General features: G+C 65.6%; 51 protein-coding genes, 2 tRNA genes and 1 pseudogene (2 of these 54 only partly in view). 38 read left to right on the top strand and 16 right to left on the bottom strand.

The genetic code is table 11. The features are described from left to right. The 7 genes from DCN14_RS20950 to DCN14_RS20985 all read left to right on the top strand — a co-directional run. On the top strand, nt 1-56 hold the end of the coding sequence (locus tag DCN14_RS20950) for a transglycosylase SLT domain-containing protein (RefSeq protein ID WP_096502772.1). 1,528 nt of this gene lie to the left of the window's left edge; 56 of the gene's 1,584 nt are visible here — the last part of the coding sequence; its start codon lies off the left edge, out of view; its stop codon occupies nt 54-56. A 161-nt stretch (nt 57-217) separates the two neighbouring features. After that, a complete protein-coding gene (locus DCN14_RS20955) occupies nt 218-1,450 on the top strand; it encodes an MFS transporter (RefSeq protein ID WP_096502770.1) in 1,233 nt (410 codons plus the stop codon). A gap of 362 nt (nt 1,451-1,812) precedes the next feature. Continuing rightward, the gene (gene carA / locus DCN14_RS20965) at nt 1,813-2,958 is read left to right on the top strand and encodes a glutamine-hydrolyzing carbamoyl-phosphate synthase small subunit (protein ID WP_096502768.1); all 1,146 of its coding nucleotides are present in this window, start codon (nt 1,813-1,815) and stop codon (nt 2,956-2,958) included. A 37-nt stretch (nt 2,959-2,995) separates the two neighbouring features. Then, on the top strand, nt 2,996-3,655 hold the full coding sequence (gene leuE, locus DCN14_RS20970) for a leucine efflux protein LeuE (RefSeq protein ID WP_096502766.1): 660 nt from the start codon (nt 2,996-2,998) through the stop codon (nt 3,653-3,655). A gap of 59 nt (nt 3,656-3,714) precedes the next feature. Then, nucleotides 3,715-6,969, top strand: coding sequence for a carbamoyl-phosphate synthase large subunit (gene carB, locus DCN14_RS20975; RefSeq protein WP_096502764.1), 3,255 nt, complete (start codon nt 3,715-3,717; stop codon nt 6,967-6,969). Between the two features lie 119 nt (nt 6,970-7,088). Then, nucleotides 7,089-7,565, top strand: a complete 477-nt coding sequence (gene greA / locus DCN14_RS20980) for a transcription elongation factor GreA (protein WP_096502762.1) — start codon at nt 7,089-7,091, stop codon at nt 7,563-7,565. A 14-nt stretch (nt 7,566-7,579) separates the two neighbouring features. Beyond that, nucleotides 7,580-8,038, top strand: coding sequence for a DUF4149 domain-containing protein (locus DCN14_RS20985; protein WP_096502760.1), 459 nt, complete (start codon nt 7,580-7,582; stop codon nt 8,036-8,038). A gap of 48 nt (nt 8,039-8,086) precedes the next feature. Here DCN14_RS20985 and DCN14_RS20990 read toward each other — a convergent pair whose 3' ends face one another. Further along, nucleotides 8,087-8,614, bottom strand: a complete 528-nt coding sequence (locus DCN14_RS20990; protein ID WP_096502758.1) for a YhbY family RNA-binding protein — start codon at nt 8,612-8,614, stop codon at nt 8,087-8,089. 193 nt (nt 8,615-8,807) lie between these two features. Between DCN14_RS20990 and DCN14_RS20995 the strand changes: the two genes are divergently transcribed. The 11 genes from DCN14_RS20995 (at nt 8,808) to phoR (ending at nt 21,046) form a co-directional block, all read left to right on the top strand. Further along, a complete protein-coding gene (locus DCN14_RS20995; protein WP_096502756.1) occupies nt 8,808-9,470 on the top strand; it encodes an RlmE family RNA methyltransferase in 663 nt (220 codons plus the stop codon). 166 nt (nt 9,471-9,636) lie between these two features. Next, entirely contained in the window at nt 9,637-11,532 is a 1,896-nt protein-coding gene (gene ftsH, locus DCN14_RS21000; protein ID WP_096502754.1) for an ATP-dependent zinc metalloprotease FtsH, read from the top strand. Nucleotides 11,533-11,560: 28 nt separating this feature from the next. After that, nucleotides 11,561-12,502, top strand: coding sequence for a dihydropteroate synthase (gene folP, locus DCN14_RS21005; RefSeq protein ID WP_096502752.1), 942 nt, complete (start codon nt 11,561-11,563; stop codon nt 12,500-12,502). A 31-nt stretch (nt 12,503-12,533) separates the two neighbouring features. Next, nucleotides 12,534-13,889: a phosphoglucosamine mutase gene (gene glmM, locus DCN14_RS21010; protein WP_096502750.1), complete on the top strand. Its 1,356-nt coding sequence runs from the start codon at nt 12,534-12,536 to the stop codon at nt 13,887-13,889. 453 nt (nt 13,890-14,342) lie between these two features. After that, entirely contained in the window at nt 14,343-15,377 is a 1,035-nt protein-coding gene (pstS, locus tag DCN14_RS21020) for a phosphate ABC transporter substrate-binding protein PstS (RefSeq protein ID WP_096502748.1), read from the top strand. A 94-nt stretch (nt 15,378-15,471) separates the two neighbouring features. Then, entirely contained in the window at nt 15,472-16,458 is a 987-nt protein-coding gene (gene pstC / locus DCN14_RS21025) for a phosphate ABC transporter permease PstC (RefSeq protein WP_096502746.1), read from the top strand. Further along, nucleotides 16,455-17,348 carry a phosphate ABC transporter permease PstA gene (gene pstA / locus DCN14_RS21030; RefSeq protein ID WP_096502744.1) on the top strand — a complete coding sequence of 298 codons (894 nt, stop codon included), beginning with the start codon at nt 16,455-16,457 and terminating at the stop codon, nt 17,346-17,348. The genes pstC and pstA overlap by 4 nt, the downstream gene beginning before the upstream one ends. A gap of 15 nt (nt 17,349-17,363) precedes the next feature. Beyond that, nucleotides 17,364-18,212, top strand: a complete 849-nt coding sequence (gene pstB, locus DCN14_RS21035) for a phosphate ABC transporter ATP-binding protein PstB (RefSeq protein WP_096502742.1) — start codon at nt 17,364-17,366, stop codon at nt 18,210-18,212. A gap of 18 nt (nt 18,213-18,230) precedes the next feature. Then, the gene (gene phoU, locus DCN14_RS21040; protein WP_096502740.1) at nt 18,231-18,935 is read left to right on the top strand and encodes a phosphate signaling complex protein PhoU; all 705 of its coding nucleotides are present in this window, start codon (nt 18,231-18,233) and stop codon (nt 18,933-18,935) included. 32 nt (nt 18,936-18,967) lie between these two features. Then, nucleotides 18,968-19,669 (top strand): phosphate regulon transcriptional regulator PhoB, encoded by a 702-nt coding sequence (phoB, locus tag DCN14_RS21045; protein ID WP_006750313.1) that lies wholly within the window; start codon nt 18,968-18,970, stop codon nt 19,667-19,669. Nucleotides 19,670-19,726: 57 nt separating this feature from the next. After that, on the top strand, nt 19,727-21,046 hold the full coding sequence (gene phoR / locus DCN14_RS21050; protein WP_096502737.1) for a phosphate regulon sensor histidine kinase PhoR: 1,320 nt from the start codon (nt 19,727-19,729) through the stop codon (nt 21,044-21,046). A 145-nt stretch (nt 21,047-21,191) separates the two neighbouring features. Here the strand turns inward: phoR and ppk1 are convergent, their stop codons facing one another. Then, on the bottom strand, nt 21,192-23,255 hold the full coding sequence (gene ppk1 / locus DCN14_RS21055; protein WP_096502735.1) for a polyphosphate kinase 1: 2,064 nt from the start codon (nt 23,253-23,255) through the stop codon (nt 21,192-21,194). Between the two features lie 278 nt (nt 23,256-23,533). Between ppk1 and ppx the strand changes: the two genes are divergently transcribed. After that, nucleotides 23,534-25,048, top strand: a complete 1,515-nt coding sequence (gene ppx, locus DCN14_RS21060; protein ID WP_096502733.1) for an exopolyphosphatase — start codon at nt 23,534-23,536, stop codon at nt 25,046-25,048. Between the two features lie 75 nt (nt 25,049-25,123). On the opposite strand, the gene DCN14_RS21065 is transcribed toward ppx, so the two are convergent. Next, entirely contained in the window at nt 25,124-25,555 is a 432-nt protein-coding gene (locus DCN14_RS21065; RefSeq protein WP_096502968.1) for a hypothetical protein, read from the bottom strand. A 190-nt stretch (nt 25,556-25,745) separates the two neighbouring features. Next, on the bottom strand, nt 25,746-26,561 hold the full coding sequence (locus DCN14_RS21070; protein ID WP_096502731.1) for a LytTR family DNA-binding domain-containing protein: 816 nt from the start codon (nt 26,559-26,561) through the stop codon (nt 25,746-25,748). Between the two features lie 243 nt (nt 26,562-26,804). On the opposite strand from DCN14_RS21070, the gene DCN14_RS21075 reads away from it, so the two are divergent. From DCN14_RS21075 to DCN14_RS21125, 11 genes are all read left to right on the top strand, one after another. Then, nucleotides 26,805-27,419 (top strand): OmpW family outer membrane protein, encoded by a 615-nt coding sequence (locus DCN14_RS21075; RefSeq protein ID WP_096502729.1) that lies wholly within the window; start codon nt 26,805-26,807, stop codon nt 27,417-27,419. 166 nt (nt 27,420-27,585) lie between these two features. Then, nucleotides 27,586-28,452 (top strand): xanthine dehydrogenase family protein subunit M, encoded by an 867-nt coding sequence (locus DCN14_RS21080; RefSeq protein ID WP_096502728.1) that lies wholly within the window; start codon nt 27,586-27,588, stop codon nt 28,450-28,452. Nucleotides 28,453-28,483: 31 nt separating this feature from the next. Beyond that, the gene (locus tag DCN14_RS21085; RefSeq protein ID WP_096502726.1) at nt 28,484-29,008 is read left to right on the top strand and encodes a (2Fe-2S)-binding protein; all 525 of its coding nucleotides are present in this window, start codon (nt 28,484-28,486) and stop codon (nt 29,006-29,008) included. 13 nt (nt 29,009-29,021) lie between these two features. Then, nucleotides 29,022-31,433, top strand: coding sequence for an aerobic carbon-monoxide dehydrogenase large subunit (locus DCN14_RS21090; RefSeq protein WP_096502724.1), 2,412 nt, complete (start codon nt 29,022-29,024; stop codon nt 31,431-31,433). A 30-nt stretch (nt 31,434-31,463) separates the two neighbouring features. Continuing rightward, complete coding sequence (locus DCN14_RS21095; protein ID WP_096502722.1) at nt 31,464-32,138, top strand: SRPBCC family protein; 675 nt, start codon at nt 31,464-31,466, stop codon at nt 32,136-32,138. A gap of 27 nt (nt 32,139-32,165) precedes the next feature. Next, entirely contained in the window at nt 32,166-33,059 is an 894-nt protein-coding gene (locus tag DCN14_RS21100) for a MoxR family ATPase (protein ID WP_096502720.1), read from the top strand. Continuing rightward, nucleotides 33,053-34,249 (top strand): VWA domain-containing protein, encoded by a 1,197-nt coding sequence (locus DCN14_RS21105; RefSeq protein WP_096502718.1) that lies wholly within the window; start codon nt 33,053-33,055, stop codon nt 34,247-34,249. The genes DCN14_RS21100 and DCN14_RS21105 overlap by 7 nt, the downstream gene beginning before the upstream one ends. A gap of 14 nt (nt 34,250-34,263) precedes the next feature. Further along, entirely contained in the window at nt 34,264-35,364 is a 1,101-nt protein-coding gene (locus tag DCN14_RS21110; protein ID WP_096502716.1) for an XdhC family protein, read from the top strand. After that, a complete protein-coding gene (locus DCN14_RS21115) occupies nt 35,361-36,035 on the top strand; it encodes a nucleotidyltransferase family protein (RefSeq protein WP_096502714.1) in 675 nt (224 codons plus the stop codon). Before DCN14_RS21110 ends, DCN14_RS21115 begins: the two co-directional genes overlap by 4 nt. After that, nucleotides 36,032-36,733 carry a hypothetical protein gene (locus DCN14_RS21120; RefSeq protein ID WP_096502712.1) on the top strand — a complete coding sequence of 234 codons (702 nt, stop codon included), beginning with the start codon at nt 36,032-36,034 and terminating at the stop codon, nt 36,731-36,733. The genes DCN14_RS21115 and DCN14_RS21120 overlap by 4 nt, the downstream gene beginning before the upstream one ends. Next, on the top strand, nt 36,705-37,724 hold the full coding sequence (locus DCN14_RS21125) for an XdhC family protein (RefSeq protein WP_096502710.1): 1,020 nt from the start codon (nt 36,705-36,707) through the stop codon (nt 37,722-37,724). The genes DCN14_RS21120 and DCN14_RS21125 overlap by 29 nt, the downstream gene beginning before the upstream one ends. A gap of 527 nt (nt 37,725-38,251) precedes the next feature. On the opposite strand, the gene DCN14_RS21130 is transcribed toward DCN14_RS21125, so the two are convergent. Beyond that, nucleotides 38,252-38,328 (bottom strand) — tRNA-Pro (locus tag DCN14_RS21130). Nucleotides 38,329-38,488: 160 nt separating this feature from the next. On the opposite strand from DCN14_RS21130, the gene sixA reads away from it, so the two are divergent. Both sixA and DCN14_RS21140 read left to right on the top strand, forming a co-directional pair. Continuing rightward, nucleotides 38,489-38,950, top strand: a complete 462-nt coding sequence (gene sixA, locus DCN14_RS21135; protein ID WP_096502708.1) for a phosphohistidine phosphatase SixA — start codon at nt 38,489-38,491, stop codon at nt 38,948-38,950. A gap of 157 nt (nt 38,951-39,107) precedes the next feature. Beyond that, nucleotides 39,108-39,914 (top strand): GNAT family N-acyltransferase, encoded by an 807-nt coding sequence (locus DCN14_RS21140; RefSeq protein ID WP_096502706.1) that lies wholly within the window; start codon nt 39,108-39,110, stop codon nt 39,912-39,914. A gap of 212 nt (nt 39,915-40,126) precedes the next feature. Here the strand turns inward: DCN14_RS21140 and DCN14_RS38455 are convergent, their stop codons facing one another. Then, nucleotides 40,127-40,297, bottom strand: coding sequence for a hypothetical protein (locus DCN14_RS38455; protein WP_172441889.1), 171 nt, complete (start codon nt 40,295-40,297; stop codon nt 40,127-40,129). A gap of 135 nt (nt 40,298-40,432) precedes the next feature. Here DCN14_RS38455 and DCN14_RS21145 point away from each other — a divergent pair, with 135 nt between their 5' ends. Beyond that, a complete protein-coding gene (locus DCN14_RS21145) occupies nt 40,433-40,612 on the top strand; it encodes a hypothetical protein (protein WP_096502966.1) in 180 nt (59 codons plus the stop codon). Nucleotides 40,613-40,631: 19 nt separating this feature from the next. On the opposite strand, the gene DCN14_RS21150 is transcribed toward DCN14_RS21145, so the two are convergent. The 5 genes from DCN14_RS21150 to DCN14_RS21170 all read right to left on the bottom strand — a co-directional run bounded on the left by DCN14_RS21150 (nt 40,632) and on the right by DCN14_RS21170 (nt 46,158). Further along, nucleotides 40,632-42,014, bottom strand: coding sequence for an MATE family efflux transporter (locus tag DCN14_RS21150; RefSeq protein ID WP_096502704.1), 1,383 nt, complete (start codon nt 42,012-42,014; stop codon nt 40,632-40,634). A 10-nt stretch (nt 42,015-42,024) separates the two neighbouring features. Further along, nucleotides 42,025-42,351 (bottom strand): DUF2288 domain-containing protein, encoded by a 327-nt coding sequence (locus DCN14_RS21155; protein ID WP_096502702.1) that lies wholly within the window; start codon nt 42,349-42,351, stop codon nt 42,025-42,027. An 82-nt stretch (nt 42,352-42,433) separates the two neighbouring features. Beyond that, nucleotides 42,434-44,053 (bottom strand): acyl-CoA synthetase, encoded by a 1,620-nt coding sequence (locus tag DCN14_RS21160; RefSeq protein ID WP_096502700.1) that lies wholly within the window; start codon nt 44,051-44,053, stop codon nt 42,434-42,436. Nucleotides 44,054-44,419: 366 nt separating this feature from the next. Then, nucleotides 44,420-45,112, bottom strand: a complete 693-nt coding sequence (locus tag DCN14_RS21165) for a peptidoglycan DD-metalloendopeptidase family protein (protein ID WP_096502698.1) — start codon at nt 45,110-45,112, stop codon at nt 44,420-44,422. A gap of 134 nt (nt 45,113-45,246) precedes the next feature. After that, on the bottom strand, nt 45,247-46,158 hold the full coding sequence (locus DCN14_RS21170) for an aldose epimerase (protein WP_096502696.1): 912 nt from the start codon (nt 46,156-46,158) through the stop codon (nt 45,247-45,249). Between the two features lie 482 nt (nt 46,159-46,640). On the opposite strand from DCN14_RS21170, the gene DCN14_RS21175 reads away from it, so the two are divergent. Together DCN14_RS21175 and DCN14_RS21180 are read left to right on the top strand one after the other, a co-directional pair. Beyond that, the gene (locus DCN14_RS21175) at nt 46,641-47,471 is read left to right on the top strand and encodes an undecaprenyl-diphosphate phosphatase (RefSeq protein ID WP_096502694.1); all 831 of its coding nucleotides are present in this window, start codon (nt 46,641-46,643) and stop codon (nt 47,469-47,471) included. 177 nt (nt 47,472-47,648) lie between these two features. Continuing rightward, nucleotides 47,649-47,725 (top strand) — tRNA-Arg (locus tag DCN14_RS21180). Between the two features lie 263 nt (nt 47,726-47,988). On the opposite strand, the gene DCN14_RS21185 is transcribed toward DCN14_RS21180, so the two are convergent. Continuing rightward, nucleotides 47,989-49,152 carry a helix-turn-helix domain-containing protein gene (locus tag DCN14_RS21185; RefSeq protein ID WP_240327413.1) on the bottom strand — a complete coding sequence of 388 codons (1,164 nt, stop codon included), beginning with the start codon at nt 49,150-49,152 and terminating at the stop codon, nt 47,989-47,991. 65 nt (nt 49,153-49,217) lie between these two features. Between DCN14_RS21185 and DCN14_RS21190 the strand changes: the two genes are divergently transcribed. Further along, the gene (locus DCN14_RS21190; RefSeq protein WP_096502690.1) at nt 49,218-50,192 is read left to right on the top strand and encodes a nitronate monooxygenase family protein; all 975 of its coding nucleotides are present in this window, start codon (nt 49,218-49,220) and stop codon (nt 50,190-50,192) included. Between the two features lie 138 nt (nt 50,193-50,330). On the opposite strand, the pseudogene DCN14_RS21195 reads toward DCN14_RS21190, so the two are convergent. The 4 genes and pseudogenes from DCN14_RS21195 to DCN14_RS21210 form a co-directional block, all read right to left on the bottom strand. Beyond that, nucleotides 50,331-50,679 (bottom strand): annotated as a pseudogene (locus tag DCN14_RS21195) (transposase); the annotation flags it as partial. Between the two features lie 633 nt (nt 50,680-51,312). Further along, the gene (locus tag DCN14_RS21200) at nt 51,313-52,068 is read right to left on the bottom strand and encodes an IclR family transcriptional regulator (RefSeq protein WP_096502688.1); all 756 of its coding nucleotides are present in this window, start codon (nt 52,066-52,068) and stop codon (nt 51,313-51,315) included. 175 nt (nt 52,069-52,243) lie between these two features. Further along, complete coding sequence (locus DCN14_RS21205) at nt 52,244-53,299, bottom strand: transporter substrate-binding domain-containing protein (protein ID WP_096502686.1); 1,056 nt, start codon at nt 53,297-53,299, stop codon at nt 52,244-52,246. A gap of 63 nt (nt 53,300-53,362) precedes the next feature. Then, nucleotides 53,363-54,133, bottom strand: a complete 771-nt coding sequence (locus DCN14_RS21210) for an SDR family NAD(P)-dependent oxidoreductase (RefSeq protein WP_096502684.1) — start codon at nt 54,131-54,133, stop codon at nt 53,363-53,365. Nucleotides 54,134-54,405: 272 nt separating this feature from the next. Here DCN14_RS21210 and DCN14_RS21215 point away from each other — a divergent pair, with 272 nt between their 5' ends. Further along, nucleotides 54,406-56,418: a hydantoinase/oxoprolinase family protein gene (locus DCN14_RS21215; RefSeq protein WP_240327415.1), complete on the top strand. Its 2,013-nt coding sequence runs from the start codon at nt 54,406-54,408 to the stop codon at nt 56,416-56,418. A gap of 1 nt (nt 56,419) precedes the next feature. Beyond that, nucleotides 56,420-57,546 carry the 5' portion of a hydantoinase B/oxoprolinase family protein gene (locus tag DCN14_RS21220; RefSeq protein WP_096502680.1) on the top strand. The gene runs 565 nt beyond the window's last position, so 1,127 of the gene's 1,692 nt are visible here — the first part of the coding sequence; its start codon is at nt 56,420-56,422; its stop codon lies off the right edge, out of view.

Genomic DNA, 57,546 nt, shown 5'->3' on the forward strand with positions numbered 1-57,546 from the left:
CCGCGCCGGCCAAGGCCGCACCGAAGGCTGCCGCCCACAAGGGCAAGAAGAAGTAACGCGATACAATCGCATCGCGGCGGCCCGGCCGGGCCACGCGACGCGCGCTGTCATTCGACGCAACGCGAAGCAACGCCGTCACCGAGGTGACGGCGTTTTCGTTTGTGCGCGGCGCGAGCCGCTGCGGCACGGGGTTCGGAATAACAACGGGAGAGAGAGGATGTCGTCGGTGCAGGTGAGGGTGCTCGCGCTGTTTGCGCTCGGGTATTTCGTGTCGTACGTGTTTCGTGGCGTCAATCTCGGCTTTGCGCCGTTCGTCACGCACGAGCTCGGGTTGTCGGCGGCCGATCTCGGGCTGCTCACCAGCCTCTATTTCCTCGGCTTCGCGGGCGCGCAGATTCCGGCCGGCGTGCTGCTCGACCACTTCGGCCCGCGCCGCGTGACGGCCGGCATGCTGCTGTTCGCGGCGGCCGGCGCCGCGGTCTTCGGCGTCGCGCACGATCTCGGCACGATGATGATCGGCCGGCTCCTGATCGGTGTCGGCGTCTCGGTGTGCCTCGGCGCGGCGTTCAAGGCGCTCGCGCAGCATTTCCCGGTCGGCCGGCTGCCGCTCGTCAACGGTCTCGTGATGGCCGTGGGCGGCCTGGGCGGCGTCGCGGTCGGCACGCCGCTCACCTGGCTGCTCGGCTTGACGAGCTGGCGCGTGATCTGCGGCGGACTGGCCGTGCTGACGATCGCCGTCGCGGCCGCGATCGGTCTGGGGGCGCCGGAAGCCGAGCGGCCGCGCCACCAGGGCGGACTCGTCAGCCAGTTCAAGGGTACGTGGCACATCCTGAGCAGCGGCGCATTCTGGAAGATCTCGTCGTTCTCGATCGTCACGCAGGGCGTGTTCTACGCGATGCAGTCGCTGTGGGTCGGGCCGTATCTGCGCGATGTCGCGGGGTTCGACGCGCCGCGCGCCGCACGGCTCGTGTCGGTGCTCGGCTTCGCGATGATGGCCGGCTGCGTCGGCTTCGGCGCCGCCGCGCGCATGCTCGAGCGGCGCGGGGTGTCGGTCCAGGCATTTTGCGGCGTCGGCATGGCGCTGTTCGTCGTCACGCAGATCGCGATCATCGCGCGCGTGCCGCTGCCGCCGGCCGTGCTGTGGGCAGCCTACGGGATGTTCGGCGGCGTCGGGATCCTGACCTATGCGGTGCTGGCCGGTCATTTCCCGGCGCAACTGATCGGGCGCGCAAACACGACGCTCACGCTCGTGATCTTCGTGCTGATCTTTGCGTTCCAGATCGGCATCGGCGCGGTGCTGTCGCACTGGCCGGCCGTCGACGGCCATTACCCGGCCGCGGCGCACGTCACCGCGTGGAGCATGCTGCTCGCGCTGCAGCTGGCGAGCGCCGTCTGGTATGTGTGGCCCGCGCGCCGCACTGGCAGGCACGCCGATCCGGCGGTACGCTGACGGGTAGGGCGGCCGGGAAAACGGGGCCGTAGCAACGCGCGCCGCGCGCGATTGCCACGGCGTCGCGCGCACCGCCTGCATGATCGGACGGCCATATCGATTGAAGATAAGGCCATTTTCGGGCTATAATTTGAAAGTTTGTGCTGATCAACCTCGCACCCTAGCGCCTACCTCACTCATCCCGTTCATCCGCCGCACGCCGCCTGTCGGGCGATGCCGCGAAGCCTCGTGCGCCACGCGCCGGGTTCGCGTCTCGACAACGCAGGTCGCGTCCAGCTAGCGATTCCGCGCGCCTACGCTGCGCGGCGCTCGCGCGGCAGGATAAACAGGTCGGCAGCAGGGTGTTCCCCAAGGAGCCTCCCGTGTTGCCGTCTTTTTCTCCCGCCTTGCTTGCACTCGCCGACGGCACGGTCTTTCGTGGTTATTCGATCGGGGCCGAAGGCCACACGATCGGTGAAGTCGTGTTCAACACCGCGATTACCGGCTATCAGGAAATCCTGACTGATCCGAGCTACGCGCGTCAGATCGTCACGCTCACCTACCCGCATATCGGCAACTATGGCGTCAACGCCGAAGACGTCGAAGCCACGAAAGTCCATGCCGCCGGCCTGATCATCCGTGATCTGCCCACGCTCGCATCGAACTTCCGCATGGACCGCACGCTCGGCGACTACCTGCGCGACGAAGGCGTCGTCGCCATCGCCGGCATCGACACCCGCAAGCTGACCCGTATCCTGCGCGACAAGGGCGCGCAGAGCGGCTGCATCCTGGCCGGCTCGGACGACGAGGCGAAGGCGATCGAGCTCGCGCGCTCGTTCGCGGGCCTCGCGGGCATGGATCTCGCGAAGGTCGTGTCGACCACGAAGTCGTTCGAGTGGAAGCAGACCGAATGGCGCCTCGGCAGCGGCTACGGGATGCAGGAAGCGCCGAAGTACCGCGTCGTCGCGTACGACTTCGGCGTCAAGTACAACATCCTGCGCATGCTCGCGGAGCGCGGCTGCCACGTGACGGTGCTGCCGGCCGAGGCGAGCGCCGCCGACGCGCTCGCGCTGAATCCGGACGGCATCTTCCTGTCGAACGGCCCGGGCGACCCGGAGCCGTGCGACTACGCGATCGCGGCGACGAAGGAATTCATCGCGCGCGGCGTGCCGACCTTCGGCATCTGCCTCGGCCATCAGATCATGGGCCTCGCGGTCGGCGCGAAGACGCTGAAGATGAAGACGGGCCACCACGGCGCGAACCACCCGGTGAAGGATCTCGGCGACGGTCGCGTGGTGATCACGTCGCAGAACCACGGCTTCGCGGTCGACGCGGATTCGCTGCCGGCCAACGCGCGCGTGACGCACGTGTCGCTGTTCGACGGCACGCTGCAGGGTTTCGAGCTGACCGACAAGCCGGCATTCTGCTTCCAGGGTCACCCGGAAGCGTCGCCCGGCCCGCACGACATCGGCTATCTGTTCGACCGTTTCACCGCACTGATGGACGCGGCGAAGCAGCGCAACGCCTGACGCAACTGAAGCAACCGAAGAACGGGAGATTCGCATCATGTTCGGCCACGCACTCGGCATCACGGATATCTGGACCTACGTGTTCGGCGTGATCTTCATCATCCTGCTGCCGGGGCCGAACTCGATGTACGTGCTGTCGCTCGCGGCGCAGCGCGGCGTGAAGACCGGCTATCGCGCGGCCTGTGGCGTGTTCCTCGGCGACACGGTGCTGATGGTGCTGTCCGCCGCGGGCGTCGCGTCGCTGCTGAAGGCCAATCCGCTGCTGTTCTCCGTCGTCAAGTACGGCGGCGCCGCGTACCTGCTGTACATCGGCACCGGGATGCTGCGCAGCGCGTGGCACAAGCTGCGCACGCCGGCCGGCAAGCCGGCCGACGCGCCGCGCGCGGTCGACGGCGAGCGGCCGTTTCGCAAGGCGCTCGTCGTGAGCCTCCTGAATCCGAAGGCGATCCTGTTCTTCATTTCGTTCTTCATCCAGTTCGTCGACCCGGCATTCCCGCACCCCGCGCTGTCGTTCGTCGTGCTCGGGGCGATCGCGCAATGCGCGAGCTTCCTGTACCTGAGCACGCTGATCTTCGCGGGAGCACGGCTCGCCGAGCATTTCCGCCGCCGCCGCAAGCTCGCGGCGGGTGCGGCGAGCAGCGTGGGCGGCCTGTTCATCGGTTTCTCGGTAAAGCTGGCGCTCGCCACCATGAGCTGAGCGCCGCCGCCGATCCGCGACAACGCCACGACAAAGATTACTTACTGAATTCACAAGCCATGCCAAAACGCACAGACATCAAAAGCATCCTCATCATCGGCGCCGGCCCGATCATCATCGGCCAGGCTTGCGAGTTCGACTATTCGGGCGCGCAGGCTTGCAAGGCGCTGCGTGAAGAGGGCTACAAGGTCGTCCTCGTGAACAGCAACCCGGCGACGATCATGACCGACCCGAACACGGCCGACGTCACGTATATCGAGCCGATCACGTGGGAAGTCGTCGCGCGCATCATCGAGAAGGAGCGCCCGGACGCGATCCTGCCGACGATGGGCGGCCAGACCGCGCTGAACTGCGCGCTCGACCTGCACCACCACGGCGTGCTCGAGAAGTTCGGCGTCGAGCTGATCGGCGCGTCGCCGGAAGCGATCGACAAGGCGGAAGACCGCCAGAAGTTCAAGGACGCGATGACCAAGATCGGTCTCGGTTCCGCGAAGTCGGGCGTCGCGCACTCGATGGAGGAAGCGACCCAGGTGCACGCCGAGATCATGGCGCTCACCGGCGGCAGCGGCTATCCGGTCGTGATCCGTCCGTCGTTCACGCTCGGCGGCTCGGGCGGCGGCATCGCGTACAACCGCGAAGAGTTCGAAGAGATCTGCAGGCGCGGCCTCGACCTGTCGCCGACGCGCGAACTGCTGATCGAGGAATCGCTGCTCGGCTGGAAGGAATACGAGATGGAAGTCGTGCGCGACCGCGCCGACAACTGCATCATCGTGTGCTCGATCGAAAACCTCGACCCGATGGGCGTGCACACCGGCGACTCGATCACGGTCGCGCCGGCGCAGACGCTCACCGACAAGGAATACCAGATCCTGCGTAACGCATCGCTCGCGGTGCTGCGCGAGATCGGCGTCGACACGGGCGGCTCGAACGTGCAGTTCTCGATCAACCCGAAGGACGGCCGCATGGTCGTCATCGAAATGAACCCGCGCGTGTCGCGTTCGTCGGCGCTCGCATCGAAGGCGACCGGTTTCCCGATCGCGAAGGTCGCGGCGAAGCTGGCGGTCGGCTACACGCTCGACGAGCTGAAGAACGAAATTACCGGCGGCCAGACGCCGGCATCGTTCGAGCCGACGATCGACTACGTCGTCACGAAGATCCCGCGTTTCGCGTTCGAGAAGTTCCGCGAAGCCGATTCGCGCCTGACCACGCAGATGAAGTCGGTCGGTGAAGTGATGGCGATCGGCCGCACGTTCCAGGAGTCGTTCCAGAAGGCGCTGCGCGGCCTCGAAGTCGGCGTCGACGGTCTCGACGAGAAGTCGACCGACCGCGACGAGATCGCGATCGAGATCCACGAGCCGGGCCCGGACCGCATCTGGTACGTCGGCGATGCCTTCCGCATCGGCATGACGGCCGAAGAGATCTTCGCGGAAACCGCGATCGATCCGTGGTTCCTCGCGCAGATCGAGCAGATCATCCTGAAGGAAAAGGCGCTCGCGGGCCGCACGCTCGCGTCGCTGACGTTCGACGAACTGCGCTACCTGAAGCAGAGCGGCTTCTCCGACCGCCGCCTCGCGAAGCTGCTCGGCGCGTCGCCGGAAGACGTCCGCAAGCGTCGTGTCGAACTGAACGTGCGCCCGGTCTACAAGCGCGTCGACACATGCGCGGCCGAGTTCGCGACCAAGACGGCCTACATGTACTCGACCTACGAGGAAGAGTGCGAGGCGCAGCCGACCACCAACAAGAAGATCATGGTGCTGGGCGGCGGCCCGAACCGGATCGGCCAGGGCATCGAGTTCGACTACTGCTGCGTGCACGCGGCCCTCGCGATGCGCGAGGACGGTTACGAAACGATCATGGTCAACTGCAACCCGGAAACGGTGTCGACCGACTATGACACGTCCGACCGCCTGTATTTCGAGCCGCTGACGCTCGAGGACGTGCTCGAAATCGTCGACAAGGAAAAGCCGGTCGGCGTGATCGTCCAGTACGGCGGCCAGACGCCGCTGAAGCTCGCGCTCGACCTCGAGGCGCACGGCGTGCCGATCGTCGGCACGTCGCCGGACATGATCGACGCGGCCGAAGACCGCGAACGCTTCCAGAAGCTGCTGCAGGACCTCGGCCTGCGCCAGCCGCCGAACCGCACCGCGCGCGCCGAAGAAGAGGCGCTCGCGCTGGCGGCCGAAATCGGCTACCCGCTCGTCGTGCGCCCGTCGTACGTGCTGGGCGGCCGCGCGATGGAAATCGTCCACGAGCCGCGCGACCTCGAGCGCTACATGCGCGAGGCCGTGAAAGTGTCGAACGATTCGCCGGTGCTGCTCGACCGCTTCCTGAACGATGCGATCGAATGCGACGTCGACTGCATCTGCGACGGCGAGGCCGTGTTCATCGGCGGCGTGATGGAGCACATCGAGCAGGCGGGCGTCCACTCGGGCGATTCGGCATGCTCGCTGCCGCCGTACTCGCTGTCGAAGGAAACCGTGGCCGAGCTGAAGCGCCAGACCGGCGCGATGGCGAAGGCGCTGAACGTGGTCGGCCTGATGAACGTGCAGTTCGCGATCCAGCAGGTGCCGCAGGCGGACGGTTCGAAGCAGGACGTGATCTACGTGCTGGAAGTGAACCCGCGCGCATCGCGCACGGTGCCGTACGTGTCGAAGGCGACCAGCCTGCCGCTCGCGAAGATCGCGGCGCGTGCGATGGTCGGCCAGAAGCTCGCGCAGCAGGGCGTGACGAAGGAAGTCGAGCCGCCGTACTTCAGCGTGAAGGAAGCGGTGTTCCCGTTCGTCAAGTTCCCGACCGTCGATCCGGTCCTCGGGCCTGAAATGCGTTCGACCGGCGAAGTGATGGGCGTCGGCCAGACGTTCGGCGAAGCGCTGTTCAAGTCGCAGCTCGCGGCCGGTTCGCGCCTGCCGGAGTCGGGCACGGTGCTGCTGACCGTGATGGATGCGGATAAACCGAAGGCCGTCGAAGTCGCGCGCATGCTGCACGACCTCGGCTACCCGATCGTCGCGACCAAGGGTACGGCTGCCGCGATCGAAGCGGCCGGCGTGCCGGTGAAGGTTGTCAACAAGGTGAAGGACGGCCGTCCGCACATCGTCGACATGATCAAGAACGGCGAGATCGCGCTCGTGTTCACGACGGTCGACGAGACGCGCCAGGCGATCGCCGATTCGCGTTCGATCCGCATGAGCGCGCAGGCGCACAAGGTCACGTACTACACGACGATGTCGGGCGCGCGTGCGGCCGTGGAAGGCTTGCGCTACCTGAAGGATCTGGAAGTCTATGATTTACAAGGTCTTCACGCTCGCCTAAACTAAGCAGTCAGTTACCTGTCGTAAGCAACACGTGCCGCGATTAGGCGGTGTTTCCGGTTCATCGGAAACGCGCTTAATCGCGGTGATTTTTTTTATAGCCGTTTTTAGCGATTGAGCCGTTTATGAGCACCATTCCGTTGACAAAGCGTGGCGCAGGGCAACTGCGCGATGAATTGCAGCGCCTCAAGTCCGTCGAGCGGCCGGCCGTGATCAACGCGATCGCGGAGGCCCGCGCACAGGGCGATCTGTCCGAAAACGCCGAATACGACGCTGCGAAAGAAAAGCAGGGTTTCATCGAGGGCCGTATCGCGGAACTCGAATCGAAACTGTCCGCCGCGCAAATCATCGATCCCACCGTGCTCGACGCCGATGGCCGCGTGGTGTTTGCCGCGACGGTCGAACTCGAGGATCTCGAGTCGGGCGACACCGTGAAGTACCAGATCGTCGGCGACGACGAAGCCGATATCGATCACGGCCTGATCTCGGTCAGCTCGCCGATCGCGCGTGCACTGATCGGCAAGAGCGAAGGCGACGTCGCGGCGGTGCAGGCACCGAGCGGCGTGCGCGAGTACGAAATCATCTCGGTCAGCTACGTCTGAAGCGGGGCGACGTGATGCCGCATCGCGTGTTCCGTCTGCTGTCGACCGTGTGGGTCGGCAGCCTGCTGACGATCGGGTATGCGGTCGCGCCCGTGCTGTTCAAGACGCTGGAGCGGATGACGGCCGGTACGGTCGCCGCCCAGCTGTTTCGCATCGAGGCGATCCTCGGTGTCGTATGCGGCGTGCTGCTGCTCGCATTGTCGAATCAACAGGTGCGGCGCGGCAGCGGCGATTATCGTCGCGTGCGCTGGATCATCGCCGCGATGGTCGTGTGCGTGCTGGTCGGGTATTTTGCGCTGCAGCCGTTCATGAACGCGCTGCGGGTGGCCGCGATGGATGCGGGCACCGATATTGCGAACTCGCCGTATGCGAGCCGCTTCGGGATGCTGCACGGCGTCTCGAGCCTGTTCTATCTGGTCGAAAGCGTGCTGGGTCTGATGCTGATCTGGCGTTTGCCCGCACGCGACGCCTGAGCGTCGCGGGGGCAGTGCGGCACGGGGAACCCCGTGCCGCGCGCAGGATTACTTGCCCTGGTGCGGCCGCTTCGTACTGGCCTGACGCTTTTTCGCTCGCTTCACCGTACCGCCTGCCGTCACGCGCTCGTTGCCGCGCACGACGACCTTCGTCGGCTTCGGACGGCGCACGGGGCTCGCGTTCGGCGACACCTTGATGACCTTGACGGTGCGCGGTGCACGGCCCTTCTTGTCGTCGACGGCTTCGGCCGCGCTCGGCAGCGCGCCGGCACGGCGACCGCGGGTCGGGGCCGCAACATCGGCTTCGGGCTTCCAGATCACCAGCAGCTTGCCGATGTGCTGGATCGGCGCCGCGCTCAGGCGATCGCAGATCTCGTCGTAAATGGCGACGCGCTCGTCGCGTTCGTCGCCGAACACGCGGATCTTGATCAACTGGTGCGCGGCGAGGTGCACCTTGATTTCCTTCAGCACGGCGTCGGTGAGCCCTTCGGCGCCGATCAGCACGACGGGCTTGAGCGCATGGGCCTGGGAGCGCAGCGCGGAGCGCTCGGCGGGGGAAAGCGAAAGGGCGGGCATGGAAATATCGAAATCTAAATAAGGGCGCGCTGCGCCGGATGCGAATCGCGGACAGTTACCGCGTCAGCCGCGCGCCGAAACCACGTAAAATCGCGGCTTGGGCCCTGAAAGGGCCGCAGCCGCGCGAAGAAGACGCGTATTATCCGCCAAAAGCACGGCTTCACGAAGCAAATAGCAGCAATCTCTCTCTCGAATGGCAAAAAACCGCTTTAACCAGCACTGGCTGCACGACCACATCAACGACCCGTACGTCAAAATGGCGCAGCGGGAGGGCTATCGCGCGCGTGCCGCGTACAAGCTGAAGGAAATCGACGAACAGGACAAGCTGATCCGTCCGGGCCAGGTGATCGTCGACCTCGGCGCGACGCCGGGCAGCTGGAGCCAGTATGCCCGCAACAAGCTCGCGCAGGGCAAGAAGCGCGACGCGGAGCGCGAAGGCGGCATCGACGGCACGATCGTCGCGCTCGACATCCTGCCGATGGAGCCGATCGCCGACGTCCACTTCCTGCAGGGCGACTTCCGCGAGGACGCCGTCCTTCACCAACTCGAAGAAGTGCTCGAAGGCCGCTCGGTGGACCTTGTTATTTCCGACATGGCCCCCAACCTCTCCGGCGTGGCTTCGGCGGACGCGGCGCGCATCGAGCATCTGTGCGATCTGGCGCTCGAATTCGCGCAGAACCACCTGAAGCCGGACGGGGCGCTGCTGGTGAAGTGTTTCCACGGCAGCGGCTACAGCCAGATCGTTGAAAAGTTCAAACAGCAGTTTAAGGTCGTCGCGCCGCGCAAGCCGAAGGCGTCACGCGACAAATCGTCCGAAACGTTCATTTTGGGTCGGCAGCTGAAGCATCCGCGGTAAGGCGGAGCGGGGTGCCGCAAACGGGCTCCGGCCCTTGCCTGACAAGCGAATCGCTATCGCGGCGGTTGTCAATGCTTATGGCGAGGGTGGTCGGACTGGATTAGAATGACCGAGGAGCGCTGCAAGGAAAATGTAGGCGCTCGTCTACGAGTGAAGGAGTGGTGCTTTGAACAACAATATGTTTTCGAAGGCAGCAGTGTGGCTGGTGATCGCACTGGTGCTGTTTACGGTGTTCAAGCAGTTCGACAAGCCCCGCGTCCAGGAAGGTGTGTCCTATTCGCAGTTCATGGACGACGCCAAGAACGGCAAGGTCAAGAATGTCGTCGTGCAGGGGCGCAACCTCACCGTCACTCCGGCTGATGGCCAGAAATACCAGATCGTGTCGCCCGGCGACATCTGGATGGTCGGCGATCTGATGAAGTACGGCGTGCAGGTCAGCGGTAAGGCCGACGACGAGCCGAACGCGCTGATGTCCGCGCTGTACTACCTCGGGCCGACGATCCTGATCATCGTGTTCTGGTTCTACATGATGAGGCAGATGCAGGGGGGCGGCAAAGGCGGCGCATTCTCGTTCGGGAAATCGCGCGCGCGGCTGATCGACGAGAACAACAACGCGGTGAACTTCTCCGACGTCGCGGGCTGCGACGAAGCGAAGGAAGAAGTGTCCGAGCTCGTCGACTTCCTGCGCGATCCGCAGAAATTCCAGAAGCTGGGCGGCCGGATTCCGCGCGGCGTGCTGCTCGTCGGCCCTCCGGGTACCGGCAAGACGCTGCTCGCCCGCGCGATCGCCGGTGAAGCGAAGGTGCCGTTCTTCAGCATCTCGGGTTCCGACTTCGTCGAAATGTTCGTCGGCGTCGGCGCGGCCCGTGTGCGCGACATGTTCGAACAGGCGAAGAAGCACGCGCCGTGCATCGTGTTCATCGACGAAATCGACGCGGTCGGTCGCCATCGCGGCGCCGGCATGGGCGGCGGCAACGACGAACGCGAGCAGACGCTGAACCAGATGCTGGTCGAGATGGACGGCTTCGAAGCGAACTCGGGCGTGATCGTGATCGCCGCGACCAACCGTTCCGACGTGCTCGACAAGGCGCTGCTGCGTCCGGGCCGTTTCGACCGCCAGGTCTATGTCGGCCTGCCGGACATCCGCGGCCGCGAGCAGATCATGCGCGTGCACCTGCGCAAGGTGCCGATCGCGAACGACGTCGACGCAGCGGTCATCGCACGCGGCACGCCGGGCTTCTCGGGCGCCGATCTCGCGAACCTCGTGAACGAAGCGGCGCTGTTCGCCGCCCGTCGCGGCAAGCGTATCGTCGAGATGCAGGATTTCGAGGACGCGAAGGACAAGATCTTCATGGGTCCGGAGCGCAAGTCGGCCGTGATTCGCGAAGAGGCGAAGCGCGCGACGGCTTACCACGAGTCGGGCCACGCGGTGATCGCGAAGCTGCTGCCGAAGGCCGACCCGGTGCACAAGGTCACGATCATCCCGCGCGGTCGCGCGCTCGGCGTCACGTGGCAGCTGCCGGAGCACGACAACGAAACGTACTCGAAGGACTACCTGCTCGATCGCCTGGCGATCCTGTTCGGTGGCCGCGTGGCCGAGGAGTTGTTCCTGAACCTGATCAGCACCGGCGCATCGGACGACTTCAACAAGGCGACGCAGACGGCGCGTGCGATGGTGGCCCGTTTCGGCATGACCGACGCGCTCGGGCCGATGGTCTACGTCGACGATGAGAGCGACAACGGCCCGTTCGGCCGCGGCTTCACGCGCACGATCTCGGAAGCGACGCAGCAGAAGGTCGACGGCGAAATCCGCCGCGTGCTCGACGAGCAGTACGGCCTTGCACGCCGTCTGCTCGAAGAGAACCGCGACAAGGTCGAGGCGATGACGGCCGCGCTGATGGAGTGGGAAACGATCGACGCCGATCAGATCAACGACATCATGGAAGGGCGCCCGCCGCGCTCGCCGAAGAGCTCGCCCGCTATCGGCGGCGACTCGCCGGGCGGCGGCACGGCCGCCGAAGTGAAGCCCGGCAACGCGCCGGCGCCTGCTTCACCGGCCTGACCGCCGCTGTAGCACCGTTCACGGGCTGGTGTGGCTTCACACCGGCCCGTTTTGCATTCATCAACGCCTCCCGCCCGTGTCCGATCCCGCTGTTTCTGCCTGCATCCCCGCGCCGCTCCAGTGCGGCCGCTTCTCGTTGACGTTCGAACGCCCGCTCGTGATGGGCATCCTCAATGCGACTCCCGATTCGTTTTCCGACGGCGGCCGCTTTCTTGCCCGCGACGACGCGCTGCGCCAGGCCGAGCGGATGATTGCCGAAGGGGTCGACCTGATCGATATCGGCGGCGAATCGACGCGCCCCGGCGCGCCGCCGGTGCCGCTCGACGAGGAGCTCGCGCGTGTGATCCCGCTGGTCAAAGCGCTGCGGCCGTTGAACGTGCCGCTGTCGATCGACACCTACAAGCCGGCCGTGATGCGCGCGGCGCTCGCCGCCGGCGCGGACCTGATCAACGACATCTGGGGGTTCCGCCAGCCGGGCGCGATCGACGCGGTGCGCGAAGGCAACAGCGGGCTGTGCGCGATGCACATGCTCGGCGAGCCGCAGACGATGCAGGTCGGCGAGCCCGACTACGGCGACGTCGTGACCGACGTGCGCGACTTTCTCGCCGAACGTGCGCAGGCGCTGCGCGACGCGGGCGTCGCGCCGGAGCGGATCTGCGTCGATCCCGGCTTCGGATTCGGCAAGGCCGTGGTCGACGACAACTACGCGCTGCTGGCCGCATTGCCGGACACGGCGCCTGCGCGGCCCGACGGGCGCGCTTATCCGATTCTCGCGGGCATGTCGCGCAAGTCGATGCTCGGCGCGGTGATCGGCGGCAAGCCGCCGATGGAGCGCGTCGCGGCGAGCGTGGCGGCTGCACTGTGCGCGGTCGGGCGGGGCGCGGCGATCGTGCGCGTGCACGATGTCGCCGCGACGGTCGATGCGTTGAAGGTCTGGAACGCCGTGCGCGAAGCCGCGCGGCAACGATAAAAGTCAGAAAGACGAAGGAGGAAGGTTCGCCATGGGACGTCGATATTTCGGCACGGACGGCATTCGCGGCACGGTGGGCGAGGCGCCCATCACGCCCGATTTCGTGTTGCGCCTCGGTTATGCGGCCGGCAAGGTTCTGGCCGGCTCGGCCGACGTCGCGGCGGGTGCGCGCCCGACGGTGCTGATCGGCAAGGACACGCGCGTGTCGGGCTACATGCTCGAGGCCGCGCTCGAGGCCGGCTTTTCGGCCGCCGGCGTCGACGTGATGCTGGCCGGCCCGATGCCGACGCCGGGCGTCGCGTACCTGACGCGCGCGCTGCGCCTGTCGGCCGGCGTCGTGATCAGCGCGTCGCACAACCCGTATCACGACAACGGCATCAAGTTCTTTTCCGCGGACGGCAACAAGCTGCCCGACGACACCGAAGCCGCGATCGAAGCGTGGCTCGACAAGCCGCTCGAATGCGCGGCATCGGACGGGTTGGGCAAGGCACGCCGTCTCGACGACGCGGCCGGCCGCTATATCGAGTTCTGCAAGAGCACGTTCCCGGCCGCGTTCGACCTGCGCGGCCTGAAGCTCGTGATCGACTGCGCGCACGGCGCTGCCTACCAGATCGCGCCGCACGTGTTCCACGAGCTCGGCGCGGACGTGATCCCGATCGGCGTCGCGCCGAACGGCTTCAACATCAACGACGGTGTCGGCGCGACGGCGCCCGACGCGCTGGTGCGCGCGGTGCGTGCGAACCACGCGGACCTCGGCATCGCGCTCGACGGCGATGCGGACCGCCTGCAGGTCGTCGATTCGACGGGCCGGCTGTTCAACGGCGACGAGCTGCTCTACGTGCTCGTGAAGGACCGCATCGCGACCGACGGCAAGGTCGACGGCGCGGTCGGCACGCTGATGACGAACCTCGCGGTCGAAGTTGCGTTGCAGCGCGAAGGCGTGAAGTTCGTGCGCGCGGCGGTCGGCGACCGCTACGTGCTCGAGCAGTTGCGCGAGCACGGCTGGCAGCTCGGCGCGGAAGGCTCGGGCCATATTCTGTCGCTCGACCGGCATTCGACCGGCGACGGCATCGTGTCGGCGCTGCTCGTGCTGGCCGCGCTCAAGCGCAGCGGCCGCACGCTCGCGCAGATGCTCGACGGCGTCACGCTGTTTCCGCAGAAGCTGATCAACGTCCGGATGAAGTCGGGCGCCGACTGGAAGGGCAGCGCATCGATTCGCGCGGCGATCGACGCGGCCGAAAGCGCGCTGGCGGGCCGCGGCCGCGTGCTGATCCGCGCGTCGGGCACCGAACCCGTGCTGCGCGTGATGGTGGAAGCGCAGCAGGCGGCCGACGCAACCCGCCATGCGGAGGCGATTGCCGACGCGGTGCGCGAAGCGACGGCCTGACCCGCAGCGGGGGGCGCGCGACGGTCCGGCCGTGTGCGCATCGCCCCTTGGTTCGTCGACATGCGGCGCCTTCGGGTGCCGCATTTTCGTTGGTCGCAAAGGTTTGCGATCCGGTCGGAGGGCGTCTTCGACGCGGATTTCGTCTGATGGAATGCGCCGTTCGACCCTGTCGTATCGGTGCTTCGGCGGCGGGCTTTTTGGCTCCGTTTTCGCTACACTGGCGATTCGTTCGCGCACGCCGTCAGCGGGTGTCCGGGCGCCTCTTTCGTCCCGGCAATTCTTGCCGCCATCCTCGCCACGCGGGGCCGCCACGGCCCCGTGCGCACCGCCCGCTACACCCTTTCAACTGGTCATGTTACTGTCACGCCAGTTTCATCGATTGTCACATTACCGTCATGAGCAGCCCCTAACCTTCGCGGTGCCGTAGTCATCCGCTCACACACTGGAGGTCTCATGAAATTGATGCAAACCGCGATTGCCGGCCTGGCTGGCGCGCTTTTCGCAGTCGCCGCGCAAGCTGCCGACATCACGGGCGCAGGCAGCACGTTCGCGATGCCGATCTATACGAAATGGGCTGCTGACTACCAGCAGTCCGGCGGCGCGAAGGTGAACTACCAAGGTATCGGTTCGTCGGGCGGCCTGAAGCAGATCAACGCCAAGACGGTCGATTTTGCCGGTTCGGACGCTCCGCTGAAGGACGACGAGCTCGCGAAGGAAGGCCTGTTCCAGTTCCCGACGGTGGTCGGCGGCGTGGTGCCGGTCGTCAACGTGCCGGGCGTGAAGGCCGGCGAACTGACGCTGTCGGGCCCGGTGCTCGGCGACATCTATCTCGGCAAGATCAAGAAGTGGAACGACCCGGCGATTGTCGCGCTGAACCCGAAGGTCAAGCTGCCGGATACGGACATCGCGGTCGTTCGCCGTGCTGACGGCTCGGGCACGAGCTTCATCTGGACGAACTACCTGTCGAAGGTCAACGGCGACTGGAAGTCGAAGATCGGCGAAGGCACGACGGTCAACTGGCCGACGGGTACGGGCGGCAAGGGCAACGACGGCGTCGCGGCCTTCGTGCAGCGCCTGCCGGGCGCGATCGGCTACGTCGAATGGGCGTACGCGAAGAAGAACAACATGACGTACACGGCGCTGAAGAACACGTCGGGTGCCGTCGTCGAGCCGAAGACCGAAACGTTCAAGGCAGCGGCTGCCGGCGCGAACTGGTCGAAGTCGTTCTACCAGATCCTGACGGACGAGCCGGGCAAGGACGCATGGCCGGTCGTCGGCGCGACGTTCGTGCTGCTGCACGCGAAGCAGGACAAGCCGGGCCAGGGCGCCGAAACGCTGAAGTTCTTCGACTGGGCGTTCAAGAACGGCGAGAAGGCGGCTGACAGCCTCGACTACATCTCGCTGCCGCCGGCCGTCACGGCCGAGATCCGCAAGCAGTGGAAGGTGAAGGTCACGGACGAATCGGGCAAGCCGGTCGCCGCGGAGTAAGCAATACAGCGGTTCGCTGCCCGGCCGTGCCGGCCGGGCAGCGTGTGCGGTAAGGCCGGGCGTCACGGCGCCCGGCGATCCAGAACAGGCGCCCATGTCTGAAATTTCCTATACGTCTTCCCGGTCCGCCGACGCCGCGTCGCAACGCGCGCCGAGCCGTCTCGGCGACGTTGTCTTCGGCGGCCTCGCACGGCTGGCCGCGATCGTGACCCTGCTGCTGCTGGGCGGGATCATCATTTCCCTGATCATTGCGTCGCTGCCGACCATCGAGAAGTTCGGCCTCGGCTTCCTGTGGCAATCCGAGTGGGATCCGAACTCGGATGTCTATGGCGCACTCGTGCCGATCTACGGCACGATCGTGACGTCGCTGATTGCGCTCGTCATCGCGGTGCCGGTCAGTTTCGGCGTCGCGCTGTTCCTCACCGAGCTGTCCCCCGTGTGGCTGCGCCGCCCGCTCGGCATCGCGATCGAGCTGCTCGCCGCGATTCCGTCGATCGTGTACGGCATGTGGGGCCTGCTCGTGTTCGCCCCGATCTTCGCCGAATACTTCCAGAAGCCGATCGGCCATCTCTTCAAGGACGTGTGGGTGCTCGGCCCGCTGACGGCAGGCCCGCCGATCGGCATCGGCATTCTCGCGGCCGGCGTGATCCTCGCGATCATGATCATCCCGTACATCGCGTCGGTGATGCGCGACGTGTTCGAAGTCACGCCCGTGCTGCTGAAGGAGTCGGCATACGGGATCGGCTGCACGACGTGGGAAGTCATGTGGAAAGTCGTGCTGCCCTATACGAAGACCGGCGTGATCGGCGGCGTGATGCTCGGCCTCGGCCGCGCACTCGGCGAAACGATGGCCGTGACGTTCGTGATCGGCAATACGAACCTGCTCGACAGCGTGTCGCTGTTCGCATCGGGCAACAGCATCACGTCGGCGCTCGCGAACGAATTCGCGGAAGCGGAGCCGGGCCTGCATACGTCCGCCCTGATGGAACTGGGCCTGATCCTGTTCGTGATCACGTTCATCGTGCTGTCCATCTCCAAACTGCTGCTGCTTCGTCTCGAGAAGGGAGAGGGCAAGAAATGAGCGAGCCCATCATGAATTTCCCGGGGCCGGACGGCGCCGTGCTCGACGCGATGCGCAGCCGCCTGCAGCGCAAGCGCAAGGTGACCAACGCGATCGCGCTCACCGCGTCGCTCGGTGCGATGGCCTTCGGCCTGCTGTGGCTCGTGTGGATCCTGTACACGACCGTGCACCTCGGTATCGGTGGCCTGACGCTGCAACTGTTCACCGAATCGACGCCGGCACCGAACACGGAAGGCGGCGGTCTCGCGAACGCGATCGTCGGCAGCTTGCTGCTGTGCGGTTTCGGCACGCTGATCGGCACGCCGATCGGCATCCTCGCGGGCGTCTATCTTGCCGAGTACGGCCAGAAGAACCTGCTGGCGAGCACGATCCGCTTCATCAACGACATCCTGCTGTCGGCGCCGTCGATCGTCATCGGCCTGTTCGTGTACGCGATCGTGGTCGCGAAGTCCGGCCGCTTCTCGGGCTGGGCCGGCGTCATCGCGCTCGCGCTGCTGCAGATTCCGATCGTGATCCGCACGACCGAGAACATGCTGAAGCTCGTGCCGAACGCGCTGCGCGAAGCGGCCGTCGCGCTCGGTACGCCGAAGTGGCGCATGGTGCTGAAGATCACGCTGCGCGCGTCGGTCGGCGGGATCGTGACGGGCGTGCTGCTCGCGATCGCGCGGATCGCCGGCGAAACGGCGCCGCTGCTGTTCACGGCACTGTCGAACCAGTTCTTCTCGTGGGACATGAGCCAGCCGATGGCCAACCTGCCCGTCACGATCTACAAGTTCGCGATGAGCCCGTTCGCGGAATGGCAGTCGCTCGCGTGGGCGGGCGTGTTCCTGATTACGCTCGGGGTGCTCGGACTCAACGTCCTGGCGCGCTCGATCTTCTCGAAAAAGTAACGGCGGAGCAATCCGATGAATATGGCAGAAAGCCACCTGAATCCCGTCGAGCGCGCCGCAGCGCCCGCCGGCACGCAAGACGCGACGCATGGCCGTCCGCTGGCGCCGCTGAACGCGAAGATCGAGGTCAACAACCTCAACTTCTTCTACAACAAGTTCCACGCGCTGAAGAACATCAACCTGCGCATTCCCGAAGGGAAGGTGACGGCGTTCATCGGCCCGTCGGGCTGCGGCAAGTCGACGCTGCTGCGCACGTTCAACAAGATGTATGCGCTTTATCCGGAGCAGCGCGCGGAAGGCGAAATCATGATGGACGGCGAGAACCTGCTGACCACCAAGCGCGACATCTCGCTGCTGCGCGCGCGGATCGGCATGGTGTTCCAGAAGCCGACCCCGTTCCCGATGTCGATCTACGACAACATCGCGTTCGGTGTGAAGATGTTCGAAAAGCTCACGCGCTCGGAGATGGACGATCGCGTCGAGTGGGCGCTGACGAAGGCCGCGCTGTGGAACGAAGTGAAGGACAAGCTGAACCAGAGCGGTTATGGCCTGTCCGGCGGCCAGCAGCAGCGTCTGTGCATCGCGCGCGGCATCGCGATCCGTCCGGAAGTGCTGCTGCTCGACGAGCCGTGCTCGGCGCTCGACCCGATCTCGACGGGCCGCATCGAAGAGCTGATCGCGGAGCTGAAGAGCGACTACACGGTCGTGATCGTCACGCACAACATGCAGCAGGCCGCACGCTGCTCGGACTTCACGGCCTACATGTACCTGGGCGAGCTGATCGAATTCGGCGAAACCGAAAAGATCTTCATCAAGCCGGTGCGCAAGGAAACGGAAGACTACATCACCGGCCGCTTCGGCTGATGACGGAGAACAACAACCATGTCGGATAAACATCTGTCGAGCCAGTTCGACGCGGATCTCAATGCCGTGTCGTCGCAAGTGCTGGAAATGGGCGGACTCGTCGAGTCGCAGATCGTCGGCGCGATGCATGCGCTGAACGAGTTCGACCGCGACGCGGCCGAGCGCGTGATCGCGGCCGAGGAAACGCTGAACGCGATGGAAGTCGATATCGACCAGGAGTGCGGCAACATCATCGCGCGGAGACAGCCTGCCGCGCGTGACCTGCGTCTTCTGATGTCGATTTCGAAAACGATTACGAACCTCGAGCGCGCCGGCGACGAGGCCGAGAAGATCGCGAAGCGCGTGCGTCGCCTGGTCGACGAACCGGCCGCGCGCACGGTGAACATCGCCGAGATCAAGATATCGGGCGAGATGGCCGTGACGATCCTGCGCCGCGCGCTCGACGCGTTCGCGCGCCTCGATACGGTGGCTGCCGCGCAGATCGTCAAGGACGACAAGGAAATCGACCAGGAATTCCGTGCGTTCGTGCGCAAGCTCGTGTCGTACATGCAGGAAGATCCGCGCACGATCTCGGTCGGTCTCGAATACCTGTTCATCGCGAAGGCGATCGAGCGGATCGGCGACCATGCGAAGAACATCGCCGAGTTCATCATCTACATCGTGAAGGGCACCGACGTGCGGCACCAGCCGCGCGACACGCTCGACCGCGAAGCCAACAGTTAACGCGTCTACGTACAGGGAAAAAAGAGGTGCCGATGCCCAGCAACATTCTCGTCGTTGAAGATGAGCCCGCGATTTCCGAACTGATCTCGGTGAATCTCCAGCATGCCGGTCACTGCCCGATCCGCGCGTACAACGCGGAGCAGGCGCAGAACCTGATCAGCGATGTGCTGCCCGATCTCGTGCTGCTCGACTGGATGCTGCCGGGCAAGTCCGGTATTGCGTTTGCGCGCGACCTGCGCAACAACGAACGGACCAAGCATATCCCGATCATCATGCTGACCGCGCGCGGCGACGAGCAGGACAAGGTGCTCGGCCTCGAAATCGGCGCGGACGACTACGTGACCAAGCCGTTCTCGCCGAAGGAACTGATGGCGCGCATCAAGGCCGTGCTGCGCCGCCGTGCGCCGCAGCTGACCGAGGACGTCGTGTCGATCAACGGGCTGCGGCTCGACCCGGCCACGCATCGTGTGGCCGCGCATGGCGACGGCAGCGAGATCAAGCTCGATCTCGGCCCGACCGAATTCCGCCTGCTGCATTTTTTCATGACGCACCCGGAGCGCGTGCACAGCCGCACGCAACTGCTCGATCAGGTCTGGGGCGATCACGTGTTCGTCGAAGAGCGCACCGTCGACGTCCACATCAAACGATTGCGCGCGGCCTTGAAACCGGCCGGCTGCGATGCGATGATCGAGACCGTGCGCGGCAGCGGCTACCGGCTCGCGAAGCACGCGTAACGTATCCGGACATGCCGTGTGCCACGGCGTGCCGTTCATTCTTTCGGGCGCTGAATCATGAACATCATCTGGGCGCGCTTTCTGGTGTCGCTCGTGCTGCTCGTGCTGATCAGCGTATTGGTCGGCGTGTTCGCCGGCCCGATCGCGGCCCTCGGGTTCGCGGTCGTGATGCTGGTCGCACAGAGCTTCTTCAGTACCTTCCATACGCAACGCCTGTGGCGTTTGCTCGATGCGCCCGTCTATGGCGAGGTGCCGAGCGCACCGGGCATCTGGGGCGAAATCTACTACCGGCTGCACAAGCTCGCGAAGCAGTGGCACGCACAGGTGCGACAGGTCGAGCAGCAGCATTCGCGCTTCATCCAGGCGATCCAGGCGTCGCCGAACGGCGTCGCGATGCTCGACGACCACGACCAGATCGAATGGTGCAATGCGATCGCCGAGGTGCACTTCGGCCTCGATGCGAAGCGCGACCTGCGCCAGCACATCACGAACCTGGTGCGTCATCCGGATTTCGTCCGCTACCTGAACGCGCAGCATTACGACGAGACGCTCGTGATGCGCGGGATGGGCGACTCGCGGCAGAACGTGCTGGCCGTGCAGGTGTTTCCGTACGGCGAGAACCGCAAGCTGCTGCTCACGCAGGACATCACCGAGCTCGAGCGTACCGACGCGATGCGCCGCGACTTCGTCGCGAACGTGTCGCACGAGCTGAAGACGCCGCTTACCGTGTTGTCGGGCTTTCTCGAGACGATGCGCGAACTGCCGCTGAACGAGGAAGATCGCGCGCGCTATCTCGAGATGATGGAGCAGCAGGCATCGCGGATGCGGCACATCGTGACCGACCTGCTGGTGCTCGCGAAGCTCGAGGGCGAGAGCAAGCCGCCGACCGATCGCGCGATCGACATGCGTGCCGTGTTCGACCATCTGAAGGAAGATGCGCAGACGCTGTCGAACGGGCATCACGAGATCGCGTTCACGATCGACGAGACGCTCGGCGTGACGGGTGCGCAGACCGAAGTATTCAGTGCGTTCGCGAATCTCGTCACCAACGCGATCCGCTATACGCCCGATGGCGGCAAGATCTGCGTGACGTGGCGACGCGAGGGCGCGCAGGGCGTGTTCTCCGTCACCGACAGCGGCTTCGGCATTCCCGCCGCCGACCTGCCGCGGCTCACCGAGCGCTTCTACCGCGTCGACCGCAGCCGTTCGCGCGATACGGGCGGCACGGGCCTCGGCCTCGCCATCGTCAAGCACGTGCTGCAGCGGCACGACTCGCACCTGTACGTGCAGAGCGAGGAAGGGCGCGGCAGCACGTTTACCGCACGCTTCCCGGCCGCGCGGATCATCGCGATCCGGCCGGCCGCGTTCGAAGCGTGATGGTGTGACGGCTTGATGCGGGTCGTGCGCGCTTGTACCGCGCGCACGATCTGAAATGAAAAAGGCACAGCCCGCGGGCTGTGCCTTTTTCATTGGCTGCGCGGCGCGCCAAAACCCAAACGCGCGCGCCGCATGCGTTGCCTTCCTACGAGCAGAACTTCGCGAGCAGCCCGAGCTGCGCATTGCGGATCGTCTTGCCCGCGCGGCGCCGGCGGTAGTGGCCGTCGCTGTGCATCAGCCACGCCGACTGGTTGTCGCCGAGGCAGACCGACAGGCCTTCGGCGATCACGCGGCGCTTCAGCTTGCGCTCGCGAATCGGGAACGCGACTTCGACGCGGCGGAACAGGTTGCGATCCATCCAGTCGGCGCTCGACAGATAGACGTCCTCGGTGCCGCCCGCATGGAAATAGTAGATGCGGTGGTGTTCGAGGAAGCGGCCGACGATCGAGCGCACCGTGATGTTGTCCGACAAACCCGGCACGCCCGGCTTCAGCGCGCACACGCCGCGCACGATCAGGTCGACCTTGACGCCCGCCTGCGACGCTTCGTACAGCGCGGCGATCACCGACGGCTCCAGCAGCGCGTTCATTTTCGCGACCACGCGCGCGCGCTTGCCGGCGCGCGCATTGTCGATCTCCGCGCGGATCGATTCGATGATGCGCGGATGCAGCGTGAACGGCGACTGCCACAGATCGTGCAGCGTGAGCTCGCCGCCGATCCCGGTCAGTTGCTGGAACACGTGGTGGACGTCCTCGCAGATCTTCTGGTCGGCCGTCATCAGCCCGAAGTCGGTGTAGAGGCGGGCGGTGCGCGGGTGATAGTTGCCGGTGCCGAGGTGCACGTAGCGGCGCAGCGATGCCTTGCCGCCCTGCACGACGCGCCGCACGATCAGCATCATCTTCGCGTGGCACTTGTGGCCGACCACGCCGTACACGACATGCGCGCCGACGGCTTCGAGCTGCGACGCCCAGTTGATGTTGGTTTCCTCGTCGAAGCGCGCGAGCAGTTCGACGACGACGGTCACTTCCTTGCCGTTGCGCGCGGCTTCCATCAGCGCGTCCATCAGCGGCGAATCGGTGCCGGTGCGGTAGATCGTCTGCTTGATCGCGACGACGCTCGGATCCTTCGCGGCCTGCTGCAGCAGTTCGAGCACCGGCTGGAAGCTCTCGTACGGGTGATGCAGCAGGATGTCGCCGTTGTCGATCGCGTCGAACATCGTCGGCGCATTCGTGATCGCGGGCGGAGTCGACGCGGTGAACGGCGCGAACTTCAGGTCGGGGCGGTCGACGAGATCGGGAATCTGCATCAGGCGCACGAGGTTCACCGAACCGGTCACGCGATAGCAGTCCTTGTCGTCGAGCAGGCTTTCCTCGAGCAGGCGCCGGACGATGTGCGCCGGCGTGTCGGCCGACACTTCGAGCCGCACGGCGTTGCCGAGGTGGCGCGCGGGCAGCTCGCCCTGCAGCGCGACGCGCAGGTTCGTGATTTCGTCCTCGTCGACGAACAGTTCGCTGTTGCGCGTGATGCGGAACTGGTTGCAGCTCTTCACGACGAGTTGCGGGAACAGTTCGCCGACGAAGCGCTGCATGAACGAGCTGAGCAGCACGAAGCCGTGCTCGAAGCCCGACAGCGCCTGCGGCATGCGCACGACGCGCGGCAGCGCGCGCGGCGCCTGCACGATGCCCATGACCGCCTGGCGGCCGAACGCGTCGCGGCCTTCGAGCTCGACGACGAAGTTCAGGCTCTTGTTCAGCACGCGCGGGAACGGGTGGGCGGGATCGAGGCCGATCGGCGTGAGCACCGGCAGCAGCTCGTCGAAGAAGTAGGCGCGCGCCCATTCGAGCTGCGCGTCGTTCCACGTGTCGGTCGCATGGAAGTAGATGCCTTCCTGTTCGAGCGCGGGCAGCACGGTTTCGTGCAGCATCGTGTACTGACGGTGGACCAGCCGCTGCGCGCGCTCGACGACGAGGTCGTAAGCGTGCTGTAACGACATGCCGTCGGGCGTCAGCGCGCCGGGGTTGTCGCGGATCTGTTCCTGAAGGCCGGCCATCCGGACTTCGAAGAATTCGTCGAGGTTGCTGCTCGTGATGCAGATGAAACGCAAGCGCTCGAGCAACGGAATTTGCGGGTCGGCCGCCTGGGCCAGCACACGCTCGTTGAAACCGAGGATGCCCAGTTCACGATTGAGAAGTGGATAACGGACGGACATCGGCAGAGTAGGGGGTGATTCGGGCGATGATTCGAAAGGACGCTCGGAAACTCTCACGATACGATGACGTGAAGATGACAATGACGTATTTATATCGGGAAATTCTATGCTGGAACCATTTTGTCTCGTAAATGTTTCGAATATATACAATCTACAGGCGTCCATGCCCGTGAAGCGTGGCAATGGCAAGCGTTCCACGCTTAAAATGTCGCCTTTGATTGATCGCCCCGCGGTGCCCGACCGGTGACTGCGGGGGAACGCGCACGGAGCCCCTTCTGATGGTTACATCCCCCCACTTGCTGGCTGCCGTGGATCTCGGCTCGAACAGCTTCCGGCTGATTGTCGGGCGCATCGAGGAGACCCCGGCGGGCAGCCAGATCTATCCCGTCGATGCACTGCGTGAGCCCGTGCGACTGGCCGCGGGCCTGTCGAGCGACAAGATGCTCGATCGCGCATCGCAGGAGCGTGGCTGGGAGGCACTCAAGCGGTTCGGCGAGCGCCTGCGCGACTTTCATCCCGATCATGTGCGCGCGGTGGCGACCAACACGCTGCGCGTCGCGAAGAACGCGGGCGAATTTCTCGGCGAGGCCGAAGCGGCGCTTGGTTTTCCGATCGAAGTGATCGCGGGCCGCGAAGAGGCGCGCCTGATCTATGCGGGCGCCGCGCATTCGGTGCCGGCGAGTGCCGGCAAGCGGCTCGTCGTCGACATCGGCGGCGGCTCGACCGAATTCATCATCGGCTCGCACTACACGCCGATCGTGATGGAGAGCCTCTATATCGGCTGCGTAAGTCACAGCCGTGCATTCTTCCCGGCCGGCAACGTCGACGAATACACGATGCGGCAGGCCGAACTCGCGGCGAAGCGCGAGATCCAGATCATTTCCAGCGAGTACAAGAAGGCGGGCTGGGACCAGGCGATCGGTTCGTCCGGTACCGCGCGCGCGCTCGCCGAACTCGTCGAGGCGAACGGCTTCAACGACCCGGGCATCACGCACGGCATTTCGCGCGGCGGCCTCGAACGGCTGAAGCGTGCGCTGATCAAGTCCGAGAACGTGAACCGGCTGAAGCTGATCGCGCTGAAGCCCGATCGCGTGCCGGTGCTCGCCGGCGGCCTCGCGATCATGCTCGCGGTGTTCGAGGAACTGGGCGTCGACTATGTCGACACCACCGACGGCGCGCTGCGTCTGGGCGTGCTGTACGACCTGCTCGGCCGGACCCAGCACGAGGACATGCGCGCGGTGACCGTCGAGGGCTTCACGCGTCGCTATGGTGTCGATCGTGCACAGGCCGCGCGCATCGGTGCGCTTGCGGGACGTTTCTACAACGAGCTCGACGAATCCGACGACGAAGCGCGTGAGGAAGGCCGGATGTTCCTCGGCTGGGCCGCCGCGTTGCACGAGATCGGCCTGTCGATTTCGCACAGTGCGTATCACAAGCATTCGGCCTATATCGCGAGCAACGCGGACATGCCGGGTTTCTCGCGTACCGACCAGGCGCGCCTCGCCGCGCTCGTGCTCGGCCATGCGGGCAAGCTCGGCAAGCTGTCGCAGGCGCGCGAGGTCGAATGGCCGCTGCTGTTCTGCCTGCGGCTCGCGGCGCTGCTGTGCCGGCGCCGGACCGATGCCGGGCTGCCGGATATTTCCGTGTCGCAGATGAAGAAGGGCGGCTATGAAGTGCGGCTGCCGGGCGCATGGGTCGAGCAGAACCCGCTGACCGACTACAGCCTCAGCCAGGAGGCGGCCGAATGGGAGAAGGTCGGTATTCCGTATCGCGTCGTCTATACGGGCGCGTGATGGGGCGGTGAGGCGGTCGTGGCGGTGGCGCACGCCGATGCGCGCTGCCACGGTCCTGCATGCGTTGCGACGCGTTCAGTCCGAGCACACGATCGCGGTCAGGAACGGAAACGCCTGCTTGACGGTCGCGTCGCTGCCGGCCTTGCGCACGGCCTGTTCCACCGCGCTTTTCGTACCGCGTACCACGACGCCGTACGCCCACTCGCCGATCGGCGTGCCGTCGCCCGGCTGGAAGATCGGATCGTTCGCCTGATAGCCGAGCACGACGTACACGCCGAAGCCGTACGCGGTCAGCGGGCGGTTCGTGCGGAACGCGTTCACCGAATTCGCTTCGACGTGCATCGGCGCCGACTGGATGTCGCCGGCCTCGAGCAGCGGTGCGACGAACTTGTGGCCGTCCGAATGGCAGTCGAGCGCGTTGTCGAGGGTCTTGGCCGACACGGCACCGGTGGCCGCGAGGGCGAGTAGCGCGCCGCAGAGGGCGGTCTTCAGAACGTTGTTTTTCATGCGCGAGTGCAGGTTGTTCGTGGCCATTATCGCGTGTTCCCGCACGGGGCGTACGCGGGCGCGGGGCAGGACGCCGGCCGGTCGGCCCGACGGCGGCAGCGCGTGCCGTCGAACCCATCGCACGCGTCGGCCGATCCGGTTCGCGGTGAAATAGAAAAAGAGAATGGCGGCGTCGGCGCGATTGTTTTTTCTAAACGACGCCCAGCAGTTCCTTCAACTGCGCGGCCCTGGCCCGGCTGACGGGCACCGTCGTGCGCTCCTCGTCGCCCATCACGAGGCTGACGCCTTCGTCGGTTTTCGCGAGTTCGACCGCATGCGGCAGGCTGACGATATGGCTGCGATGCACGCGCAGGTAGATGCTGCTGTCGAGCCGCAGTTCGAGATCGGCGAGCGACAGGTTCGACAGGTAGCGGTCGTCCCGTGTGACGATCGTCGTGTAGTGTCCGTCGCCCTGGAAGCGGACGATGTCCTTCAGGTCGATCAGGATCACGCGATTGCGCCGGTACACCGGAATCTTGAACAGGCGGCGCGGCGCCTGATGCTGCGCTTCCGGCGTACGCTGCGCGGGTTCCGTCGTGATGTCCGTGACGTCGTAGAAGATCATGCAGGTGCCGCACACGCCGTTGCGGTTCGACATCTTCGACACCTTGATCATCAGGATCCGGTCGGGAATGTTGATCATCATCGCGAGCGGCGGCGGCGACTTCACCGGGCAGCCGCCCGCGTCCTGCGAATGCAGCAGGAACCGCAGCTTGTCGCGGCTCTTCTCGGGATGCAGTTGCAGCACGTCGATGCCGAGCAGCGCGTCCGGCGCGACGCCGAGCGATTGCTCGGCCGCGGGCCCGAGGATCTGCATCGCGACGTCGTTGAACGCGGTGACATGTCCGTCGGCATCGAGCCAGACCATCCCGGGATTGAACTGTTCGAGCTTGTGCTGGAACGTCTCGTGATGGGGCGGCGCCGGGGCCGGTTGAGCGGATGCCGAAGCGCGCTCCAGCGGGTCCATTCGGAGTCTCCTGTCCGTGCGGCACGCACGCCGCTGCCGGGTAATGTCTTCTAGGTTGTATTCCGTTTCCGGTATTCACGCAAGTTTCCACGCCGTTCATGCAGGCAAACCCGCATTCCGCGAAATCGCGTTTGAATTGCGGCGCCGCGCGGTGGAATCTTCGCGTTGCCGGCGCGGCGCCAGCGTATCCCCGGGCGAGCAGCCGGCGGCACGACGAAGCAAAACAAGAAAAAGGAGACGATCATGACGCGCAACCTGCGTGCAGCCTGCGGCGCGGCGGCGGTGCTGGCCGCGGCGGCGCCTGTACCGGCCGCGGCGGACCAGGGCGACATCCTGGCCCGCGTCCGGCTGCTGAGCATCCAGCCCGATACGTCCGCGTCGAACACGTTGTCCGCGCTCGGCGTCGGCGCGAACAATTCGATCGTGCCGGAACTCGATTTCACGTGGATGGCGACCGCGAATCTCGGCCTCGAGCTGATCCTCGGCACGACGCGCAACACGGTCACGTCGAATCTCGGCACGCTCGGCCGTGTCGGCATTCTGCCGCCCACGCTCACGCTCCAGTGGCACTTCAATCCGCAGGGCCGCATCCGGCCCTACGTCGGCGCGGGCCTGAATTACACGCTGTTCTACAACAGCTCGCTGCAGGCGGGCGGGCAGCACGTCGGCATCACGAATCACAGCTTCGGCCCCGCGTTCCAGGCGGGCGTCGACGTGCAGGTGACGAAGAAGCTGTTCGTCAACGCGGACATCAAGAAGATCTACATGCGCACCGATGCGACGCTCGACGGGCAGCCGCTCGGCACGCTGAAGCTCGATCCGTGGGTGTTCGGCATCGGCGTCGGGATGACGTTCTGACGGCACGCGGCCGGCGCGCCGCCAGTCGCGCGGCATGCCCGTCGTTCACGTGCCGTTGCCGCAATTCAGGCAGGCAATCGACCGTTGGCGAACTCGCGTTGAAATGCTGCACCGTGTTGTGAAATGCTGAACCGGTGAAGTCAGACCTATCGCGGAGACGACGATCGTGATCCCCCGTCCATTCGAGTATCACGCCCCCACGAGCCTGCCCGAAGCGCTGTCGCTGCTGGATCAGTACGGCGACGGCGCGAAGCTGCTCGCGGGCGGCCACAGCCTGCTGCCGATGATGAAGCTGCGCTTCGCGGCGCCCGATCATCTGATCGATCTCGGGCGGCTCGCCGAGCTGAAGGGCATCCGCGAGGCCGGCGACGAGATCCGCATCGGCGCGATGACCACCGAGAACGAGCTGATCTGGTCGCCGCTGTTGCAGCGCGCGTGCCCGCTGCTCGTCGAAGGCGCGCGGCTGATCTCCGATCCGCAGGTGCGCTATCGCGGCACGCTCGGCGGCGACATCTCGCATGCCGATCCCGGCAACGACCATCCGGCGCTGATGATCGCGCTCGACGCGTCGTTCGTGCTGGTCGGCCCGCACGGCGAGCGCGTCGTGCCGGCCGACGGCTTCTTCCTCGGCACTTACGCGACGCAGATGGCGCCGTCCGAGATCCTGACCGAGATCCGTATCCCGACGCCCGCGCCGGGCGCCGGCTACTGCTATGCGAAGCTCAAGCGCAAGACCGGCGATTTCGCGACGGCGGCGTGCGCGGTCGTGCTGACGATGCAGGCCGACACCGTGCGCGACGTGCGGATCGCACTGACCAACGTTGCGCAGGCGGCGCTGCGCGCGACCGACGCCGAAGCGGCGCTGCGCGGCGCGCCGCTCGATGCGGCGCATCTGGACGACGCCGTGCGGCGGGCGATGGCCGTGTGCGATCCGGTCGAGGATCTGCGCGGCGACGTCGAATACAAGACGGCGATGGCCGGCGAGATGACGCGCCGCGCGTTGACGACCGCGCTCGCCCGCGCCGCGCATTGATCCGCATCGAACCCGCATCGAGGAGACTGCGATGAGCAAGAAAGTGATGGTGTCGTTCACGCTGAACGGCGCGAGCGCGGACGTGGTGGTCGAGCCGCGCGAGCTGCTGATTCACACGCTGCGCGAGAAATGCCTGCACACCGGCCCGCATATCGGTTGCGAGACGTCGCACTGCGGCGCCTGCACGGTCGACCTGAACGGCGCGTCGGTCAAGTCGTGCACGGTGCTGACCGTGCAGGCCGAAGGCGCGACGCTCGTCACCGTGGAAGGGCTCGCGAACGGCGGCGAGCTGCACGCGCTGCAGGAGGGCTTCATGCAGGAGCACGGCTTGCAGTGCGGCTTCTGCACGCCCGGCATGCTCACGCGCGCGTACCGGCTGCTGCAGGAAAACCCGGACCCGAGCGAGGAAGAGATCCGCTACTGGATGGCCGGCAACCTGTGCCGCTGCACGGGCTACCAGAACATCGTGAAGGCGGTGCAGTACGCGGCGCGCAAGCTGCGCGGCGAGGCGGTGGAAACGTCGCATCCGCTCGTCGCCGAAACGGCGTCGCACTGAACGGGAGGCCGCCATGGGCAATGTCGAAACCCAGTTCGAGCGCGTCGCCGCGCTCGAGGGCATGGGCTGTTCGCGCAAGCGCCGCGAAGATCCGCGCTTCATCCAGGGCAAGGGCACCTACGTCGACGACGTGAAGATGCCCGGCATGCTGTTCGGCGCAATGGTGCGCAGCCCGTACGCGCATGCGCGCATCCTGAAGATCGACACGAGCCGCGCGCTCGCGCATCCGGGCGTGCATGCGGTGCTCACCGCCGAGGACCTGAAGCCGCTGAAGCTGCACTGGATGCCGACGCTCGCGGGCGACGTGCAGGCGGTGCTCGCGGACGGCAAGGTGTCGTTCCAGAACCAGGAGGTCGCGTTCGTCGTCGCGGACGATCGCTACGTCGCCGCCGACGCCGCCGAGCTGGTCGATGTCGAGTACGAGGAGCTGCCGCCCGTCGTCGATGCGCTGCATGCGCTCGATCCGGACGCGCCGGTGATCCGCGAGGACATTCGCGATCGCGACACGGGCGCGCACGGCCCGCGCCGGCATCCGAACCACATCTTCACGTGGACGATCGGCGACAAGGACAAGACCGCGCGCGCGTTCGACAACGCGGAAGTGACGGTCACGCAGCAGATGTGGTATCCGCGCGTGCATCCGTGCCCGCTCGAGACCTGCGGCTGCGTCGCGTCGTTCGACAAGGCGCGCGGCGATTTGCTGGTCTACATCACGTCGCAGGCGCCGCACGTGGTGCGCACGGTGGTCGGGCTGCTGTCGTCGATTCCGGAATCGAAGATCCGCATCGTGTCGCCGGACATCGGCGGCGGCTTCGGCAACAAGGTCGGCGTCTATCCGGGCTACGTGACGTCGATCGTCGCGTCGATCGTGCTCGGCCGGCCCGTGAAGTGGATCGAATCGCGCGCGGAGAACCTGAGCTCGACCGCGTTCGCGCGCGACTATCACATGACCGGCGAGCTCGCGGCCGACGCGACCGGCCGCATCAAGGCGCTGCGCGTGCAGGTGACGGCCGATCACGGCGCGTTCGACGCGTGCGCGGACCCGAGCAAGTGGCCGGCCGGGATGTTCCACGTGTGCACGGGTTCCTACGACATTCCGAATGCGTTCGTCGCGGTCGACGGCGTGTATACGAACAAGTTTCCGGGCGGCGTCGCGTATCGCTGTTCGTTCCGCGTGACCGAGGCCGTCTATCTGATCGAGCGGATGATCGACGTGCTCGCGCAGAAGCTCGGCATCGACAAGGCCGAGATCCGGTTGCGCAATTTCATCCGCAAGGAGCAGTTCCCGTATGCGACGCCGCTCGGCCTCGAATACGATTCGGGCAATTACGCGCCCGCGCTCGAAAAGGTGCTAGCCGCGGTCGACTATCCGGCGCTGCGCGCCGAGCAGGCCGCGCGGCGCGCGGACCCGGATGCGGAGTGGCTGATGGGCATCGGCATCACGACCTTCACCGAGATCGTCGGCGCGGGGCCGTCGAAGATGTGCGACATCCTCGGCGTCGGGATGTTCGATTCGTGCGAGATCCGCGTACACCCGGACGGCTCGGCGATCGCGCGGATGGGCACCATCACGCAGGGGCAGGGCCACCAGACCACCTATGCGCAGATCATCGCGTCCGAGGCCGGCATTCCGGCGTCGGTGATCACGGTCGAGGAGGGCGACACGTCGACCGCGCCTTACGGGCTCGGCACCTACGGTTCGCGCTCGACGCCGGTGGCCGGCGCGGCGGTCGCGCGCGCGTCGCGCAAGATCCGCGAGAAGGCGAGGCGGATTGCCGCGCACCTGCTCGAGGCGAGCCCCGACGACGTCGAGTTCGATCTCGACCGCTTCGTGCTGAAAGGCGCGCCAGACCAGTTCCGCACGCTGAAGCAGGTTGCCTGGGCCGCGTACAACGACGTGCCGGAAGGCATGGAGATGGGGCTGGAGGCGGTCGACTACTACGATCCGCCGAACTTCACGTTCCCGTTCGGCGCGTACCTGTGCGTGCTCGACGTGAACCGGCACACCGGGGAGACGCGCGTGCGCCGCTTCTATGCGCTCGACGACTGCGGCACGCGGATCAACCCGATGATCATCGAAGGGCAGATCCACGGCGGGCTGACCGAGGGCTTCGCGGTTGCGATGGGGCAGGAGCTGCCGTACGACGAGGCCGGCAACCTGCTCGGCGGCACGTTGATGGACTACTTCGTGCCGACCGCCGTCGAGACGCCGCACTGGGATACGGACTACACGGTGACGCCGTCGCCGCATCACCCGATCGGCGCGAAGGGTGTGGCCGAATCGCCGCACGTCGGCTCGATCCCGTGCTTCACGGCCGCGGTGGTCGACGCATTCGCGCATCTCGGCGTCACCCACATGAACATGCCGCACAACGCGTATCGCGTGTGGCAGCAAAGTCGGGCGCTCGGTCTCACGCGGCAGTGACGCCGCGTGCCGCGGCTGGGAGAGCAGACAGTGAAAGTCGTCATCGAGAAGGTGTTTCCGATCGCGTCGAGCGTCGACGCGACGTGGCAGTGTCTTCAGGATATCGAAGCAGTGGCAGGCTGCATGCCCGGCGCAAGAATCACCGAGCGGATCGACGCCGAACACTACAAGGGCACCGTCACGGTGCGCATCGGGCCGGCCGCGATGTCGTTCAAGGGGAGCGTCGACGTGCAGTCGCTCGACGCCGCGCAGCACACGCTGCACCTGACCGGCAAGGGCGCGGACTCGACGGGCACGTCGGGCGCGTCGATGGATCTCGTCGCGAGCGTGCAGGCGGCCGACTCGGGCTGCCAGCTGACCGGCCGCAGCGAGGTCGCGATGAACGGCAAGGCCGCGGCGTTCGGCGGGCGCATGATGCAGACCGTGGCCGATCAGATCCTCGGGCAGTTTGCCGGCAACTTCGCGGCGCTCGTCGTCGCGCGGAGCGGGCAGGCGGCGGATGCCGCGCCGGCGGAAGCGGCGGGCGACGCGCAGGCGGCGGATGCGCCGGGAATCGCTTCATCGGGCACTGCGCAGTCGCAGGCGCCGACGCCGGCTGCGGAGCCTGCCGCCGCGCCGCACGCGGCCGAGCTGAACGGCCTTGCGCTGCTCTGGGCCGTGTTGCGCGACTGGCTGCGCGGGCTGTTCTCGCGCAAGACCGCGTAGCGCGGCGCGTTGCCACGGGAGGCCGCGATGGTTGCCGAGCGCATGCGCGAGGTGCTCGATCTGCAGCAGCGACTCGAGCGTCACGGCTATATCGCCGAGCGCAGTCTCGCCGCGACGCTGCTGCTTGCCACCGGGATGCGGCGGCCGCTGCTGCTCGAAGGCGAGGCCGGCGTCGGCAAGACGGAGGTGGCGAAGGCGCTTGCGCGGTTGTCCGGGACGCGGCTGATCCGGCTGCAATGCTACGAAGGGCTCGACGTGCACGCCGCGCTGTACGAGTGGAATTATCAGCGCCAGTTGCTGGCGATCAAGCTGCTCGAACAGGACGCGCGGCCGATGCCGGACAAGGAGCAGGATATTTTCTCCGAACGCTATCTGCTGAAGCGTCCGCTGCTCGACGCGATCACGACGACGCCCGCCGCCGTGTTGCTGATCGACGAGATCGACCGCACCGACGAGGCGTTCGAGGCCTACCTGCTGGAGCTGCTGTCCGACTTCCAGATTTCGATTCCCGAACTCGGCGTCATTCACGCGATCGAGCGGCCGGTCGTGATCCTGACGTCGAACGGCACGCGCGAGATTTCCGACGCGTTGCGGCGGCGCTGCCTGTATCACTACGTCGATTATCCCGACTTCGAGAAGGAACTCGCGATCGTGCGCGCGCAGGCGCCGCAGACGCCGGCGCGGCTCGCGCAGCAGATCGTCGAGTTCGTGCAGGCCGTGCGGCAGATGGACCTGCGCAAGAAGCCCGGTATCGCGGAGACGCTCGACTGGGCGGCTGCGCTATTGCGGCTCGGCGTGAGCGCGTTCGACGCCGACGGCATCGAACGCATCATGGATTCGCTCGCCGCGCTCGTGAAGACGCGCGAGGATCGCGCGGGCCTGACGCGGCCCGTGATCGAACGGCTCGCCGCATCATGCTGACCGACGCTGCCTCCTCCAATGCCGCGACGCCGGACCTGGCCGACGCGCTGGCGGCGCGCTACGTCGGCTTTGCCGGCTGGCTGCGCGAGAACGGCTTTCACGTGACGGGCGCCGACATGGCGAACGCGCTGGAAGTCGCGCACTGCGTCGGCCAGCTCGACCGGCCGTTGCTGGGCTGGAGCCTGCGCGCGCTGCTGTGCTCGCGCGCCGACGAGTGGCGGCGTTTCGATGCGCTGTTCGACGCGTATTTCCTCGCGCCGAACCGCGATGCGCTCGTCGAGACGCGTGCGGGCGGCGCGGGCCCGATCGCGCTGGAGCGCGACGGGACGGCGCGCGACGCCGGCGACGGCATGCCGCTCGGGCTGGCGGGGAGCGGCGCCGACGACACGCACGACGACGGTGGCGCGGCCGAGCACGGCACGAGCCGCGACGCGTCGCTGCGGCACGCGGATTTCCGGCACCTGCACGACGCCGATGCGCTGTTCGCGATCGACCGGGCGATCCGCCGCTTCGTGATGCGGCTGCGCGGCATTCAGATCCGTCGCGAGCGCCGCGCGGCCGCCGGGCGGTTGCTCGACATGGCGCGCACGATCCGCCGCAGCGTGCCGCACGGCGGCGTGCCGTTCGAGCTCGCGTGGCGCCGCCGGCAGCGCGTGAAGCCGCGCATCGTGATGCTGCTCGACGTGAGCCGGTCGATGAGCCTCTACAGCTTCTTTTTCCTGCGCGTCGCGCGCGTGATCAGCGCGCGGCTGTCCGACGTGCATTGCTTCATTTTCCATACGCAGCTGGTCGGCATCGCACAGGCGTTGCGCGATGCCGATCCGTGGCGTTCGCAGGAGCGTCTGCAGATGCTGTCGCTCGGCTGGGCCGGCGGCACGCGCATCGGTGACAGCCTCGACGCGTTCAACCGGCAGTACGCGGCCGCGCTGCTGCATTCGCGCACCGCGGTCGTGATCGTCAGCGACGGCTACGACGCGGGCGAACCGGCACATCTGCAGCGTGCGCTGGCCGGCCTGCGGCGGCGTTGCCGCTGCGTCGTGTGGCTCAATCCGCTCGCCGACCGTCCGGGCTTCACGCCGAGCAGTGCGGGAATGACGGCGGCGCTGCCGTTCGTCGACCTGCTGGCCGGCGCGGCCGATCTCGACGGCCTCGAGCGCGTGCTGCCGCGCATCCTGTCGTTTCTTCAGTAAGCGTGAGGACTGCCATGAATGCCGCCGAACCCGCCACGCTCGATGCCGACGCGCTGCTGCAGCTCGAGCGACGGCTCGCCGACGCAGGCCGCCTGTTCGCGGTGGCGACCGTGGTTCGCGCGCTGCCGCCCACGTCGACGTGGGTCGGCGCGCAGGCGCTCGTCGAAGGCGACGGCACGCTGCACGGCTGGATCGGCGGCGGCTGCGCGCGCGGGATCGTGATCCAGGCCGCGCTCGACGCGATGCGCGTCGGGCAGCCGAAGCTCCTGCGCATCAGCAACACGGAGGTCGAGCCCGAGCCGGGCGTCGAGTTGCATGCGATGCCGTGCGCGAGCAACGGCACGCTCGAACTGTTCATCCAGCCGACGGTGCCGGCGCCCGTCGTGCTGATCCTCGGCGCGACACCGGCTGCGCTCGAGGCGTTCGTACTCGCCCGGCGGATGGGATTGCGCGCGTATCCGGCCGCGCGCACGCCGGATGTCTACGCCGCGCTCGACGCGCCGCGCGTGCTGCACGGGTTCGATGTGGCCGCGCTGAACGAACTCGATCCGCACCTGATCCTCGTCGCGACGCAGGGCGACGGCGACGAGGAGGCGCTCGAAGCCGCGCTGCGCACGTCGGCCGCCGGCGTGTTGCTGATCGCGAGCGCGCGCAAGGCCGGGCAGTTGAGCGCGGCGATGCGTGCGCGCGGCATCGCCGAGGAACGGCTCGCCGTGCTGCATGCGCCGGCCGGCCCGCGCATTCATGCGCGCACGCCGCAGGAGATCGCGCTCGGCGCGGTCGCGGGGCTGATCGATTTGCGGCATGCGCTGGAAGAGGCGAAGGCGTCGGGCGAGGGCGCGCAGGCCAGCCTGGGTGGCTTGGCGATCGCCGAAGCGGTGCCGGCGATGCCGCTGTGCGAATCGATGGCGTCGGTCGCGCCGCGCGCGCAGGGTACGCGCGGCGTCAATCCTGTCTGCGGGATGGAGATCGATTTCGCGTCCGCGCTATCCGTGGTCGAGCGCGACGGCGTGCGCATCCCGTTCTGCTGCGACGGCTGTCGGCAGGCGTTCGATCGCGAGCCGGAGCGGTATCTCGCGATTGCGCGCGGCGCGACGCAAAGGGAGGTCGTATGAACGCTGTTCAGGATCCGGGGCTGCCGGCGTTTTCGGCGGTGCTGCTGGCGGCCGGCACGTCGTCGCGGATGCAGGGCGCGCACAAGCTGCTGCTGCCGGTCGGCGGCGAGCCGGCGGTGCGCCGCACCGCGTGCGCGCTGCTGGCGGCCGGCCCGCAGGAACTCGTCGTCGTCACGGGCTTCAACGGGCGCGCGGTGATCGCGGCGCTCGACGGGCTGCCGGTTCGCTTTCAGCCCAATCCGCGCTACGCGGAAGGGCAGATGACGTCCGTCGCGATCGGCGTCGCGTCGCTGAGTGCGCCGTGCAGCGTCGTGATGATCTGCCTGGCCGATCAGGTGCTGCTCGATCCCGGCGACTATCGCGAGCTGGTCGATGCGTATCGCACGATGCCGCACGGCTCGATTCTCGTGCCCGAATGCGACGGGCAGCGCGGCAATCCGGTGCTGTTCGCGGCGAGCTATGCGACCGAGGTGAGCAGCGGACACATCAATCCGGGCTGCCGGAAGCTGATCGCCGAGCATCCGGACGAGGTATTCGTGTATCGCGCCGCGCACGACCGGTTCGTGCAGGACATGGATACGCCGGAGGACTATGCGCGGATCGTTGCGCGCGTGGAGGCCGATGCGAATGCCGAGGTGGAGGCCGATCCCGTGGCGGGAGCGCGGCGATGACGGGCGGGCAGCGTGCGCGCGGCGGGTGGCAAGCGGCGATCGTCGTGGCCGGGCCGGCGCTCGCGCAACTCGCGGTGGCGGCGCACGCGGCCGATGCGGGATGGATCGCGCTTGCGGCGGTCGCGACGCTGGCCGGCTGGCGTTTTCTCGCATACGTCGACGCAGCGACGTCCGGTGCGGCGGCGTCGCGCGCGCTGGCGGCCGGCACGCTCGGCATGCTGGCGGGATTCGCGTGGGATGCGCACGGCATGGGGCTGCCGCTGGCCGTGTCGCTGTGCGGCGCGACGCGCGACGTCGGCGCTGCGCTGTGGTCTCACGTGAATGGCTTGCCGGCGATGCATGTCGGCATGCTGGCCGGCGGCATCGCGACGATGCGCTTGCGCAGCGACGACGGCGTGTCCGGAGCGGTGCGTCCGGCCGTTGCGGCATGGCTGCGCGGTACCGGCTGCTGCGTTGCGATGCTGACTGGCATGAGCGCCGGTGCGCTCGCGGCCGGCCATCTCGCGAGCCTGCTTGCGGTGGCGGCGCATGCGGCGTCCGGGTCGCCGGTCGCGATGACCGGCGGCATGTTCGCGGGGATGACGTGGGGCATGGCGGGATGGGCGTGCATGCGGCGAGGCGGCAGGGCGTTGCGGCGCAGCGTCGCCGCCGTCGTTTCGGAGTATCGCGATGGACAGCACCGACCAGTCCGTCCTTAAATCGGCGATCGCGTGGTTGGCCGAGGGGCGCCGCGTCGCGCTCGCGACCGTCGTGCAGACCTGGGGCGCCGCGCCGCGTCCGCTCGGCGCGTGGGTCGCGATTCGCGACGACGGCGTGCTGGTCGGCTCGGTGTCCGGCGGCTGTGTCGAGGACGATCTGATCGAGCGCGTGCGCACGGACATCCTGGCGGCGCCGTTGCCGCAGAGCGTGCTGTACGGCGTGTCGCGCGAGGAAGCCGCGCGCTTCGGATTGCCGTGCGGCGGCACGCTGCGGCTCGTGATCGAGCCTTGGCCGGAGCTGGCCGTGCTGCGCGAACTGCTCGAGCGGATCGCGGCGCGCCGGCTCACCGCGCGCGTGCTCGACATGGGCACCGGGCGCTCGGTGCTGGCCAACGCACAGCGTGCCGACGCGCTTGCGTTCGACGGCGACACGATGCGTGCGATCCACGGCCCGCGCTGGCGGCTCGTGATCATCGGCGCGGGGCAGTTGTCGCAATACGTCGCGCAGATCGCGGTCGGCGCCGATTACGAGGTGATCGTCGTCGATCCGCGCGAGGAATTCCGCGCGACGTTCGGCGTGCCGGACGCGACGCTGTTGACCGGCATGCCCGACGACATGATCGTTGCGTTGCGGATCGATACGCATACGGCGATCGTGGGCCTGTCGCACGATCCGAAGCTCGACGACATGGCGCTGATGGAGGCGCTGAAGTCGCCGGCGTTCTATATCGGCGCGCTCGGCAGCCGGCTCAATACGCGCAAGCGCAAGGAGCGGCTGCTCGAGTTCGACCTGAGTCGCGAGCAGGTCGAACGCCTGCAAGGGCCGACGGGATTGTTTATTGGCTCGCGTACGCCGGCCGAAATGGCGATCTCGATCCTGGCTGAAGTCACGGCGGCGAAATATCAGGTGCCGATTCTGCAGCGGCGGGCGATTCCGGTGCCGGAGTTGATCGAGCGGGCGCGGGGGATCGATGCGTTGTCGGCGGGGTGAGTTTTTCGGGGTGACGTTGAATCGGAACGGGGCTGCGACCGGGGGCGGGAATCATGCCCGGGCTAGCTGGCCGTCGCCCCGATCATCGGGGCGTGAAGAGCGTAACGTGGGCGACCGATCCTTGGCTCGTCCCTGCGATAGCCTCGTCGCGATATAAGGCCGCACGGAGAGGTCTCCCCATAGCGTCGTTCATTCGTTCGGACTCGATCGTTGCCCGCTCTGATCCAGCGTTTGATTTTGTCATGTCCCATTCGGGAAGACGGTCAGGAGCCTGGTGTCGGTAGTGTTCGCGAAGGCGGCCTATCGTTTTATGTCTCCGGGTCTCGGCGACAACCCCGGCAGCAACTTCAGTCCTTTTGGAAAGTATGCTGAACGACTGCTGCACGAACCGTGTGGCGAGGGAGGATAAGCGCTCGACATGGATGCGCATTGATACATACGGCGCGAATCGGGTTACATGGTGGTTGCATGAACCCCAAATTGGAAAAGGGGTTACAAGCCAATGGCTTGTAACCCCTTGATTCCTTTGGTCGGAGCGATAGGATTCGAACCTACGACCCTCTGATCCCAAATCAGATGCGCTACCAGGCTGCGCTACGCTCCGACGAGCCAAAGATCATATCGTCTAATCGGTGACGGAGTCAATCACGTTATGCGTATGAGATATGCGTGACCCCAAACCGGCCACGATTGGCGACAATTTGCATGGCGATCGCCGGGCACGCGCGTGTGGCCGGATCGTCGCCAACGCATGGAGAGCAATCATGATGAACCTGATCCTGTGGCGTCACGCCGAAGCCGAAGACTACGCGGCAAGCGACCTCGCGCGCCAGTTGACCGCCCGCGGGCGCAAGGACGCACTGGCCATGGCCAAATGGCTGCGCGGCCGGCTCGAATCGAGCAGCATGATTCTCGCGAGCCCGGCGGCGCGCACGGTGCAGACGGTCGAGGCGCTGACCGACCAGTACCGCACGATCGATTCGCTCGCGCCGGGCGGCAGCGTCGACGACGTGCTCACGGCGGCCGGCTGGCCGGACGGCATTGCGCCGACGGTCGTGATCGTCGGCCATCAGCCGACGCTCGGCAGCGTCGCCGCGCAGCTGATCGCGGGCAGTGACGACAGCTGGAGCGTCAAAAAGGGCGGCATCGTGTGGCTTGCGAGCCGCACGCGCGACGGCAACCGTCAGGCGGTGCTGCGCGCGGTGTTGACCCCGGAGCTCGTGTAACAGGCCTGAAGGCAATCGTCATACGGTTTTGCAAGCTTTCTGCTAAAGTCAGTTTGGCGACACGTCATTGAAAGGACACGGTCGTGCCACAGAACGGTAACGGCCGATTACTACATTGCTGGCATGTCGTCCTCTTCCTTACGACCAGGAAAGCCTAATGCGAGAACTGCCGACGCCTACGCTCCCTTTTGCCTCGCTTCCCCTCGACACGACGCGGCGTCACTTGCCGCGCGCTGCTGAAACCGTCACATCCGAATACCGTCTGCGCGCCGCCTGGGCGCGTACCGAAGATGAACTGCGCGAGGCCCAGCGGCTGCGCTACAGCGTGTTCGCCGAAGAGATGGGCGCGCAGGTCAGCGGCCCGTCCGGTCTCGACGTGGATCCGTTCGACGCCTATTGCGACCACCTGCTGGTGCGCGATCTCGATACGCTGAAGGTCGTTGGCACGTACCGCGTGCTGCCGCCGCACCAGGCCGCGCGTGTCGGCCGTCTGTACGCGGAAGGCGAATTCGATCTGTCGCGCCTCACGCACCTGCGCGGCAAGATGGTCGAGGTCGGCCGCTCGTGCGTGCACAGCGACTACCGCAGCGGCGCCGTGATCATGGCGCTGTGGGGCGGCCTCGGCGCGTACATGATGCAGAACGGCTACGAGACGATGCTCGGCTGCGCGAGCGTGTCGATGGCCGACGGCGGCCACTACGCGGCGAACCTGTATCAATCGTTGTCGGCCGGTTCGCTGACGGCGCCGGAATACCGCGCGTTCCCGCATACGGCGCTGCCGGTCGACGAACTGCAGACGGGCACGGTCGTCGCGCCGCCGCCGCTGATCAAGGGTTATCTGCGCCTCGGTGCGAAGATTTGCGGCGCACCGGCCTGGGATCCCGACTTCAATTGCGCGGATTTCCTCACGCTGTTCCGCTTGTCGGACATCAACGCACGCTACGCCCGGCACTTCCTGGGCTGAGCATGCTCCGGATCGCGGCGCGCCCGTCATGGGCGCGCGCAAGCGTACGCCGTCGCCCGGCAATCCGCCAAGCGACGGCGTTCGTCCATTCGGACGACGCTACGGTATCGAACCCCGTTAATTCGGACGGTACGCCGCGTGCCAGCGCACCCGGGCGGGTGCGTTGGCAGTCAGGGCCGCGCATGCGGCGGCCCGTATGACGGCGCGGCTTGCTAGTGCTTGCGCCGCCAGTCGAGCAGGTGGTGTTCCGCCATCCAGTGATGGATCATCCCTTCGCCGCTATGGCTGCGCTTGTATTCGCGCGACTCGAAGTAGGACAGGGCGACAAGCACCATCAGACCGATGAACAGGCCGATCAGGCCAGCGATTTCTTCAGACGTCATGGCAGCCTCCTTTCAACGGCACAGCGCCATGCGTACATAGTAGAACATGTGCGGGACGACCTCTAACCCGGAATTCCGCTAGACTCGGCCCGGTTCTGGCGCGCGATGGGCGCGCCGTTTTCCGGAGCGCTTTCGATGACCCGTTTCATGCTGGCCGTGCTGGCCGCGTCCATTCTTGCCGGCTGCGGCAGCGATCCCCGTGATGCCCGTCGCGGTCATCCGCCGCAAGACCCGGCCGACTATCACGGTGTGCCGACCGACATGACGCCGCCGTCGATGCTCGGCGAGCCGGGTTCGGCGGCCCCCGCGAAATAACGGCCGGCCCGCGCGACCGTCACGCGCGGGCAACAGGCGCGTCGGCGCCGATCCGGCGTATCAGCTCGGGCAGGTAGCGTGCGAGCGTCGCGCCGCGCGCGACCATGAAGAGCAGCAATGCGAACCACAGCCCGTGATTGCCGAACGGGCCGACGGCGGCCAGCGTGGCGGCAATGAAGATCGTGAACGACGCGACCATCGCGCGCATCAGCGATTGCGTCTGCGTCGCGCCGATGAACACGCCGTCGAGCAGGAATCCCCACACGGACACGATCGGCGAGATCGCTGCCCACGGCAGATATTGCAGCGCGACCGCGCGGATCCCGGCCTGATCGGTCAGCTGCGCGATGATCCAGCCGCCGGCCGCCCAATAGACCAGCGCGAACAGCAGCGCGCCGAGCACGGACCACAGCAGCGTGACGCGCACGGCCTGCCGGAATGCGGCGCGATCACGCGCACCCGCGGCCGCGCCGACGAGCGCTTCGGCCGCGTGCGCGAAGCCGTCGAGCCCGTACGCCATGAAGGTCTGGAAATTCAGCAGCAGCGCGTTGGCCGCGAGCGTCGCGTCGCCCTGTTTCGCGCCGAGGTGGGCAAACCAGCCGAACGCGCCGAGCAGGCACAGCGTGCGCAGGAAGATGTCGCGATTGAGCACGATCAGTCGCTCGAGTGCCGCGCGATCGACCAGTTCACGCGCGGCGAGCGGCGCCAGCCCGCGCGGCCGCAGCCGCCACAGCATCCAGGCGCCGAGCGCGAAGCCGCACGCGTCCGCGGTGGCGGTCGCCGCGCCGATTCCGCTGATACCCCAGCCGAAGCCGTACACGTACAGCAGCACCGCGCCGATGTTCACCGCGTTGATGAAGACCTGTGCGACGAGCGCGAGCCGCACGCGCTGCGCGCCCAGCAGATAGCCGAGCACGACGTAGTTCGCGAGCGCGAACGGGGCGCTCCAGATGCGGGCGTGACCGTATGCGAGGGCCGTTGCGCGAACCGCGTCGCTGCCGCCCAGCGCGGTCAGCGCGAACGACAGCAGCGGCACTTGCAGCGCGAGCACGGCCGCGCCGAGCGCGAACGCGACGACCAGCGCGCGCAGCACGTTCAGGCGGATGCCGACGGCGTCGCCGGCGCCGTGCGCCTGCGCGACGAGGCCCGTCGTGCCCATGCGCAGGAAGCCGAAACCCCAGAACACGAAGTTGAAGAACAGCCCGCCGAGCGCGACGCCGCCGAGATACTGCGCGCCGTCGAGATGGCCGGCTACTGCCGTGTCGACCGCGCCGAGAATCGGCTGGGTCAGGTTCGCAAGGACGATCGGGAAGGCGAGCGCGAGGACGCGACGGTGCGAGACGGCAACGGATCCGGCAGCCGGCCCGGCGCCGGCCCCGTGCGGTAATGCGGATTCGGACATGGCGGACGCGTCAGGCGCGTTCCTGCACGCATACCCATGGCGACACGACGACCGCCCACAGTTCCGGATTGCGCGCCGCGTAGTCGGCGGCGGTTTCCGCCGGCATGCGTGCGACGAGGCCGGCGGACAGCCAGCGCGTGACCTGTTCCGAATCGTCGCCGGCAATCGCTTCCGCGACGCTGACGAGATCGAGGTCGCGCGCGACCGACAGCAGCTTGCCCTGCGCGAAGAAGCGTTCGAGATCGCACCAGTCGATCTTGGCGGTTTCGCCGAGGAGTTTGGCGTAGAGCGGGCTGTGCGACGCACCCGCGGCGGAATCGTGTTGGTGGGAGGACATCGGTTGTTCGTTGGAAAGACTGCGTGGCGCCACTATAAACCATCCGGCCGGGCGGCCGGATGCCCGCCCGGCCACGGGCTGCTCACGCATCGCGCAGCGCGCGGCGCACGATCTTGCCGGTCGCGGTCATCGGCAGGCCGTCGACGAACGCGATGGCGCGCGGGTACTCGTGCGCGGCCAGGCGCGTGCGCACGTGTGCCTGCAGCGCCTGGACCAGCGCATCGTCGCCGGCATGGCCGGGGTTCAGCACGACGAACGCCTTGACGATCTCGGTGCGCGTCGCATCGGGCACGCCGACCACGGCCGCCATTCGCACCGCGGGATGCGTGAGCAGGCAGTCCTCGATCGGCCCCGGGCCGATCCGGTAACCGGCGCTCGTGATCACGTCGTCGTCGCGGCCGACGAAGCGTATGAACCCGTCGGCGTCGATCGTGCCGGTGTCGCCCGTGAGCAGGTAGTCGCCCGCGAACTTGTCGCGCGTCGCGTCCGGATTGCGCCAGTACTCGAGGAACATCACCGGATCGGGGCGGCGCACCGCGATGCGCCCCTCGACGCCTGGCGGCAGCGGTGTGCCGTGTTCGTCGACGATCGCGACCGTGTGGCCGGGCACGGCCTTGCCGATCGCGCCGGGCTGCGCGTCGAACAGCGCCGCGCACGACGACAGCACCATGTTGCATTCGGTCTGCCCGTAGAACTCGTTGATCGTGACGCCCAGCGCCTCGCGTCCCCACGCCGTCAGCTCGGTGCCGAGCGATTCCCCGCCGCTCGCGACGGATTTCAGCGACAGCGCGTAGCGCTCGCGCGGCGCCGGCACCGCGCGCATCAGCTTCAGCGCGGTGGGCGGCAGGAAAGCATGGGTCACGCCATGCCGCGCCATCAGCGCGAACGCGGCCTCGCCGTCGAATTTCTCGAAGCGGCGCGCGAGCACGGGCACGCCGTGGTGCCACGACGGCAGCAACACGTCGAGCAGGCCGCCGATCCATGCCCAGTCGGCGGGCGTCCAGAACAGGCGCGCGTCGCGCGGGAAGCATTGCTGCGACATCTCGACGCCAGGCAGGTGACCCAGCAGCACGCGATGCGCGTGCAGTGCGCCTTTCGGCTTGCCGGTCGTTCCGGACGTGTAGATGATCACCGCCGGATCGTCCGCGGCGGTGTCCGCCGGCACGAAATCGGGCGATTCGGCGGCGAGTGCTGCGTCGTAGCGCAGCACGCCCGGCGTGTCGGGCGCATCGTCGCCGATGCAGTAGCACGTGTGCAGTGCCGGCAGTTGTGCGCGCAGCGGCGCGATCTTCGCGTAGCCGGCCGCGTCGGTGACGAGCGCGGCGGCTTCGCTGTTCGCCAGCCGGTATTCGAGTGCGTCGACGCCGAACAGCGTGAACAGCGGCACCGCGATCGCGCCGAGCTTGTACGCGGCGAGATGGGCGATGGCCGTCTCGGGGCCCTGCGCGAGGAAGATGCCGATCCGGTCGCTGCGTCGCAGGCCGGCCCGCGCGAAGCTGTTCGCGAGCCGGTTAGAAGCATTCCTCAGGTCGTCGAACGTGATGCGCGACACGTCGCCTTGCGCCGTTTCGTGGATCAGCGCGAGCCGTCCGCTGCCGTCGGCCCACTTGTCGCAGACGTCCACGCCGATGTTGTAGCGGGCCGGAACGTCCCAGGCGAAGCGGGAGAGCAGGTCTTCGTAGCGGTCGGCGGCGGGCAGCATCACATGTCTCCTCGGCATCGATCGTCGAATTGCGTCGATGAGTTACATCGGCATTTCACGCGATCGAAACCACAATGGCGTCTGATAGATAGGGAATGCTCGGGCTCGTGCGACGAGGTCGGTTCAGTGCACGATTCCGCGATGACGCATAAGATCACGACAAAACAGTAATGTGACCATGGATTTGCTTCTGATAGCTGCGGGGTTCAGCCTGTTCGGAATCGGTGCGCTGGTGGTGTTCGCCAGTCGCGTCGATCCGCTGTCCGGTCGTTTGACCGGACGTCTGCGCCGGCGCTGACACGACCTTTCCGACCTGTTGCGACGACGCGCGATGCGAGCCGGCACCGCATGCCGTCTGTCGCGCGTTCAGCGCGACGGCAGGTAGCGTGCCGGATCGATCGAACGGCCGCCGTAACGCAGTTCGAAGTGCAGCGCGACGCGTTCGCTGTCGCTGTTGCCCATCTCGGCGATCGTCTGCCCCTGCGTGACCGACTGGCCTTCCTTCACGAGCAGCGCGCGGTTGTGCGCGTACGCCGTCAGGTAGTCCGAGTTGTGCTTGAGGATGACCAGGTTGCCGTAGCCGCGCAAGCCGTTGCCCGCGTAGACGACTACGCCGGGTGCCGCGGCCATTACCGGCGTGCCCGCCGAATTCGCGATATCGATGCCCTTGGAGTTCGAGCCGTCGAAGCTGCGCACCACGTTGCCGGCGGCCGGCCAGATCAGCGCGATGCTCGTGGCTGGCTTGACCGCCGATTCGACCGGCGCGGAAGGTGCAGGGCGGTTGCGGCCCGCGCTGCCCGTGCCGGTGGTCGACGCGGTCGTCGTGCCGGGCGGGGGCGCGACGCGCAGCACCTGGCCGACCTCGATCGCGTCCGGGTTCGTGATCTGGTTCCAGCGCACGATGTTCTGCGTCGACGTGCGGTTCGCGCGCGCGATCTTGTACAGCGTGTCGCCGCGTTCGACGCGGTAGAACCCCGGGCCGACGGGGGCGGAGCCGCACGCGACGAGCAGTGCGGCGCAGGCGGCCGCGAAGAGCCGCTTCGTTGTTGTTCCGAACATTGAACCTCGCAAAAACCCTGCCGCGCGCGACGCGGCAGGCAACACAAAACGTCCGATTTTAACGGGTTCGACCCGCGCACCGCAGTTTCGGGCCGCGGGCGGCGCCGTCGCGCACCGGTCAGGTGCGCGCGATGTCAGTCGGCGAGCGGCAGCACGCGAATGCGCAAGGCGGCCGTTTCGGACGTGCCCGGTGCCAGCATGCGCAGCCCGAGGCCGTTGTGGATCGCGTCCGGCAGGCCGAGCCACGGCTCGACGCAGTAGAAGTCCGATTCCGGCTTTTCCGTCCAGCTCGTGACCGCGTACCACGGGATCGAGCCCGGCACGTCGAGCGCGATTTCGATCGTGCGGCGGCGGCCCGGCATCACGATGCGTACCGGCGTGGACGACGCGCCGTCGAGGCAATGGAAGCGATCGAGGATGTCCGGATCGCCGAGGCTGTACGAGGCAGCGCCGGGCTCGGGGGGGCTGATCGAGCCGTCTGCTTGCTGCAAGCGGCGGTGCGTCGGCGGCAACTCGAGCGTGGTTTCGTCGCGTTCGCCGTGCGGCAGCGCGAAATAGAAGTGGTGGCCCGCGTAGTACGGCAGCGGCGTGTCGCCGCGGTTGGTCGTCGTGAGCGCGACGTCGAGCGTATGGGCGTCGGCGAGCCGGTAGGTCGCTTCGAAGCGAAAATCGAACGGATAGCTTGCGTGCAGCGCTTCGTCCGCATCAAGCGTCATCGACAGCGCGGTGCCGTCGGCTGATGGGTGTGCCGCGAACGGCAGGTCGCGCGCGAAGCCGTGCATCGGCAGGTCGCGGATCACGCCGGCTGCATCGCGCCAGCGGCCGAGTTCGCCGTCGACGCGGTGGCGGCCGAGGAACGGGAACAGCAGCGGGTTGCCGCCGCGCACGCGCGCGAGGTTGCTCCAGTCGGCGGTTTCCGGCCAGAAGATGACCGGTTCGTCGTCGACGTGCCACGACAGCAGGCGGCCGCCGAATTGCGGGGCGACCCGAACGAGCGACGGGCCGGCGTGAAGTTCATGAATGTCGTGCTGCTGGAAGATCGGCATGGCGAATCGGTATGAACGGGTGAGCGGGGTGCGCAACGGCGCGCTTCATTATCGGTCGCGAGGCGGTCGGGGAAAACCCTTCTCGGGAAATCGCGAGTTTTTCAGATTGCCAACGGTCTGGATAATGCCTGTAAACCGGTGATGTTGCCGGGTCATGACACTTCTGGAGGGGCCATGGATCTGGCAATGGCAATGGGAATCGCACTGTTCGGCATGTTCACCGGCAGCACGGTACTATTTTTCTACCAGCTAGGCCGCTGACGGCAAGTTGTTCCGGTTTCGCAAGGCCCGCCATGCAAATGGCGGGCTTTTTGCTTTCTGCGCACTTACAAATTGCAAGTGTTTGTGTGCATTGCCGCAATATCCGGCCAAATGCCTTGGCGCGGTAATCCCGGCTCGGCATAATCGGGGCGCATTTTTTCGGACGCGCACCGCGTCGTCCGCTTTTCTTCCCGATTGATCACTACTAAGAGGATCGACGCGTGAGTCTCTGGTTTCTGGTATTCCTGAGCGTCCTGCAGGGCGTCACCGAACTGTTCCCCGTCAGCAGCCTCGGTCACACGCTGCTCGTGCCGGCGCTGTTCGGCATGCACATCGACAAGCACGCGCCGCAGTTGCTGCCGTTCCTTGTTGCGCTGCACCTGGGCACCGCGCTCGCGCTGCTGTGGTATTTCCGTGCGCGCTGGATCGCGCTGATCAGCGGTTTCTTCGCGCAGCTCGGCGGTCGCAAGAATGACGACGGGCACCTGATGTGGGCGCTGATCATCGGCACGATTCCGACCGGGATCGTCGGTCTGCTGCTCGAGAAGCGCATCGAGCGCGTGTTCCACGACCTGCGCATCGTCGCGATCGCGCTGATCGTGAACGGCGTGCTGCTGTGGATCGGCGACCGCATCCAGCGCAGCCGTGCGCATCAGCCGCCCGAGAAGATGACGTTCAAGCAGGCGTTCTTCGTGGGTCTCGCGCAGGTTGGCGCGCTGATTCCGGGGTTCTCGCGCAGCGGGCTGACGATGATCGCCGGCAATGCGGCGGGGCTGACGGCCGAGAAGGCCGCGGAGTTTTCGTTCCTGCTCGGCACGCCGATCATTTTCGCGGCGGGCGTGCTCGAACTGCCGAAGCTGTTCCATGCGCAGGGCCAGCTCGCGGACGCGCTGCTCGGCGGCGTGCTGACGGCGATCGCCGCTTATCTGAGCGTGCGGTTCCTGATGCGCTATTTCGAAGGGCGCGGGCGACTGGCGTCGTTCGGCGTGTATTGCGTGATCGCCGGGGTGTTCTGTCTCGGGTGGTTCATGCTGCATGCGCAGCCGGTTTGACGGTGCAGCGCCGCTCGCGCGTGATATGGCGCGCTGATCGGGTATAATTTCGGGCTCGGCGTCATGCCGGGCCCGTTTCGTTTCGGGGCTTCGCACCGGTAGTGGTTGTGGTGGTGTTCGAAGAAGCCTTGTGCGGCAAATGCGGTCCGGATTGTGTGCCGTGTCTTTTTTCCTCGACCGCCCTTAGCTCAGTTGGATAGAGCAACGGCCTTCTAAGCCGTAGGTCACACGTTCGAATCGTGTAGGGCGGGCCATTCCGAGTACTTCAAGACGTTCCGGGGTTACGCCGGGGTTACGGTCGATTGTGACCCTAGCCCACAAAACTGACCCATTTGGAAGTGGAAAATTCCGGCATGACGTTGTCATCGCGCTGCCATGCCGCGCTGTGCGGACGAAATTCGCGGGGGGCGCTCGACGCTGTGGACCGGCCTGCTTCTTGTCGGCTGGTAGTGTGAAGCGGCGGGGGGCGTTGTCGACGGCGAGCAAGGGCGGCCATTTGTTTCGCCACGAGACGAAATCATTGTTGCGATTCGGACGTGGGGCGAAAACGATCACGGTACGCGCCAGGGCTGAGGCCGACCATATTTTTGAACAGTCGACAGAATGAGCTCGTATCGTTGTATCCCACCTGGACCGTAATCCTATCGAGGCTGAGATCTCCAGCCTCCAGCAACCCGCGCGCAGTCTCGATGCGTAGGCTCTGCAAATACCTCAACGGCGGCTGACTTAGTGCCGACTGAAATCGGCGGATTATCGTGCGCTCGCTCACGCCAAGATCATGCGCCATCTCTGATATTTTCACGTCCTTCGCCATGTGCTTCTGCAGCCAATGCTGTGCACGGTGCACCAGCGAATCGGCGTGAGCTTTGTCTGCCAGCAACGGGAGATACGGTAATTGTTTCGTCTGACTGACATCGATGAGCATCGTTTTGGCGCACTGCGCAGCGATGACCGCTCCGGAAAAACGCTCGACAATATGAATTGTCTGCAGCAGGTAGGACGCTGACGCTCCGGCGCAAATCAAGCGGTCTGCTTCAGTAACAACGGGTTCCAACTGCAGGTCAATGCGGGGAAAGCGACTGCGAAACTGGTCTGCCAGCCACCATGTGGTCGTCGCAGGTCTGTTGTCCAACAGGCCCGTTTGAGCGAGGACGAAGGTGCCGGTGCAGTTTGCCGCAAGGTAGGCCCCTGCATGCCATTGCGAAACCAGCCAGTCGCATGCTGCAGACTGTCGTGCCAACAACTGGTCAAAAGCCTTGCCGCTCGCGTAGTACGCACTGGGAACAAAAACTAGATCGAACTTCTCTCGCGGTCGAATCGGCTCCGTGTTTAGTTGCAGACCGTTGCTTGCCGAAATGGGCTTCCCTGTCGCGGAAACAAACCTCCAATTGAACTGCGCATTTCCGTCGCCCCCTTGTCGCCGCAAGTGTGAGTTCGCAACCTGAAGGATATCGGCGAACCCGCCCAAGCTGGAAGCGTAGCAATCATCATATGAAAGGATGGCGGCGCGCGGCATGCTGTGTCGTATATCGCATTGAATATGTCGGTTTCGCCAATTTACCGCAATTCGACCAACGGAGAAACTGACCTTGTTCACATAGCGCCAGCGCAATGTGGCGAGCCAAATTTTCAATGGGGCGGCAGAACCGCACCAGCGACATTTAAACGTCCAGTGACGCACGGCGTGGTCGCGAGGTGTTCTCCGCATGCCAACGTGCTTTCGTACTAACTTAATCCGCAAACATCATGAAAACCAGGATTACAGAACTCTTCGGTATCGAATATCCGATCATCCAGGGCGGCATGCACCATGTCGGGTATGCGGAACTGGCGGCAGCCGTCTCCAACGCAGGTGGCCTCGGCATCATTACCGGCCTGACACAGCGAACGCCGACCGATCTCGCTGCCGAAATCCGGCGTTGTCGCGAGATGACCGACAAGCCGTTCGGTGTGAACCTCACGTTCCTGCCGACGGTCACTTCGCCCGACTATCCCGGCTATATCCGGGCCATCGTCGAAGGCGGGGTCAAGATCGTCGAAACTGCCGGCAACAACCCGCAGCCCTATCTGGCCGCGCTCAAGGAGGCGCATGTCAAGGTGATCCACAAGTGCACGTCGGTTCGTCACGCGTTGAAGGCCGAGTCGATTGGCTGCGACGCGGTCAGCGTCGATGGATTTGAATGCGGTGGTCATCCCGGCGAGGACGACATTCCGAACTTCATTCTCCTGCCACGCGCAGCCGATGAGCTCAAGATTCCGTTCGTGGCTTCCGGCGGCATGGCTGATGGCCGGTCGCTGGTTGCGGCACTGTCACTGGGCGCGGACGGCATCAACATGGGGACGCGATTTATCGCCACCCGCGAAGCGCCGGTGCACGAGAACGTGAAGCAGGCGCTGGTCGAGGCCACCGAACTGGACACGCGTCTGGTCATGCGCCCGTTGCGCAATACCGAGCGTGTGCTGCGCAATGCTGCGGTTGATCGTATCCTCGAAAAGGAAAGCAAGCTCGGCGCCGGTATCCGGTTCGACGATATCGTCGAAGAGGTCGCTGGCGTCTATCCGCGCATCATGAAGGAGGGTGCGCTCGACGCGGGCGCATGGTCGTGCGGCTTGGTCGCCGGGTTGATCCACGATATCCCGATTGTGAAGGAACTCGTTGATCGCATCGTGAGCGAAGCGACGGAGATTATCCACGGTCGGTTGGCAGGCATCGCGGCTTGATTTAGGGCGACTGGCTTAAGTTGACGTTTCTCTCACCACGCACCAATGTCCCCTAACGGAGTAGCAACTTAGAGGTCAGTTCGGTAACGGGAAGACCGATGTCAAGTACGTCTGTGTGGGGGCCCCCTATGTGTTTCGTCAAGCGTCAGGGGCTGACCTGGATTGGTAAATGGTGCCGTCGCGCAGCATGGCGAACAGGACGTCGCAACGTCGCCGTGTCAGCGCGATGAGCGCTTGGTTGTAGCGCTTGCCCTGCTGGATCTTGCGCGCGTACTAAGCCCGGGAGACAGGATCCCGCAATGCCGTGAAGGCGGATAGGAACAAGGCGCGGTGGAGCACCTTGTTGCCGCGTCTGGATGGATGAGCCTGAGCGCCGGGTGACCGGGGCAAGACCAGCGTAGGCCGCCAAGTGGGCGGCCGAAGCGAACGCTTTGTGGGCGACCTCGGTCAGGAGTCTGGCGGCGGTCCTGACGCCGATTTCCGGCACGACGAAGCAGTCGTCTTGACGAAAACATTGCAGCTACGGAGATTTTGCTGGAAGCGGACGAACTCCGGACTATCGAATCAGTCGCCGCAGCGGTACAGATCGAAGGCGATCATTACTACGCGCCGAAATGGAAAATCTGAACCGATGATCATTTTTCCGGATTAGGCCGGCGCGGCGAAAGGCATGGCAACGGCGCTGACAGTTCACTGACTTATCTGGCCGTGGCAATGGGCACAACGCTCGTTGGTATTGTCTTCGAACGAGGGCTGGGTTTTGCCGGTCTCTGTTTCGTGGCTGCGGGGGCGGTCTTCTGTCCTGGATGCCTTTGCACGCATCGAGGATTTCTGGGTGAGTCTGCTTCGCTTATCGGGTGTCAATCTGTTGCGGCCACGTCATGTAAGTGTACCTAGGCTGCTTTGTCTGGCCGTTCCCGGCAGGTTGTGCCGTGTCCTTCGGGGTTCGGGACACGATGTTGGTTAAACGGCGAAACGAACCTGGAGCCTGTTCATCTATCGACATGGAGCGAATATGGCAAACGAAAGAAACGACGTGGCAGCCGGCTCGACGACCGGTGCAGGCGCGTCGGCAGCAAGCGATTGCAATCCTTGACGTTGGGCGCGGCTTCTGCTGGCGTCAGTGACCGCGATAACCGAGCGTTTCCGATATACGTGTGGCGGCGCCTACGACGTCGGAGGCGAGCGACACGACGCGCTCGGCTCCGAGTCTATCGCTGGTTCCATTGAGCACGACCGAGGCGATGGGTTTGCCGTCTGCATTCCAGACCGGAGCAGCCAGACTGTTCGTACCGGTGCGGAATTCACCGATCGACGTCGCGTAGCCATCGACACGAATTTGCGTCAGGCGTTGACGCATTTCCGCAGCCGCATCGTCGGTCATCCACTGTGGGTCCACGCTTTTCGACTCGGCGATCGCCTGCTCCCACATCGATTCACTATGGAACGCGAGGATAGCCCGGCCCGCCGCCGTGCGTAATGCGGGCAGGCGCATGCCGATCATGCAGAATACGCGATTCGCGTCGTTGCTTTCGATCTTGTCGACGTAGATGATGTCGAGCCCGTCGCCCATGCACAGGAACACGGTTTCATCACATTGCTCGTGCAGGCGGCGCAGCTGTGAGGCGGCCGCGAGCCGCACGCGATCGCGCGACAAGGTCTTGTAGCCGAACTCCCACATCCGCAGCGTGGGGCCATAGCGGCCAGTGACCGGATCTTTCTGAGCGTAGCCAAGTTCGACCAGCGTGCTCAGCACGCGCTGGACGTTGCTCTTGGTCAGATTGATCTGGCGGCTCAGTTCGGTGACGCCGCGTGGCTGTTCGCTTTCGGCGAGCCGCTCCAGTACCGTCAGTCCCTTGAGAATCGTTGTGTCCATAAATCCCGATGTAATGTGAGGCGAGGCCGCCGGCAAAACGCAGCGCGCTGGCTCCGCATCTTTCCATCGCCGTGGCGGCTCAGAAAAGAACGTGCCGCCAACGTTGGCGGCGGCGTTGAAATTGTAGTCAATCCCCCATACGGCTGCTCACCGCAATATGAGGCTCGTTCATCACTCAGTCGAAAGTCGGCGAGAACAGCAGCCCGCCCTGCGACCATAGCGTGTTCTGTCCAGGTGGCAGTTTGTACGGGCTCTTGTCGCCGAGATTACGCGCGTAGATTTCGCTGTAATTGCCCATCTGTTTGATCACGTTGTACGCCCAGGCGTCCGGCAAGCCGAGTCCCTCGCCGACGCCTGGGGTTACGCCGAGCAGATACTTTACTTCGGCCGAACTGTTCCTGTCGGCGCGCTTCGCGGCGACGTTCTCCTGCGTAATGCCGAGACGCTGCGCTTCGATCAACGCGCCGAAGGTCCAGTTAATCACATCGAGGAACGCGTCGTCGCCTTGCCGCACCGCGACGCTGGTCGGTTCCATCGACACGATATCGGGCAGGATCGTCTGTTCTGGCGTCTTCAGTTCGCCGGCGCGTAGCACCGCGAGACCCGGACCCGCTGCCGACAGCGCGTCGCAACGGTGGTTCTTGTACGCGGACACGACGTCGGTGAAGTTCTCGAAAGTCAGCATCTTGTACTTCACGTTCAGCGAGCGCAGGTAGTTCACGAGCTGCTTGTCGCCAGTCGATCCCGCTACCGCACAGATCGTCGCGCCGTCGAGTTCCTTCGCGGATTTGATCTTAAGTGACGCGGGTACCATCAGCCGCACGCCAGCGAACAGGTACGGATTGCTGAACTGCAAGCCGAGCTTCGCGTCGCGGCTGCGTGTCCAACTGGTGAACATCGCGATCAGATCGATGGAGCCGGATTGGAGCGCCGGAAAGCGGTCCGCCCAGCTCACCGCCGAGAAGCTCACTTTCGGATTCGGCCCGAGAATAGCGGTCGCGATCGACTTGCAGATGTCGACGTCGAGGCCGTGCCAGCTGCCGTTGCTGCCGACTTCGAAGAAGCCGAGATAGGGCGAAGTCGGCACTGGACAGATCAGGTTGCCGCGCGCCTTGATGCGATCAAGCGTCGGCGAATTCGGTCCGGCGGCATAGGTGGACGGCGGCGCGAATGCGGCGAGCGTGAGCGCCGTGCCAGCGATCGAGAGTGCCTGTTTGAGCATCATTTTCATGGCATGTATTCCCGTAGCGAGTGAACGGCGCCGACGCGCCGGCAGAACAAAGAAGGACGCCGATCAGGCTGCTGCCGGCACGTCGCAGGTGTAGTTCAACGCGAGGCGGCCGCCTTCGACATAGACGATCTGGCCGGTCATGTAAGACGCGTCGTCGCTGGCGAGAAACGCCGCCACCGACGCGATCTCCGACACATCGCCCGGACGGCCGAGCGGCGTGCGCGACAGGATGCGGTGGCGCGATTCCTCGGTGGCGAGCACGCGTGCCTTCGACATTTCGGTAAGGATCGTGCCCGGTCCGATCGCGTTCGCGCGGATACCGTACTTCGCTAGCGAAATTGCGATCACCTTGGTCAACTGGTTCAGGCCTCCCTTCGACGTCACGTACGCGGTCTGATTCGGCAGCGCGACCTGCCCGTTGATCGACGACATATTGACGATCGCCCCCGGTGCGTTACGAGCGACGAGTTCGCGCGAGAAGCGTTGTGATGCCGAGAAGGCTGAAGTCAGATTGATGCGCAGAACGCGCTCGAAGTCTTCGAGTTTGTAGTCGAGGAAATCGGCCGGGCACGTTACCGCAGCGTTGTTGACCAGCACGTCGAGCTTGCCGACCTGTTTCAGCGCGCTATCGAACAGGCGAGTGATGTCGTCCTGACTGGACATATCGGCCTTGATGCCGATACCGCCGATCGCCTTCATCGCGTCGAATACCGAGTCCTGCAGATCTGCACCGACGACAAGCGCGCCTTCCTGCGCGAGCCGTTCCGCGCACGCGAGACCGATCCCCTGAGCCGCGCCGGTAACGAGCGCGACCTTGTCCTTGAAACGTTTCATTGAAAAATCCTTGAGACAGATTGCCGGCTCCACCGCACCGGATGCAGTTCATTATACAAATTTCTGTTCCGAATATCAGGACGATGACTCAGTATTTACCCCGGGTGGCAATTTTTATTGATTGTCCTACTATTCGATCCAGTCGACTGGATATCGAAACAAAGCAGATCAACAGCACGGCATCACGTCGTGCAACTGCCTGACCGAAGGAGAGCGTTGTGATTCGACTGGCTGTAGACATAGGTGGTACGTTCACTGACGTCGTTCTGGACGTGTCCGGTACACGCCACACGGCGAAGGTGCTGACCACACCGAGCGACCCCGAGCAGGGTTTTCTCGAAGGCGTGCAAACCGCGCTGGCAAGAGCCGGCATCGCAGCCGCCGACGTTGAAGCGATCGTGCACGGCACGACGCTCGCGACCAACGCGATCATCGAGCGCAAGGGCGCGAAGGTCGGGCTCGTGACGACCGAAGGCTTCCGCGATTCGCTGGAAATCGCGTATGAGCATCGGTTCGAGCAATCGGACCTTTATATGGTACGTCCGGAGCCGCTGGTGCCGCGCGAGCATCGCTGGGGCGTCGAAGGGCGGCTTGCGGCCGACGGCAGTGAACTCGTCGCCTTCGATGAAGCCGCGCTCGAACGCGTCGCGCAACAGATGAAGGATGCCGGTATCCAAGCGGTCTCGGTTTGCTTCCTGCACAGCTATGCGAACGATGATCACGAACGCCGAGCCGGTGCCGCGCTCGCCCGCCTTCTGCCGGGAATTCCGATCTCGCTGTCGTGTGAAGTGAGTCCCGAAATCCGCGAATACGACCGCGTCTCGACAACCGTCGCGAACGCCTACGTGCGCCCGCAAATGCAGGGCTATTTGCAACGGCTGGAAAAACAGCTCGCCGAACGCGGCTTCAACTGCGGTCTGTTGATGATCACGTCGAGCGGCTCGATGACGACGCTGCAAACCGCGTGCGAATTCCCGATTCGCCTCGTCGAGTCCGGTCCGGCGGGCGGCGCGGTACTCGCCAGCAATCTCGCTCAGGAACTCGGCGAAGCGAGCGTCGTGTCGTTCGACATGGGCGGCACGACCGCGAAAATCTGTCTCGTCGACGATTACCGCGCGCTGCAATCGCGCACCTTCGAAGTCGCCCGTGCGTATCGCTTTCTGAAAGGCAGTGGCTATCCGTTGCGCATTCCGGTGATCGAGATGGTCGAGATCGGCGCGGGCGGTGGCTCGCTCGCGGGCCTCGACGAATTGCGGCGTATCACGGTAGGCCCCGAGAGCGCGTCGTCGGTGCCGGGACCGGCGTGCTACGGACGTGGTGGCAAGCGTCCCGCGGTCACGGACGCCGACCTGATGCTCGGCCGGCTCGACCCCGAGCGCTTCGCCGGCGGTCAGATCCGCCTGTCGACCGATGCGTCGGCTGGCGCATTACACGCGGTCATCGGTGAGCCGCTTGGGATTGACGAACGCGCGGCGGCCGCTGGCATTAGCGAGATCGTCGATGAAAACATGGCAAATGCAGCACGCGTGCATGCAATCGAGTGGGGCAAGAATCTGCAGGAACGCACGATGATCGCGTTCGGCGGCGCCGCACCTCTGCACGCCGCGCGTCTGGCCGACAAATGCGGGATTCGCAAGGTGGTGATTCCGACCGGCGCGGGAGTCGGCTCGGCAATCGGCTTCCTGCAGGCTCCGATCGGCTATCACGTGACGCGCTCTCGCTACGTCAATCTCGAGGAATTCGATCCGCAAGCAGTCAACGATCTGTTCGCATCGATGAGCGACGAGGCCGCGGCTGCGATCCGCAAGGCGAGCGCGAAGGGTGCGATCGAGGAAACCCGGGTCGCTTACATGCGATATCGCGGTCAGGGCCACGAAATCGACGTCGCGTTGCCGGCACGACCGCTCACTGCCGACGACAAGTCGTTAATGGAAGACCTGTTTTCGGAGCGCTACGAGTCGCTGTTCGGTCGTACGATTCCGAGCCTCGGCGTCGAGGTGATGACATGGAGTCTCGCCGCCAATATTCCGGTGCCCGCGCCGCGAACGCAATTGCCGACCCGACGTGGCGCCAAAGCTTGGCCATCGTCGCGCCGCGCTATCTTCGATCCCGAACTGATGGAAGCGCTCGAGCACGGCATTCACGTGCGGCGCGAGCTCGCGCCCGGCGCGGTCGTCGAAGGCCCGGCGGTGATCGTCGAAGATGAAACCTCCACGCTCGTCGGCCGCAATTTCGACGCGTTGATCCTGCAATCCGGTTACATCCAGCTCGAAAGGAAGTCCTGATATGAAGTCCGATCTGATCCAGCTTCAGGTGACGTGGAGCCGTCTGCTCGCGATCGTCGAAGAACAGGCGCAGACACTGATTCGCACGGCGTTTAGTGTGTCGACGCGCGAAGGCGGTGACGTGTCGGCGGGCGTGTTCGATGCCGAAGGCCGCATGCTCGCGCAGGCCGTGACCGGCACGCCAGGCCATATCAACTCGATGGCGATGGCGGTGCCGCACTTCGTCAAGCGCTTCCCGGTGAGTGAAATGAAGGAAGGCGACGTCTTCCTGACCAACGATCCGTGGCAGGGCACCGGCCATCTGCACGATTTCACGTTTGTTACGCCGACGTTCCTGAACGGCAAGGTGGTTGCCTTCTTCGCCTGCACATCGCACGTCGTTGATATTGGCGGGGTAGGTTTTTCGCCGGAAGGGCGCACCGTGTATCACGAAGGTCTGCGCGTGCCGATCATGCGCTTCGCTGATAAGGGCGTCACCAACGAGTGGCTCATCGAGATTGTGCGCAACAACGTGCGCGAAGCGACGCAGGTCGTGGGCGACATGTACGCGCTCGCCGCGTGCAATGACAACGCGGTGAAATCGTTGATCAGTCTGATGCACGAATACCGCATCGATTCGCTCGATGCGGTGCGCGACTATATCTTCGAGAACACGCGCCAGGCGATGCTCGACGCGTTCAGGGCGCTGCCGAAGAAGCAGGCAAGCAACGCCATGCGTACCGACGGCTATGACAAGCCTGTCGATCTGGCCTGCACGGTGACGATCGAGAATGAGCGCATCGTCGTCGATTTCGATGGCAGCTCGCCGGTGTCGGACTTTGGCATCAACTGTCCGTTGTGCTATACGGCTGCTTATGCGTCGTTCGCGGTCAAATGTGTCGTTGCACCAAAGGTGCCGAACAATTCGGCGTCGCTCGACATGATCGTTGTGACCGCGCCGGAGAACACCATCGTCAATGCTCCGTTCCCCTCGGCCGTTGCGGTGCGAAGCGTAGTCGGCCATCTGGTGCCCGATGTTGTGTTCGGGGCGATGCATGAATTGCTGCCGGGCCGCGCGCCGGCCGAAGGCGCGGGCTCGCTGTGGGGAGTCAAGGCAGGCGCAGGCATGGGCCTCACGCCGATGGTCGG

Source organism: Burkholderia sp. IDO3 (assembly GCF_003366075.1).
GTDB lineage: Bacteria > Pseudomonadota > Gammaproteobacteria > Burkholderiales > Burkholderiaceae > Burkholderia > Burkholderia anthina.

Bases quoted from the DNA above. Each gene is read 5' to 3' on its own strand.
- DCN14_RS20955 (WP_096502770.1), top strand. From the start codon at position 218: ATGTCGTCGGTGCAGGTGAGGGTGCTCGCGCTGTTTGCGCTCGGGTAT.
- leuE (WP_096502766.1), top strand. From the start codon at position 2,996: ATGTTCGGCCACGCACTCGGCATCACGGATATCTGGACCTACGTGTTC.
- carB (WP_096502764.1), top strand. From the start codon at position 3,715: ATGCCAAAACGCACAGACATCAAAAGCATCCTCATCATCGGCGCCGGC.
- greA (WP_096502762.1), top strand. From the start codon at position 7,089: ATGAGCACCATTCCGTTGACAAAGCGTGGCGCAGGGCAACTGCGCGAT.
- DCN14_RS20985 (WP_096502760.1), top strand. From the start codon at position 7,580: ATGCCGCATCGCGTGTTCCGTCTGCTGTCGACCGTGTGGGTCGGCAGC.
- DCN14_RS20990 (WP_096502758.1), bottom strand. From the start codon at position 8,614: ATGCCCGCCCTTTCGCTTTCCCCCGCCGAGCGCTCCGCGCTGCGCTCC.
- DCN14_RS20995 (WP_096502756.1), top strand. From the start codon at position 8,808: ATGGCAAAAAACCGCTTTAACCAGCACTGGCTGCACGACCACATCAAC.
- glmM (WP_096502750.1), top strand. From the start codon at position 12,534: ATGGGACGTCGATATTTCGGCACGGACGGCATTCGCGGCACGGTGGGC.
- pstS (WP_096502748.1), top strand. From the start codon at position 14,343: ATGAAATTGATGCAAACCGCGATTGCCGGCCTGGCTGGCGCGCTTTTC.
- pstC (WP_096502746.1), top strand. From the start codon at position 15,472: ATGTCTGAAATTTCCTATACGTCTTCCCGGTCCGCCGACGCCGCGTCG.
- pstA (WP_096502744.1), top strand. From the start codon at position 16,455: ATGAGCGAGCCCATCATGAATTTCCCGGGGCCGGACGGCGCCGTGCTC.
- pstB (WP_096502742.1), top strand. From the start codon at position 17,364: ATGAATATGGCAGAAAGCCACCTGAATCCCGTCGAGCGCGCCGCAGCG.
- phoU (WP_096502740.1), top strand. From the start codon at position 18,231: ATGTCGGATAAACATCTGTCGAGCCAGTTCGACGCGGATCTCAATGCC.
- phoB (WP_006750313.1), top strand. From the start codon at position 18,968: ATGCCCAGCAACATTCTCGTCGTTGAAGATGAGCCCGCGATTTCCGAA.
- phoR (WP_096502737.1), top strand. From the start codon at position 19,727: ATGAACATCATCTGGGCGCGCTTTCTGGTGTCGCTCGTGCTGCTCGTG.
- ppk1 (WP_096502735.1), bottom strand. From the start codon at position 23,255: ATGTCCGTCCGTTATCCACTTCTCAATCGTGAACTGGGCATCCTCGGT.
- ppx (WP_096502733.1), top strand. From the start codon at position 23,534: ATGGTTACATCCCCCCACTTGCTGGCTGCCGTGGATCTCGGCTCGAAC.
- DCN14_RS21065 (WP_096502968.1), bottom strand. From the start codon at position 25,555: ATGAAAAACAACGTTCTGAAGACCGCCCTCTGCGGCGCGCTACTCGCC.
- DCN14_RS21070 (WP_096502731.1), bottom strand. From the start codon at position 26,561: ATGGACCCGCTGGAGCGCGCTTCGGCATCCGCTCAACCGGCCCCGGCG.
- DCN14_RS21075 (WP_096502729.1), top strand. From the start codon at position 26,805: ATGACGCGCAACCTGCGTGCAGCCTGCGGCGCGGCGGCGGTGCTGGCC.
- DCN14_RS21085 (WP_096502726.1), top strand. From the start codon at position 28,484: ATGAGCAAGAAAGTGATGGTGTCGTTCACGCTGAACGGCGCGAGCGCG.
- DCN14_RS21090 (WP_096502724.1), top strand. From the start codon at position 29,022: ATGGGCAATGTCGAAACCCAGTTCGAGCGCGTCGCCGCGCTCGAGGGC.
- DCN14_RS21100 (WP_096502720.1), top strand. From the start codon at position 32,166: ATGGTTGCCGAGCGCATGCGCGAGGTGCTCGATCTGCAGCAGCGACTC.
- DCN14_RS21105 (WP_096502718.1), top strand. From the start codon at position 33,053: ATGCTGACCGACGCTGCCTCCTCCAATGCCGCGACGCCGGACCTGGCC.
- DCN14_RS21110 (WP_096502716.1), top strand. From the start codon at position 34,264: ATGAATGCCGCCGAACCCGCCACGCTCGATGCCGACGCGCTGCTGCAG.
- DCN14_RS21115 (WP_096502714.1), top strand. From the start codon at position 35,361: ATGAACGCTGTTCAGGATCCGGGGCTGCCGGCGTTTTCGGCGGTGCTG.
- DCN14_RS21120 (WP_096502712.1), top strand. From the start codon at position 36,032: ATGACGGGCGGGCAGCGTGCGCGCGGCGGGTGGCAAGCGGCGATCGTC.
- DCN14_RS21125 (WP_096502710.1), top strand. From the start codon at position 36,705: ATGGACAGCACCGACCAGTCCGTCCTTAAATCGGCGATCGCGTGGTTG.
- sixA (WP_096502708.1), top strand. From the start codon at position 38,489: ATGATGAACCTGATCCTGTGGCGTCACGCCGAAGCCGAAGACTACGCG.
- DCN14_RS21140 (WP_096502706.1), top strand. From the start codon at position 39,108: ATGCGAGAACTGCCGACGCCTACGCTCCCTTTTGCCTCGCTTCCCCTC.
- DCN14_RS38455 (WP_172441889.1), bottom strand. From the start codon at position 40,297: ATGACGTCTGAAGAAATCGCTGGCCTGATCGGCCTGTTCATCGGTCTG.
- DCN14_RS21145 (WP_096502966.1), top strand. From the start codon at position 40,433: ATGACCCGTTTCATGCTGGCCGTGCTGGCCGCGTCCATTCTTGCCGGC.
- DCN14_RS21150 (WP_096502704.1), bottom strand. From the start codon at position 42,014: ATGTCCGAATCCGCATTACCGCACGGGGCCGGCGCCGGGCCGGCTGCC.
- DCN14_RS21155 (WP_096502702.1), bottom strand. From the start codon at position 42,351: ATGTCCTCCCACCAACACGATTCCGCCGCGGGTGCGTCGCACAGCCCG.
- DCN14_RS21160 (WP_096502700.1), bottom strand. From the start codon at position 44,053: ATGCTGCCCGCCGCCGACCGCTACGAAGACCTGCTCTCCCGCTTCGCC.
- DCN14_RS21165 (WP_096502698.1), bottom strand. From the start codon at position 45,112: ATGTTCGGAACAACAACGAAGCGGCTCTTCGCGGCCGCCTGCGCCGCA.
- DCN14_RS21170 (WP_096502696.1), bottom strand. From the start codon at position 46,158: ATGCCGATCTTCCAGCAGCACGACATTCATGAACTTCACGCCGGCCCG.
- DCN14_RS21190 (WP_096502690.1), top strand. From the start codon at position 49,218: ATGAAAACCAGGATTACAGAACTCTTCGGTATCGAATATCCGATCATC.
- DCN14_RS21200 (WP_096502688.1), bottom strand. From the start codon at position 52,068: ATGGACACAACGATTCTCAAGGGACTGACGGTACTGGAGCGGCTCGCC.
- DCN14_RS21205 (WP_096502686.1), bottom strand. From the start codon at position 53,299: ATGAAAATGATGCTCAAACAGGCACTCTCGATCGCTGGCACGGCGCTC.
- DCN14_RS21210 (WP_096502684.1), bottom strand. From the start codon at position 54,133: ATGAAACGTTTCAAGGACAAGGTCGCGCTCGTTACCGGCGCGGCTCAG.